The sequence below is a fragment of the Crocosphaera sp. genome (assembly GCF_030064895.1).
In the GTDB taxonomy this organism is placed as follows: domain Bacteria; phylum Cyanobacteriota; class Cyanobacteriia; order Cyanobacteriales; family Microcystaceae; genus Crocosphaera.
Map to the genome: position 1 here is coordinate 1 of NZ_JASJEB010000122.1, position 48,073 is coordinate 48,073.

General features: G+C 36.7%; 50 protein-coding genes, 1 tRNA gene and 1 pseudogene. 33 read left to right on the plus strand and 19 right to left on the minus strand.

The window, feature by feature from the left end:
• The 8 genes and pseudogenes from QNJ66_RS22930 to QNJ66_RS22965 all read left to right on the plus strand — a co-directional run.
• Positions 1-106 (plus strand): annotated as a pseudogene (locus QNJ66_RS22930) (RNA-guided endonuclease TnpB family protein); the annotation flags it as partial.
• A gap of 40 nt (positions 107-146) precedes the next feature.
• Positions 147-1,100 carry a glycosyltransferase family 10 gene (locus QNJ66_RS22935; protein ID WP_300510960.1) on the plus strand — a complete coding sequence of 318 codons (954 nt, stop codon included), beginning with the start codon at positions 147-149 and terminating at the stop codon, positions 1,098-1,100.
• A gap of 21 nt (positions 1,101-1,121) precedes the next feature.
• Positions 1,122-2,114 (plus strand): Npun_R2821/Npun_R2822 family protein, encoded by a 993-nt coding sequence (locus tag QNJ66_RS22940; RefSeq protein ID WP_300510961.1) that lies wholly within the window; start codon positions 1,122-1,124, stop codon positions 2,112-2,114.
• Between the two features lie 14 nt (positions 2,115-2,128).
• Positions 2,129-3,049, plus strand: coding sequence for an Npun_R2821/Npun_R2822 family protein (locus tag QNJ66_RS22945; protein ID WP_300510962.1), 921 nt, complete (start codon positions 2,129-2,131; stop codon positions 3,047-3,049).
• 53 nt (positions 3,050-3,102) lie between these two features.
• Complete coding sequence (locus tag QNJ66_RS22950) at positions 3,103-3,411, plus strand: CU044_2847 family protein (protein WP_300510963.1); 309 nt, start codon at positions 3,103-3,105, stop codon at positions 3,409-3,411.
• A 123-nt stretch (positions 3,412-3,534) separates the two neighbouring features.
• Entirely contained in the window at positions 3,535-5,097 is a 1,563-nt protein-coding gene (locus tag QNJ66_RS22955) for a serine protease (protein WP_300510964.1), read from the plus strand.
• A gap of 97 nt (positions 5,098-5,194) precedes the next feature.
• Positions 5,195-5,485, plus strand: coding sequence for a nucleotidyltransferase family protein (locus QNJ66_RS22960; protein WP_300510965.1), 291 nt, complete (start codon positions 5,195-5,197; stop codon positions 5,483-5,485).
• A 125-nt stretch (positions 5,486-5,610) separates the two neighbouring features.
• Positions 5,611-5,928, plus strand: a complete 318-nt coding sequence (locus QNJ66_RS22965) for a hypothetical protein (RefSeq protein WP_300510966.1) — start codon at positions 5,611-5,613, stop codon at positions 5,926-5,928.
• 42 nt (positions 5,929-5,970) lie between these two features.
• Here QNJ66_RS22965 and QNJ66_RS22970 read toward each other — a convergent pair whose 3' ends face one another.
• Positions 5,971-6,456, minus strand: a complete 486-nt coding sequence (locus QNJ66_RS22970) for a hypothetical protein (RefSeq protein ID WP_300510967.1) — start codon at positions 6,454-6,456, stop codon at positions 5,971-5,973.
• A complete protein-coding gene (locus QNJ66_RS22975) occupies positions 6,453-6,839 on the minus strand; it encodes a nucleotidyltransferase domain-containing protein (RefSeq protein ID WP_300510968.1) in 387 nt (128 codons plus the stop codon). Before QNJ66_RS22975 ends, QNJ66_RS22970 begins: the two co-directional genes overlap by 4 nt.
• 239 nt (positions 6,840-7,078) lie before the next feature.
• Here QNJ66_RS22975 and QNJ66_RS22980 point away from each other — a divergent pair, with 239 nt between their 5' ends.
• On the plus strand, positions 7,079-9,616 hold the full coding sequence (locus QNJ66_RS22980; protein WP_300510969.1) for a hypothetical protein: 2,538 nt from the start codon (positions 7,079-7,081) through the stop codon (positions 9,614-9,616).
• 267 nt (positions 9,617-9,883) lie between these two features.
• Here the strand turns inward: QNJ66_RS22980 and QNJ66_RS22985 are convergent, their stop codons facing one another.
• The 4 genes from QNJ66_RS22985 to QNJ66_RS23000 form a co-directional block, all read right to left on the minus strand.
• Positions 9,884-10,057 (minus strand): hypothetical protein, encoded by a 174-nt coding sequence (locus QNJ66_RS22985; RefSeq protein ID WP_300510970.1) that lies wholly within the window; start codon positions 10,055-10,057, stop codon positions 9,884-9,886.
• A gap of 287 nt (positions 10,058-10,344) precedes the next feature.
• Complete coding sequence (rpmA, locus tag QNJ66_RS22990; RefSeq protein WP_300510972.1) at positions 10,345-10,614, minus strand: 50S ribosomal protein L27; 270 nt, start codon at positions 10,612-10,614, stop codon at positions 10,345-10,347.
• A 39-nt stretch (positions 10,615-10,653) separates the two neighbouring features.
• On the minus strand, positions 10,654-11,052 hold the full coding sequence (rplU, locus tag QNJ66_RS22995; RefSeq protein WP_300510973.1) for a 50S ribosomal protein L21: 399 nt from the start codon (positions 11,050-11,052) through the stop codon (positions 10,654-10,656).
• A gap of 328 nt (positions 11,053-11,380) precedes the next feature.
• On the minus strand, positions 11,381-12,433 hold the full coding sequence (locus QNJ66_RS23000; protein WP_300510975.1) for a hypothetical protein: 1,053 nt from the start codon (positions 12,431-12,433) through the stop codon (positions 11,381-11,383).
• Between the two features lie 320 nt (positions 12,434-12,753).
• Between QNJ66_RS23000 and QNJ66_RS23005 the strand changes: the two genes are divergently transcribed.
• The 8 genes from QNJ66_RS23005 (at position 12,754) to QNJ66_RS23040 (ending at position 21,113) form a co-directional block, all read left to right on the plus strand.
• Positions 12,754-13,101: a rhodanese-like domain-containing protein gene (locus QNJ66_RS23005; protein ID WP_300510976.1), complete on the plus strand. Its 348-nt coding sequence runs from the start codon at positions 12,754-12,756 to the stop codon at positions 13,099-13,101.
• A gap of 48 nt (positions 13,102-13,149) precedes the next feature.
• On the plus strand, positions 13,150-14,247 hold the full coding sequence (gene hrcA, locus QNJ66_RS23010; RefSeq protein ID WP_300510977.1) for a heat-inducible transcriptional repressor HrcA: 1,098 nt from the start codon (positions 13,150-13,152) through the stop codon (positions 14,245-14,247).
• A gap of 104 nt (positions 14,248-14,351) precedes the next feature.
• Positions 14,352-14,906, plus strand: coding sequence for a TRAP transporter small permease subunit (locus tag QNJ66_RS23015; protein WP_300511010.1), 555 nt, complete (start codon positions 14,352-14,354; stop codon positions 14,904-14,906).
• Positions 14,890-16,236: a TRAP transporter large permease subunit gene (locus QNJ66_RS23020; protein WP_300510978.1), complete on the plus strand. Its 1,347-nt coding sequence runs from the start codon at positions 14,890-14,892 to the stop codon at positions 16,234-16,236. The genes QNJ66_RS23015 and QNJ66_RS23020 overlap by 17 nt, the downstream gene beginning before the upstream one ends.
• Before the next feature lie 274 nt (positions 16,237-16,510).
• Positions 16,511-17,635 (plus strand): BRCT domain-containing protein, encoded by a 1,125-nt coding sequence (locus QNJ66_RS23025; RefSeq protein WP_300510979.1) that lies wholly within the window; start codon positions 16,511-16,513, stop codon positions 17,633-17,635.
• A gap of 81 nt (positions 17,636-17,716) precedes the next feature.
• Entirely contained in the window at positions 17,717-18,316 is a 600-nt protein-coding gene (locus QNJ66_RS23030) for a DUF1517 domain-containing protein (protein ID WP_300510980.1), read from the plus strand.
• On the plus strand, positions 18,316-19,167 hold the full coding sequence (locus QNJ66_RS23035; RefSeq protein WP_300510981.1) for a hypothetical protein: 852 nt from the start codon (positions 18,316-18,318) through the stop codon (positions 19,165-19,167). Before QNJ66_RS23030 ends, QNJ66_RS23035 begins: the two co-directional genes overlap by 1 nt.
• 152 nt (positions 19,168-19,319) lie before the next feature.
• Positions 19,320-21,113 carry a hypothetical protein gene (locus QNJ66_RS23040; protein WP_300510982.1) on the plus strand — a complete coding sequence of 598 codons (1,794 nt, stop codon included), beginning with the start codon at positions 19,320-19,322 and terminating at the stop codon, positions 21,111-21,113.
• A gap of 39 nt (positions 21,114-21,152) precedes the next feature.
• Here the strand turns inward: QNJ66_RS23040 and QNJ66_RS23045 are convergent, their stop codons facing one another.
• From QNJ66_RS23045 to QNJ66_RS23055, 3 genes are all read right to left on the minus strand, one after another.
• Positions 21,153-22,190 carry a Gfo/Idh/MocA family oxidoreductase gene (locus QNJ66_RS23045; protein WP_300510983.1) on the minus strand — a complete coding sequence of 346 codons (1,038 nt, stop codon included), beginning with the start codon at positions 22,188-22,190 and terminating at the stop codon, positions 21,153-21,155.
• Between the two features lie 40 nt (positions 22,191-22,230).
• Positions 22,231-22,587 (minus strand): hypothetical protein, encoded by a 357-nt coding sequence (locus QNJ66_RS23050; protein WP_300510984.1) that lies wholly within the window; start codon positions 22,585-22,587, stop codon positions 22,231-22,233.
• Between the two features lie 193 nt (positions 22,588-22,780).
• Entirely contained in the window at positions 22,781-23,101 is a 321-nt protein-coding gene (locus QNJ66_RS23055) for a 2Fe-2S iron-sulfur cluster-binding protein (protein WP_300510985.1), read from the minus strand.
• Between the two features lie 176 nt (positions 23,102-23,277).
• Between QNJ66_RS23055 and QNJ66_RS23060 the strand changes: the two genes are divergently transcribed.
• Positions 23,278-23,454, plus strand: coding sequence for a hypothetical protein (locus QNJ66_RS23060; protein ID WP_300510986.1), 177 nt, complete (start codon positions 23,278-23,280; stop codon positions 23,452-23,454).
• Positions 23,455-23,506: 52 nt separating this feature from the next.
• Here the strand turns inward: QNJ66_RS23060 and QNJ66_RS23065 are convergent, their stop codons facing one another.
• The 7 genes from QNJ66_RS23065 to QNJ66_RS23095 form a co-directional block, all read right to left on the minus strand.
• Complete coding sequence (locus QNJ66_RS23065) at positions 23,507-23,902, minus strand: RidA family protein (protein ID WP_300510987.1); 396 nt, start codon at positions 23,900-23,902, stop codon at positions 23,507-23,509.
• 757 nt (positions 23,903-24,659) lie between these two features.
• Positions 24,660-24,733, minus strand: a tRNA-Arg gene (locus tag QNJ66_RS23070).
• Positions 24,734-24,805: 72 nt separating this feature from the next.
• Positions 24,806-25,177, minus strand: a complete 372-nt coding sequence (locus QNJ66_RS23075; RefSeq protein ID WP_300510988.1) for an EamA family transporter — start codon at positions 25,175-25,177, stop codon at positions 24,806-24,808.
• A 457-nt stretch (positions 25,178-25,634) separates the two neighbouring features.
• A complete protein-coding gene (locus QNJ66_RS23080; RefSeq protein ID WP_007303855.1) occupies positions 25,635-25,772 on the minus strand; it encodes a photosystem II reaction center protein K in 138 nt (45 codons plus the stop codon).
• 144 nt (positions 25,773-25,916) lie between these two features.
• Positions 25,917-27,575, minus strand: a complete 1,659-nt coding sequence (locus QNJ66_RS23085; protein WP_300510989.1) for an MBL fold metallo-hydrolase — start codon at positions 27,573-27,575, stop codon at positions 25,917-25,919.
• Between the two features lie 100 nt (positions 27,576-27,675).
• The gene (gene hisD / locus QNJ66_RS23090) at positions 27,676-28,977 is read right to left on the minus strand and encodes a histidinol dehydrogenase (RefSeq protein ID WP_300510990.1); all 1,302 of its coding nucleotides are present in this window, start codon (positions 28,975-28,977) and stop codon (positions 27,676-27,678) included.
• A 199-nt stretch (positions 28,978-29,176) separates the two neighbouring features.
• A complete protein-coding gene (locus QNJ66_RS23095; protein ID WP_300510991.1) occupies positions 29,177-30,904 on the minus strand; it encodes a diflavin flavoprotein in 1,728 nt (575 codons plus the stop codon).
• A 215-nt stretch (positions 30,905-31,119) separates the two neighbouring features.
• On the opposite strand from QNJ66_RS23095, the gene QNJ66_RS23100 reads away from it, so the two are divergent.
• Positions 31,120-32,913 (plus strand): ABC transporter ATP-binding protein, encoded by a 1,794-nt coding sequence (locus QNJ66_RS23100; RefSeq protein WP_300510992.1) that lies wholly within the window; start codon positions 31,120-31,122, stop codon positions 32,911-32,913.
• A 33-nt stretch (positions 32,914-32,946) separates the two neighbouring features.
• Here the strand turns inward: QNJ66_RS23100 and QNJ66_RS23105 are convergent, their stop codons facing one another.
• Positions 32,947-33,258, minus strand: coding sequence for a shikimate dehydrogenase (locus QNJ66_RS23105; RefSeq protein WP_300510993.1), 312 nt, complete (start codon positions 33,256-33,258; stop codon positions 32,947-32,949).
• Between the two features lie 200 nt (positions 33,259-33,458).
• Here QNJ66_RS23105 and psb27 point away from each other — a divergent pair, with 200 nt between their 5' ends.
• The 8 genes from psb27 (at position 33,459) to QNJ66_RS23145 (ending at position 40,812) form a co-directional block, all read left to right on the plus strand.
• On the plus strand, positions 33,459-33,863 hold the full coding sequence (psb27, locus tag QNJ66_RS23110) for a photosystem II protein Psb27 (RefSeq protein ID WP_300510994.1): 405 nt from the start codon (positions 33,459-33,461) through the stop codon (positions 33,861-33,863).
• Between the two features lie 70 nt (positions 33,864-33,933).
• Positions 33,934-35,022: a tetratricopeptide repeat protein gene (locus QNJ66_RS23115; RefSeq protein WP_300510995.1), complete on the plus strand. Its 1,089-nt coding sequence runs from the start codon at positions 33,934-33,936 to the stop codon at positions 35,020-35,022.
• A 127-nt stretch (positions 35,023-35,149) separates the two neighbouring features.
• Complete coding sequence (locus tag QNJ66_RS23120) at positions 35,150-35,734, plus strand: thioredoxin family protein (RefSeq protein WP_300510996.1); 585 nt, start codon at positions 35,150-35,152, stop codon at positions 35,732-35,734.
• Between the two features lie 26 nt (positions 35,735-35,760).
• Positions 35,761-36,543 (plus strand): iron export ABC transporter permease subunit FetB, encoded by a 783-nt coding sequence (gene fetB, locus QNJ66_RS23125; protein WP_300510997.1) that lies wholly within the window; start codon positions 35,761-35,763, stop codon positions 36,541-36,543.
• A 266-nt stretch (positions 36,544-36,809) separates the two neighbouring features.
• Positions 36,810-38,003, plus strand: a complete 1,194-nt coding sequence (locus QNJ66_RS23130; protein ID WP_300510998.1) for a glycosyltransferase — start codon at positions 36,810-36,812, stop codon at positions 38,001-38,003.
• Positions 38,004-38,136: 133 nt separating this feature from the next.
• Entirely contained in the window at positions 38,137-39,222 is a 1,086-nt protein-coding gene (locus tag QNJ66_RS23135) for a tetratricopeptide repeat protein (RefSeq protein WP_300510999.1), read from the plus strand.
• A 34-nt stretch (positions 39,223-39,256) separates the two neighbouring features.
• Positions 39,257-39,451 carry a DUF4089 domain-containing protein gene (locus QNJ66_RS23140; RefSeq protein ID WP_300511000.1) on the plus strand — a complete coding sequence of 65 codons (195 nt, stop codon included), beginning with the start codon at positions 39,257-39,259 and terminating at the stop codon, positions 39,449-39,451.
• Positions 39,448-40,812 (plus strand): AtzE family amidohydrolase, encoded by a 1,365-nt coding sequence (locus QNJ66_RS23145; protein WP_300511001.1) that lies wholly within the window; start codon positions 39,448-39,450, stop codon positions 40,810-40,812. The genes QNJ66_RS23140 and QNJ66_RS23145 overlap by 4 nt, the downstream gene beginning before the upstream one ends.
• 313 nt (positions 40,813-41,125) lie before the next feature.
• Here the strand turns inward: QNJ66_RS23145 and QNJ66_RS23150 are convergent, their stop codons facing one another.
• Positions 41,126-41,476, minus strand: coding sequence for an aldo/keto reductase (locus QNJ66_RS23150; RefSeq protein WP_300511002.1), 351 nt, complete (start codon positions 41,474-41,476; stop codon positions 41,126-41,128).
• Between the two features lie 176 nt (positions 41,477-41,652).
• Here QNJ66_RS23150 and QNJ66_RS23155 point away from each other — a divergent pair, with 176 nt between their 5' ends.
• From QNJ66_RS23155 to QNJ66_RS23180, 6 genes are all read left to right on the plus strand, one after another.
• A complete protein-coding gene (locus QNJ66_RS23155; protein WP_300511003.1) occupies positions 41,653-41,955 on the plus strand; it encodes a hypothetical protein in 303 nt (100 codons plus the stop codon).
• 24 nt (positions 41,956-41,979) lie between these two features.
• Entirely contained in the window at positions 41,980-42,783 is an 804-nt protein-coding gene (locus tag QNJ66_RS23160; protein WP_300511004.1) for a hypothetical protein, read from the plus strand.
• A 57-nt stretch (positions 42,784-42,840) separates the two neighbouring features.
• Positions 42,841-43,455 (plus strand): DUF6391 domain-containing protein, encoded by a 615-nt coding sequence (locus QNJ66_RS23165; protein WP_300511005.1) that lies wholly within the window; start codon positions 42,841-42,843, stop codon positions 43,453-43,455.
• 109 nt (positions 43,456-43,564) lie between these two features.
• Positions 43,565-43,774, plus strand: coding sequence for a photosystem I reaction center subunit IV (locus tag QNJ66_RS23170; protein ID WP_300511006.1), 210 nt, complete (start codon positions 43,565-43,567; stop codon positions 43,772-43,774).
• Positions 43,775-43,798: 24 nt separating this feature from the next.
• Positions 43,799-44,635 (plus strand): DNA-formamidopyrimidine glycosylase, encoded by an 837-nt coding sequence (locus tag QNJ66_RS23175; RefSeq protein WP_300511007.1) that lies wholly within the window; start codon positions 43,799-43,801, stop codon positions 44,633-44,635.
• Positions 44,636-45,149: 514 nt separating this feature from the next.
• On the plus strand, positions 45,150-46,931 hold the full coding sequence (locus tag QNJ66_RS23180) for an asparagine synthetase B family protein (protein WP_300511008.1): 1,782 nt from the start codon (positions 45,150-45,152) through the stop codon (positions 46,929-46,931).
• A gap of 36 nt (positions 46,932-46,967) precedes the next feature.
• Here the strand turns inward: QNJ66_RS23180 and QNJ66_RS23185 are convergent, their stop codons facing one another.
• Entirely contained in the window at positions 46,968-47,753 is a 786-nt protein-coding gene (locus tag QNJ66_RS23185; RefSeq protein WP_300511009.1) for a lasso peptide biosynthesis B2 protein, read from the minus strand.
• Between the last annotated feature and the right edge of the window lie 320 nt (positions 47,754-48,073).

A 48,073-nucleotide genomic window follows, 5' to 3' on the forward strand; every position in this document is an offset into this window, starting at 1 on the left:
GGTGTCGGGGGTGATGAACCTAGATAACTGGCGTAGGGGTTTACCTCTGTGGGCAGAAATATCTCATCGTGAGGTGGGAAGCCCCAACTATACTGCTTGCAGTTAGTTGGGGAGGATGTCACAACACTAACCAGAGGAAGCATTGTGTGAGCCAAAAAATCGTGGGAATGCTAACCAGTTATACAGGTCTACAAAATAGACGGGATTGGTTATGGAAACAAACCCCTCAACCGTTTGGGGTTTGGGACCATATTCAAATGTTAGGAAATGATCCTAGCCCTGATTTTCTATTATTATATCAATTTGATTTTCCCTTACCTCCACCCCCTAAACCTTGGTGGAAAAGTTGGCGAAAATCCCAAGTTTCACCGATTAATATTCCTTCCTTACTCAGAGATGTTCCTCAAGAACGTATCATTTATTTATTAAGAGAACCTCCCCTGGATGAAGTTGTTAATAGAAACTGCGCTAATTATAATGATGCGAGTCGTTATTGTGGCTATGTTTCAGGGCCAGATAACTTTGCCCCTCACCCGGATTATATGCCGGCAATTTGGTATGTTAATAATGAGTTTGATCTGTTAGACAAGGGGAATATTCCTGAAAAAGTTAAACGGTGTAGTTGGATTACATCGGGTATTAACCGAACAGAAAATCATCGCCGTCGTCTCGCCTTTTTACAGCTATTAAGGGATAATAATTTTGAATTCGATCTTTATGGAAGAAACTTACCTGAGTCCAGCAAAAGTCAAGGTACTTTAGAAAATAAATGGCATGGCATGGCTCCTTATTATTATAACTTATCTATCGAGAATTATGCCGATAATGAATGGTATGTGAGTGAGAAATTATGGGATGCTTTATTATGTTGGTGTTTACCCATTTATTATGGGGGAAGTGCAGCAGATAAATTATTGCCCCCAGGTAGTTTTTTACGGTTGCCTAGTCTGGATGAAAAAGGTCTAGAATATATTAGAGAAGTAACTGCTAGTTTGGATGCTTGGCACGAAGCTAAAAATGCGATCGCAGAGGCAAGACAGATTATTCTCCATGAACTAAACTTAATGAACTGGTTAGCAGATTTTGTGAGAAAATTTTGAATAGTTTAACTATTACGTAATATGGATGGAATTTGTACGTTAGGGAATGATTACGTTTTCGATCAAGTAGTGGCTTTACTTAACAGTATTGAGGTCATTTATGGGCAAAAAATGCCGGTTTGTATTTATCCTTATGATGATAATACAGATAAATTAGCAGCAGAAATTGCTTCCCGTCCCCAGGTAACATTATATAATGATTCTGTTTCAATGGAACGATGGGATAGCTTTGCTAAAGCAGTTTGGGATACTCATCCCACAGCGCGTCAAACTTGGGAAAAAGCAGGAAGTAAAGGTTATCATCGTTTTGGAACCCATCGCCGTTATTGTGCATTTGATGGACCATTTGATCGCTTTATTTATATGGATGCTGATACTATTTTAATGAGTAATTTGGACTCTATTTTTGCTCAACTAGATGATAATGACTGCATTATTTATGATTTTCAGCATAAGGATTTAACCCATGTTTATGATGTAAATTCAAACAAATTAAGAGATGTTTTTCCAGAAGAAAGATTAAATAAGGAAATTTTTTGTTCCGGATTTTATGGTTCTAAGAAAGACTTATTTTCAGAAGAAAAAAGAAACGAGTTAATTAATTATTTAGATAAAGGAGAAGCCGAAATATTATATTGTATGGCACCAGATCAAACCATTATTAACTATATGATGATGCGATCTGATTTTTCTATTTATAATTTAGCTTTAAACTTACCTCAAGAGGAAAAAACAGGATGCTGTGTCACATCTTCTCATTTTGAAAACAAAGATAATATTTTATATGATAAAGGAAATCGATTAACCTATATTCATTATATTGGTATTTCTTCGCAGATTTTTAAAAAAGTTTGTCAAGGAGAAAACATTGATTTTCCCTATCGGGATATTTTCCTCTATTATCGTTACCATAATCAACCAGAAAACTTACCAAAATTTACCCAAAAAGCTGTATATTATCAACAAAAGCCTACGGTAACCCAAAAAATACTTAAAAAATTAGGACTAAATTAATAGAGGAAAAAATTATGACCCGTGGTATTTATATTACAGCTAACGATAAAGTTATTGAACAAGCGATCGCCCTCTTAAAAAGTATTCGATTTTATGATAAAAATACGCCGGTTGTTCTCATTCCTTACGATGATAACTATAAAGTTATTGCCAAGAAATTAAATGAAGATTTTGGCGTAACAGTTTATCCAGACTTAGACTTTATTGAAAGATTATCAATTAAATTACAAAGTATTTTTGGAGAAGATTTTTTTGCCCGTCCTAATCAATTTCGTAAACAAGCTTGTTGGTTTGGTGAATTTGATGAATTTCTCTATATTGACACCGATATTGTTGTCTTTAAAAAAATAGTTGATGATTTGGACTATTTTACTGACTATGATTTTATTTGTTATGATTATCAACATAAAGCAGGAATTAAAAATGTTTTTTCTGAAAAAATAATCGAAGATAAAGTCTTTACTGAAAGTGAACTTAGGGGTATGTTTAATGGCGGATTTTGGGCATCAAAAAAAGGGTTAATTTCTGAAGAAAAAATTTATCAAATCTTTGAAGAATGTGCAGCCAATATTGATTACTTTGACTTTACCTATAAAACCTCCGATCAACCGATTATTAACTATATGATTTTAAAGAACATTGAACGGAGATTTAACTTAGCCCATGAACCAGATAAAAACCCTGGAAACTGGGCAGGAACAGGTCATTTTCGACAAGAAGGGTATGAATTAATTGATCCAAATAATAATCAAACTCTTCATTATTTACATTGGGCAGGAATTAAAATTAAACCAGGTTGTCCCTATTGGGATATTTGGAAACACTATCGTTATCTCGGAGAAACCGCACCAGATGATGGAGAATTAATTAAAACAGAAACAGGAATAAAAACACAAATATTGCAACAAGTGAAGAAAATTTTGAAGAGAAAATAAACCATAATTATTGTTGTCTAATTCATGAATTATCAAAGAATAGAGTTAAGTAAATGGCATCCCAAAAAATTATACCTTTAAGATTATCAGATGGAGAAACCATCAAAGTTGAAGTAACTCAAATTGGTGAACAACCAGTATCCTCAGAAACAAGGATTTTTAAGAAAGCAACAGGTATTATTAAATCCATTGCTAATGATGTTGCAGAGACATTAAAAGAAGTAAACGAAACAGTTAAACCAGACAAATTTAGTGTTACTTTTGGTTTAGAAATTGCCGTGGAAAGTGGAGAATTAACTGCTTTAATTGTTAAAGGTACTGGTAAAGCTAATCTAGAAATTACTATGGAATGGGGAGAGTAATGAAGTCAGAAGTCAGAAGTCAGAAGTCAGAAGTTTAATAGATATTTTAGGACTTCTGGTGAGATTTTGTTAATAATATTAAGTCTCTACAACTTAAGGACATAAAAAACATAAAATTAGCCTATGATGACTAGAGAATATTTACAACAATGTACTGTCCGTTTAAACCATGGTGAGAGTCAAGGGACAGGATTTTTTGTTGCTTCTGGGTTCATTTTAACCTGCGCTCATGTTGTAAAAATTGTAGATGATAAACCTATAAATGTTTTTTGTAAAGCTAATAATCAAACTTATACCGCTAAGACTGAAATATTACTAAAATATCCTCTTGATTTGGCCTTGCTAAAATTAGAGGGTGATATTCCTAAACATAGTTGTGTTAATCTCGATGAAAAAGAACCAAAAATTAATCAAGATTTATACATTTTTGGTTATCCTAAAGGTGAAGGAGTAAACTATTCAGAAGGAGACTCAGCAACCTTTAAATATGAGGGGGAAAGTTTTAAGAAAAATGTTCTGCTTTATAAGTTAAAAAAAGGACAACTTATTGATGGGTTTAGTGGTTCCCCGTTACTTAATTTAGAGACAGGAAAAGTCTGCGGAATAGTCAATATTTCCCGTGATACTAGCAGTGATTTAGGGGGACGTGCTGTTTCAACTAAAGTCATTTTAGAACAATTTCCAGATATTGCAGAACTCAATCAACAATTTCATCAACAACAAAAACCCAGAGATAGCAACCCCTTTCAATTTGGTTCTCCTGTGCCACCTGAAAGCTTCTATGGACGACGAAAAGCAATTTTAGACTTCAAAAATAGAATTGGAGCAATTGAGCCTCAGTGCATCAATATTGTGGGATTAAGGCGCAATGGAAAAACCTCTCTCTTGCACTATATTAAAGAACGTCCAGCACAATTTTTTCAACCTGAACAAAAACCCCTAATCATTTCCCTTGACCTCAGTAACGGTAAGTTTCACAGTCCAGAGGGTATTCTCGAAGGAGTGAGACGGGGTATCAAAAAGCAGATAGGGAAAGAACCTTGGTCACGGGAAGATAATACAGACCCCTTTGAGATAGAAGATAGCTTACAGGAATTAGTTGATCAAGGTGATCGTTTAATTATTATGTTAGATGAGTTTGAAGCTATTAGTCGACGACTTGAACAATTCCAAGATTGGGGAGAAGATTGGCGTTCCAAAGCTTGCGCCGGTCTTTTGACCATGGTTATCTTTAGTAAACGTCCTGTTAGTGAACTTTATCAAACCTTAAGTCTAACCTCTCCTTTTGCCAATATTTTCAGTACCACCATTCTCGGTGCATTAGAAAAGAAAGCTTGGCATAAATTAGTAGAAGATGGCTTTAATAAGGATTTTGCACCCTTATCATGGATTGATGAGTTAGCCGGTGGGTTGCCTTATTATGTGCAGATGGCAGCCTCATTATGGTGGCAATATCGGGATGATGAACAAGCAAAAAAAGAGTTTATTTTCCAAGCAACGCCAAGATTTCAGGAACTTTGGAAAGATTTAACCGAAGTTGAACGTCATGCTTTACGCTATGCTGCCGGCGTTTCAGGGTTAGCAGTCCCCAATATAGCTATCATTGATATGCTAAAGCGTCATGGTTTATTGCGTCAAGAAGGTGGTTTGTTTAGTAGTGTTTTTGCAGACTTTATCAAAAAATAGAGATGATAGATGTAGGTTGGGTTGAGGAACGAAACCCAACAAAACCCTAATATACTGTTAATTTGAATAGTTAGTAATTTTTGTAGCAGTTAAAAATATGAACAAAGAAGATTTAATTAACTTTTTAAAGCAAAATTTAACAGTCATTAAAAGTTATGGAGTAACATCATTAGCTTTATTTGGGTCTTTTGCCAGAGATGAGGCAAAAAGTAGTAGTGATCTTGATTTATTGGTAGAGTTTGAAGGAGTAGTTACTTTTGATAACTATATGGATTTAAAGTTTTTTTTGGAAGATAGTTTAGGTTTATCCGTTGATTTAGTCAGTCGGAAAATGTTAAAACCTGAACTACTTAAATCAGTAGAAAAGGATGCTATTTATGTCTCGTAGTTTAAGACTATATTTTTATGATATCTTAGTCAGTTGTGATAATTTAAGTTAGAATAATATTAGTTGTAGATATATTATTGTTCCCTCAGAATGACAATTAAAAATATTATTTAAGGAAAATGATTATGACTGAAACAAAATTAACTCCGAAGGTTCCCACAAAAAGAATATTTCCTGAAAATCAATGGTCACAAGAAAAACTTGATCAGTGGAAAAAGGAAATAGTAGAACATCGTCAGCGTTGCCAAGCAATTTTTAATCGTCTTCAGCCTGAATTAATTAAGACTCACTATAATTGGTACATAGTAATAGAACCCGACAGTGGTAACTATATCATTGAGCAAGATGAAATGAATCTTCTTAAGAACATACGTCAAACTTATCCTAATACTAAAACCTTTCTTTTCCAAATTAATGAAACAGGGGTTTCTGGTACGATATAATGCAAAGAACATTTGGTAATGGGTAAGCAGAGACTACGATTATTATTTAACTTCTCTTTCATCTAAATAATCACAAAATGATTGAATTTCTTGAATAAGTTGATGATGACAACTTAAAAAATTATTAACTACAATTAACACTTTGTCTTTATCTAACTCAAAAGAATAAGCACTTCTGATTACATGACGGAACCGCCGTAATTCATCTAATATAGCCCTTGTTTCTTCTGTAATAACTTCTGTTCTAACATTAGTAATATTAACTGCCATTTGGTCTAATAAATCTCTGTGCCATTTGTTGCCAGTAGGTAAACTCAAATCGATTTCAGTAGCAATAACTTCAAAGATACGCTCTATACCTGTGTAAATTCCATGAAGATTAAGGGCAAGAGAATTCACTAAAGCTTCCTGATATATTGGATTTGAAATATTATTTAATTGTTCCATAAATATTTTTAACTGTTGAATAGCTTGGTAAATTTTATTTAGTTCTTGACTAATTCTTTCTTGGATTAATAACTTACTCATAATTCAATTCCTTGATTAATTGCCTTTAAAATATAAGGGCGTGCTTTTTGAATCTCAACTAAATCTATTTCAAAGGTATGTCCAGAGTCTAAGTCAGCCATAGCTCTAAAATAATCCTTTTCAGAAAGATTAGTTACTGCTAAATCAATGTCAGAATGAGAAGTCATTTTCTCATGATCTAATAAGGAACCAAATAAGATAACTTTGGCAACTCCATACTTTTTTTTTAAGAGATAAGCACATTTTTTGGCAATATTTAATCCTTCTTCTTGCCGTTGCTTCATCTGTAATAAAAATTGTTCACGATTAGCTCTAGCGGTTAAAACTCTCTCAATAATTTCTTGTTTTTTATCTGGAGTTAAAGGTCTTGAAGGTCTGCTCATGGTATTATTCTTAGGGATTCAAGCCAAAAGGTTATTTCAGTCAAGTGATCTTATTGTATAAGAATCTGCCTTAATCCACGGTTTTTGTTGAAACATTTTAGTAGGGTATATTAGCATAGTATAATACACCAGAGATCATGACTTTGGTGTGTTACTGCATCATAGGAATTATAGTTTTTCTGTAATAAATTTAATTTACCTAACGCATCTTACTTAAATCTTTTATTAACAAACATTCTATGAATCGTTTTCTACGCGAAACTTGGGAATTATTTTATTGGTCAATGTTTTGTCCTTCCAAGCTTCAGCAGCGTATGAATGAATGGTGTCCTGCTGAAGAGAAAGACCGAAAAAGACCAGATACTACTTCTTTGGATATTCTTCTAGTGCATTGTAACTTTCGTTTTGTTGCTCAATATTTTCTATTATTACTTTGTCTCAATTTCCCTCTGATTATAAATATTTCTATCCAAGGTCAAGGAATAGATTGGTTACAGATACCTTTCGTCTTATTGGTAACTTATAGTGCTAGTGTTTGGTGTTTCCCCATTGGATTACCTATTCCCTTGATGTGGTTAATCTTTAATCTTCAACAGGATGAATCTTGGTTAAACAGATCAAACGGAGGACTGGATAGTTTGAGTTTTGGTCTAATAATGGTCGTTGTGTTTGCAACAACGATAGGAATAATGGGAACAGTGGCGAGTGTTTTGACTAAATTCATTATTACAAGAGTGCCGATAGTTTTAACTTGCCTCGTTGTCCTCGTTGTTATGGTGGGAGTGACAGTCGCAGTCACACCTGGGATGCTGGTTGGGTATGATACCTTGATAATGTGGGTTATGAGTTCACCTTTGCCCTTATTTATTTTAGTCTGTATCTTAGTTGCTTTCAGCCTTGCAGCAGCAAAGTTCCAATGGCCAGTCATCATTACAGCAGGAATTCTTAGCTTTGAGAAACTTGGTTTCAACTCCTTATTAACCATTCCCATCACATTAATCTTTTATTATCGACTCTTCCCAGACTATTTACTTTCAATACCCATTAGTCTCTTACCATCACTCCCTTTCCTTAAACGTTTTAGCCTCAAACCCCTACAAAATTTAAAACTGCTTCCCCCCTATACAACAGAGTTACTCTGGCTACCTTTACCCAATCACGATCGCATTTTAGCATCCGCTTTCCGTCAAGATATTTCAGCAGCAATGGAAACCTTTAAAAAAATGCAAGCCTTACCCTTACCAGGTTTCCAAAACACCATTAAACAAGCCTTACCCCAAATTATTCCCCATCAATTAACCACCGTCAAAAACTTGGCTGAACTGGTATCTATTACCAAACCAGAACATCCTTTATTACCCTTACTCGTTCCAACCTTCTATCAATCAGATAACGAACTAGAAAACGCCCCTTCACCAGAACTTTCACCCTATATTAAAGCAGAAATTTCTATCATCTTACCGCGCTTACAAGGGGTTGCCAGGGATGTTGAGGCAGCCCTTGAGGCAAGTAACGCAGCCTTACGAGAACGGGGTTTAGAGCGTGTTTTAGATAGATTAGCAAGGTTATCCGCACAACTGCCAGCACTGGGACTTAAACCCCCTGAGATTAAGCGTTGGCAACCTGTGATTACAAGATGGCAGCGAGTCATTGAACTAGAACTAGAAGAACAGCAAAAACAGTCCCAAGGAGAACAAATCAACCCCTTTCAGTTTGGCAACCCTGTGCGTTTAAATCGTGATTACTTATTTAAAGGTCGCCGCAAGTTCGCTGATAATATTGTACGCCGTATTCTTAATCGCGATCGCCCTACCCTCATTCTTTACGGTCCCCGTCGTTGTGGCAAAACTTCTTTTTTATATAACCTTCCCCGTATGTTTCCCAGTGACGTATTGCCTGTATTTCTGGATATGCAAAGCGCAGCTATTACCAGCAGTGAAGCGGATTTTTGTCAGGGTTTAGTCCGGGTTATGTATAAAGATAGCAAAAGTCAAGGAGTTTTGTTACCGACACCTCCAAAACGTAACCAGTTTAAAGAAAGTCCTTACACTGTGTTAGAAGACTGGTTAGACGAAGCATTGGAGAAACTAGAAGATAGACAACTATTACTCAATTTAGATGAATTTGAAAAGATTGGCACAGCTATTAATGAAGGACAAATAAGCTTAAAATTGTTTGATGAATTGCGGCATCTGATTCAACATTACGAACAATTAGGGTTTCTTTTTTCTGGTGTCAAAACCCTCGATGAAATAGGCCCCCACTGGAGTAGTTATTTTATCAGTGTGGTTCCCATTGAAATGCTTTATCTTGAACCAGAGGAAGCAAGAGAATTATTGTTAGATCCTGATCCAGAATTTACTTTGCGTTACGATAAAGGTATTGTGGAAGAAGTCTTGAAACTGACCCGTTGTCAACCCTATTTATTGCAACTTTTGGGGGCAGCAATGGTCACTCAAGCCAATCTTAATCACACCGATACTATTACCCCAGAACTATTAAAAGCTGCTATTGAAGAGGGTTTTATCAACGGTGAACCCTATTTTACGAATATTTGGACAGAGTTTACCGGTGAGTCAGAACCTGAAATATTAGCAGGACAAAATTTACTATTGAATTTAGCTAAAGGAGAACAACCGAATAACAATAGAGATGAGATCAGCGAAAAAGCTTTACAGTATATGTTAAGACATCACATTATTGAACAAATAGATAATCAATATGATTTTGAAATTCTCTTAGTTAAAATGTGGGTAAAACAAAGAGAAAACGCCTAGTTTAAATATTATTGAAGGTCGACCAATTATACTAAATCCCCTTGCCATACCCCCTTTTAACTTGCATAGCTTACAACTTGAAAACTCTCCTGCCTTCCACTCATGTTCCCCTCCTGGGAGAGGTTAGGGGTGGGTTACCCCCTGCCTCTTCTAGAAGATAAGATAGGTTTGAGAACCTGATTTAGTATTACAGGTTTATTGAAAGTTACTAAAAAGCCTAAAATTATTGTACATCCTACAAATTGAACTTATAGACTTTTTGATTGTTTAGCAAGCTTTTAATACGTGACGAGAGGGTATATTCTTTGCGTTAGGTTGTGGCGTTGCTTCAATCACTTGAGCTTCTACAATATAGCAGGAAATATTGATTTCTTTTATCATGTTCTCGGCTTGTTCTCTTGATAAACAAACATATAAAGGGTAATTTCCTAATTCATTCATAATTACATATCCTTTCATGAGTAATAATCCTTTTAGTTTTCAAGTTTGGAGTTAAATGTCAGGGAAGGAAATGAACAACAGGGCAGTGTTTTGATATGGTTAAAATTACTGAAAAAAATATATTTTAAAACACTATATATTGATTAAGTCACAAATTTTGAAAAACGACAACCTAAGTTTAAGGAGTTAAGTAATAATTTAATTAATAATGCGAGGTGAGCAAGTTAGGAGTTGATTAAAAGCTATCAAAAACCCTAAATTACCCACCCTACAAATTAAGCTAGAAATTAAGCTTCTTCGGCAGCTACAGGATAAACGCTGACTTTTCTGCGACTTTTGGTTTTATACTCAAAAGTAACAATCCCATCAATTAAAGAGAAGAGGGTATCATCTTTCCCCTTTCCCACGTTATTTCCTGGATGAACTTTGGTTCCTCGTTGACGAATGAGGATGTTACCAGCTTTGACTACTTGTCCACCGTAACGTTTAACCCCGAGTCGCTGGGCCCGAGAGTCCCGTCCGTTTCTCGTACTTCCTGTTCCTTTCTTGTGAGCCATAATCAGTTATCTCTCTTGTAATATAGGTCTATTGTAGAGTTATTCTCCCTCTGTGGTCTCTGGAGTCGTTTCCGGGGCAGTTTCTGGAGTTGTGTCTGAGGTAGTTTCTGCAATAACAGAACCGTTAACACTAATAGAATTAATCATTAAACGACTTAATTCTTGACGATGACCCCGTTTTTTACGGGTTTTCTTCTTGGGACGCATTTTATAAACGATAACCTTCCGTCCCCGTCTTTCTTCCATCACTGTTCCTTCTACCGTTGCGCCTTCAATAAAAGGCTGTCCAATGGTAATTTCATGGTCATTGTTGATCAATAATACTTTATCAATCACATAGGAACCGTCTTCGTTGGCAGTAAGACGATTGAGATCATAAAAACGGCCAGGTTCAACACGGAGTTGAGTGCCTCCAGCCTCAATAATAGCGTAGCTCATAATTTTATCCTTGTTGTAGTTGCCGTACAGGTAGCCCAAAGTTTCAACCTTTTATGATTGCTACTTTGTGCTTTTTAGCAATGTCATCACCTGATCCGAGCAGGGAATAAGACACACAATCTCTTATTGTAAAATATTTTAGTTAATTATGTCAATTTTGATGTTGATGGCCAAAATTAACGAAAATTGGAGATTGTAGAAAAGCCGATTGGAGATTGATTAAATCAACGATAAATCTAAAATCTAAAATCTACTTTTCCCTTGCCTCCTGTCTTTTAAGCAGGAGTCAATCTACAATCTGCAATCCTTTGACAAACAATCTAATTTATTAACTTTCATCCCCAAAATCAACAAAGACCATACCTGTGTTCTTATCGGTTAACCACTTGCGATACTTTGCGTAAATCTTAACCCCTGGAATAACTTCTTTGAACTCTTTGGGTTGCCTATATTCACTGGGAGGATGTTCTTCACGAATACCAATCACAGCTAGATAATGTCTATACCATTTTCTCATCACATTCATTAACTCCTCAAACTTGATATGAGAAATACCATGTCGATTGGATAAAGCAATATACTGAATCATTAAAGCGTAGGTTTCAGGGGTACTTTGTCGTTCGGAGAGGCCAATAATATCCCGTAATTTTTCAAAAACACTATAATTAACCCTAACTAATGAAAGTAATCCCTTAAAGTCTAATAAATCCCGTTTATCTAAACTTTGGATAATCTCAGAAATAACTCGCAAAATAGAATAATCGGCCAGTTGGTAGGCTTTGAAAAGGGACAATAATTTTAAGCCTAATTCATTATCCGATAATTCATCAAGATGTTTAGCGTAGCTTTGTAGGGCAATTGTCCCTTCTTCTGTTTTAATTTGAGGTAGAGAATCAGCCAATTTCATCTGAACTTGTTCTCGAAATGCTACTTTATCCTCGTGGTCTGATAATAGACTTTCCACAAACTTATAGAATTCTTGCTGTTTTATGCCACGAAATTGTAACTCTATTTGGTCAATGGAAATAAAACAATCTTTGGCATCAATGGCAACTTTCAGTAATTGTACACTATTATTCAGTCCTTGATACTCATTAATTCCTTTACTCAATAAATACTTCATTTTGACAAAGAATAAAAATTCTTGTTTGCCAAACTTCTCACTATCAATAACTTCTGCTGTTTTCGCAAAAACTCCAAGATCCATCATTTCCCGATTATGCAAAAATATTGCGCTTTCTGAGACTTCTGGTTTACCAAACTTTGCTAGTAATTCCTCCATAAGACTATCTTCCCCTATGACGGAACGATTCCACCAGGGAACCTTTTTATGGGATTCTACAGAAAGGGATGTCATGGGAGTATCAGGATTTTTATTCATCGGAGTTTTTCCTCTGGATTCGCGGATCAATTATAGGCTAGGATTAAGTATATAGTGAGTAGACTGGGGTGGCCATTAAGACACTGGATCAATTCCCAGGAGATGATTTGTTAAGTTACCTTAAATATGGCCATAGTGGAAACTACAGTGTTATCATTCCCATAAATTCCCAAAAAGTAACATCTTTTGCCAAACGAATCACAGTATTAGTTCGTTTTAGCTTATTTTTTTCCGCTTTTTTCTCATGAACAATTGTCTTCAGAAATTTGTTTAACAATCTGTTAATCTGTACTTAAATCCACTTACTCTTACAATAGGCAATGAATCAATTTGAATCCCTTCCCGTCATTAGTGTTGAGGAACTAGCAGAACGGTTAAAAGACCCTGATGGGTTACAATTGATAGATGTTAGAGAACCAGAAGAGGTGGCGATCGCTTTTATCGAAGGTTTTGAAGTATTATCTTTAAGTCAATCTCAACAATGGTCTTCAGACATTTCTCAGCGTTTTGATCCCCATAAAGAAACCTTTGTTCTCTGTCATCATGGAATGCGATCTGCGCAAATGTGTCTTTGGTTAATCAACAACGGTTTTACCAATGTTAAAAACATAACGGGAGGTATTGCTGCATACTCTACTAGGGTTGATAGTAAAATTCCTCAATATTAATGACTCAATACTGCTTTAATATTAACATCCATTTTATCAAGTCTTAGAATGAAAGTGAACACTTTATTAAGTCAACGTCATCAAGACATTTTACGGGCTACAGTACAACATTATATCGCTACTGCTGAACCCGTTGGCTCAAAAACTTTAGTAACAGAATACGATTTTAGTGTTAGTTCTGCCACCATTCGTAACACTTTAGGAAAATTGGAAAAAGCGGGGTTTTTGTATCAACCTCATACCTCAGCAGGTCGTATTCCTTCTGATTTTGGTTATCGAATTTATGTCGATAATTTAATAACGCTTAATCAAACAAGTGCTAAACAAATCAAACAAAATCTTAGTAAAAAATTAAAACAAAAAACCTATAATTTTGAAACCGCTTTACAACGAGCAACTCAAATTTTAGCCAACTTGAGTGGTTATATTGCTTTAATTACTTTACCCCAAACTTCTCCTCATCAACTACGTCATCTTCAATTAATACCCATTTCAGCCAAACAAGCGATGTTATTAGTTGTTACTGATAGCTATCAAACTCAATCTATTGTTGTTGATATTCCGGCTACTTTAGTGATAGATAATGAAGAAAATAAAGATTGGTTAGAAGAAGAATTACATATTTTATCCAATTTTTTAAATAGTGAATTAAAAGGCAAATCTTTATTAGAATTAAATAATTTAGACTGGGAAAAAATAGACCAAAATTTTATCAATTATGCAGACTTTTTGAAAGGTTTACTCAAGCAGTTACAAACCTATTTAAAATCGTCTATTTCTACTCAAATGATGATTCATGGTGTGTCAGAAGTATTACGACAACCTGAATTTTCCCAATTACAACAGGTTCAAATGTTGTTACATCTATTAGAAGAAGAACAAGATAAACTCCTACCTTTAATTTTAGATATTCCTGAATCTGAATTATCAAATGGACGAGTTACCCTAAAAATTGGCACAGAAAACCCTTTAGAATCTATGCGTCCCTGTAGCTTAATTTCCGCTACTTATGGTCAAGGAGATGTCCCCATAGGGAGTGTTGGATTAATTGGACCAACTAGAATGTTATACGAAAATACCATCCCTTTAGTAGAGTCAACTGCTGATTATTTATCAGAAGCTTTAGCTGCCATTAATCAAGACTAAACTAACATAAAATTCATAAAATTCATTAAAATTATGTAAACTTGTCACGGTTTCACTTATGCTGTTATATTAGAATACTCATGAGTTTAAATCGAGGTAAAACCTTGCAAAAACTACTAAGTATTGCCAAAATTATCGATACAATCAACGAATGGATCGGAAAATTAACTTATTGGTTAGTTCTTGTTATGATTTTGGTTGGGGTTTGGAACGTTATCGGACGATATTTGGGAAGATTTATTGGACAGAATTTAACCTCTAATGCTTTCATTGAAGTGCAATGGTATTTGTTTGATATTGTCTTTCTATTGGGTGCTGCTTATACTCTTAAGCACGATGAACACGTTAGAGTTGATTTACTTTATAAAGATTGGTCACCAAAACGAAAAGCTTTAGCTAATTTTATCGGTGTTTTTATCTTTTTAATCCCTTTTTGTTTAATGATAATTTATTATTCTTGGGGCAATATTATTAATTCTTGGAAAATTTTAGAAATGTCTCCTGACCCCGGAGGACTTCCTCGTTATCCTATTAAGTCGATGATTATTGTTAGTTATATCTTACTTATTTTTCAAGGTATTGCTGAAGCTATTAAAAATTGGGCTATTTTTACAGGTAAATTAAATCCCCAGGAGGAACATCATGATCCTAGCGTATGATTGGTTAGGCCCTTTAATGTTTGTTGGGGCATTAATTCTACTTTCTTTTGGTTATCCTGTTGCCTTTTCTTTGGGTGGTGTTTCTATTATTTTTGCCGTTATTGGAGTAATTTTAGGAGCGTTTGATCCCATTTTTTTAAGTGCCTTACCTAGTCGAATTTTTGGGATCATGGGAAATTATACCCTCCTGGCGATTCCCTATTTTATATTTTTGGGTTCGATGCTAGAAAAGACAGGTATTGCCGAAAAATTACTGTTAACAATGGGAATTTTATTCGGTAGGTTGCGTGGTGGACTTGCTTTAGCAGTGGTTATTGTGGGGGCTTTATTAGCAGCAACTACGGGAGTTGTCGCAGCAACTGTGGTGGCTATGGGATTGATTTCTTTGCCAATTATGTTACGTTATGGTTATAACAAAGAATTGGCAGCAGGGGCGATCGTTGCGTCAGGAACTTTGGGACAATTAATCCCTCCAAGTATTGTTTTAGTGGTGTTAGCAGATCAACTAGGGATTCCTGTGGGTAGCTTATTTATTGGCTCAATTATTCCAGGGTTAATGATGGCTAGTGCCTTTTCTCTTCATGTTATTATTGTTTCTTTAATTCGCCCAGATGTTGCCCCTGCTTTGCCTCCAGAAGAACGAAATATTAGTAAGAAAGCATTAATAAAACAGGTCATTCAAGCGATGCTTCCCCCTTTATTATTGATTTTATTGGTGTTAGGAAGTATCTTTTTTGGTGTTGCTACTCCCACCGAAGCAGGTGCAGTGGGGGCTTTAGGAACCATGATTTTAGCTGCTTTTAATAAGGAATTAAATTGGCTAACTTTAAAACAGGTTTGTGATGCAACTTTACGCATCAGTACAATGGTTATTTTTATTCTCTTTGGCTCAACTGCTTTTAGTTTAGTTTTCCGAGGAGTTAATGGGGATCACTTTATGTTAGAAATTTTAACAAATTTACCAGGGGGACAATATGGATTTCTAGCGGTTAGTATGCTGACTGTGTTTATTTTGGGCTTTTTTATTGACTTCTTTGAAATCGCCTTTATTGTCATTCCTATTTTTAAACCTGTTGCCGAAACATTAGGGGTAGATTTGATGTGGTATGGTGTTATATTAGCTGCTAACTTACAAACTTCTTTCTTGACTCCTCCCTTTGGGTTTGCATTATTCTACCTGAGAGGAGTTGCACCACCAGAGTTAAAAACAGAAGATATTTATAGGGGTGCTATTCCTTTTATATTATTACAACTTTTAGTGTTGATGTTAATTATTATTTTTCCTTCTATTGTTAGTTTCTTACCTTCCTTAAGTTCAGCAAGAGGTTAAAATTATTTGATTCTAATGTTAGAAACAGAATAATTTATTAATTCCTGAAAAATATTCTCTCAATGTTGATCATTTTAAGTTGACAAATGAAGAAAAATATGCTTTAGATTAAAATTACATTAAGATTTGTAAGCATTAAGCAAATTTATTTAAGAAAGCGATCGCATTTTGATATAAGTAGAAACATGGGACAGTCTTGATTGCAGCTAGGACGCTACAAAGGCTGGAAACTGGAACCGGCTAGTTGCTGTTTATTTAGTAGGAGAAATATTAAATGATTAACCCATTAGTTTACGAAATTGGTCCGTTAGTGATTGTATCAGGTATTTTTGGTGTCACCTATGTACAGATGCGTAATAGTCGTTTAAAAAAAGAAGAAACTTTATTGGATAAACAAAAACAGTTAACCCAAGAAAAAGAAAATCTCACAGAAAAATTAGATCATCTTGATAGCATTAATCAAGAGTTAACAGATAAAAATGATCATTTACAGGAAAATTATGGTTACATCAAGGAAAAAGTAACAGTATTAGAAAGCAATATCAATGAATTAGGTAAAGAAAAAAATAATTTATCAAAAATACTTACACAGGAACAAAATAAAGTTATCGTATCTGAACAGAAAAATCAATCTTTATACCAAGAAAAAGAAGATTTGCAACTAACTTATAAAAAAGAGTTGACCCAGGTTTACCAAGAATTAGAAACTATCAAACAAGAAAACAATAAAACCCATAGTCAGTTACAGGAAGCAACTCAGAATAATAGTTCTTTAAACCAAGAATTAAAAATAGTTATAGCTAAACGAGAAGAATTAGAAAATAGTTTAACTCAACAACAAGAAACTGTAGCATCCTTAGAGAAGCAACTAGAAAGCGCATCTCAGAAAAAAAATAGTTTAGAAAAAGAACTACAACAGCAAATAAAAACTATTAGTGAAGAGAAACAATCTTTAGAAAATAGTTTAAACCAACAACAAGAAACTCTAGCATCCTTAGAAAAACAACTAGAAACTGCATCTCAGGAAAAAAATAATTTAGAAAAAGAACAATTAACTAAAAAGCAAGATAGTGAAACTATTTCAGAAGCTAAAATAGAAACTGAAGAAGAACAAGAAAGTGAAGAACAAGTAAAAAATGAACTTATTTTCAAGTCTAAAAAACTGGTAATTGTAGGAAGTTTAGATAGTATGAACCGAGAAAAAGCTAAATCTTTAGTGCAGCAAGTAGGAGGAACATTAACAAGTTCTCCAAGTTCTAAAACTAACTATGTTGTTGTTGGAAAAAACCCTGGAGATAAGCTTAAAAAAGCCAAAAAATTTGGTATTCCTCAACTATCAGAAACCCAGTTTCTAGAAGCATTAGCAGCAGCAGGAATCACAGAAATTGATCAAAAATAAACACATCACTTGTTGTCAAAACAGTAAAAATGATAGGCTAAAAAACAAAGCCTATCATTGAAAATATCTTAACAATAAGCTATGAGTGCTTGGCGCGATCGCCTGAACAAATTTACTGGAAAAACCCGTTATGTGGTTTGTCGCATCTTTGTGCATCTTGCAGGAGATGATATTGCCCCCTTATTAGGAGTCCTCAACCGCGCAGGAAGAAACGCCATCGACGCAGAAGGCGACTTAGAGGTGATTGGAGAAGGTTTAGTTGAAATTTGTCAAAATCTTCTACAAACGAGTCTCTACTGGCAATCTGCTGGGAATGAGGGGGACTTTTTTTGGCAAGAGGGAGAAGCCGGGGACTATGTTAACGAACTTTTCACCGACTCGGCCCAACGTTATCTAAGTGAAGTTCCCGACTCAGAAGAAGATGAAAACACCCCTTTATCCTTGCCAGTGACTCGTAACCTGGTGGTGATGATAACCGTAGCATTTACGGGGGAAGAACCAGACCTAGAAACTAATTTAGCCGATAGAGAAGCGTTAGAATATGGATTAAAAGCCTTAATTAACCTTCACTATAACCAACGACTAGAAGCCATACAAGTCCACTATTCTCCGGCACAGTTTGGCGACCAACTCACCAACGATCAACTATTAATCAACTTTTCTGAACTCATACCCCTATAATGCGTAAATTACTAGCTATTTTACTATCCATAACCCTGTGTTGCACTACAGTTGCTTGTAGTTCTTCACCCTCTGTTCAATCTTCTGCCCCTCGAAACAATAACACTACTATAATTCCTCCCAACCAAGTGAGTGAGGGGCGTTATCCAGTCCAACAAGCAGAATATGACGATGCTGATGGAACCTACAGTTTAATGCTGTTGAACACTCCAGCAGGAAAACCCCCCATTTATAAAACACAAAACTTACAAATGGCCAGGTTAACCCCCGAAGACATTGAAAAAGGGGAAACTACCTATCTAGAGGTGACAGAGGGTCAACCAGTAATGCACCTCACCGAAGATTTTAAAATAGAATACGTTCACAACGTCACTGAAACCCAAACTAACCCCCAAACAGGACAACCGCAAACCGTTGTTGTGCGTCGTGAGTCAAATTTTTGGACACCCTTTGCCGGTGCATTAGCCGGTCAAGCGTTGGGTAGTTTATTATTTAGCCCTCGATACTATGTTCCTCCCATGTACCAACCCGGAGGAGTGATGACCGGTTATGGTGGTTATGGCAATACTTTCACCCAAGCCAATCAAAGCTATCAAAGTAAGTATAATGCACCACCTCCAGCCGTAAAAAATCGTCAAACCTTACGCACCACAGGAAACCTAAACCGTTCTTCTTCTGGTTCCACTAGCACCCGTAAAAGACAGTCTCCTAATGCGAGTAAGTCTAGCGGTTCCGGGTTTGGTTCCAATCGTTTAAATAGTAACGGTAAGTCCCGACCTAACGTTCAAAGACGCTCAGGGTTTGGTAGTAGTGGTCGTTCTCGTTCTCGTGGTGTCAGACGCAGACGTTAAAAAAACTTATTCAATTTTAGAAGCGATCGCTTGATGAAAGGCGATCGTTTTTTTAGGTTATTCTATATTATCTGAGAAAGAATCCTTGTTTCCAACTTATATATTAGGTGATAATAGTGGCAAGTAAGAATTTCCTATGGAGATACAAAATATTGAATATTGAAAAATTTTATTCATTGTCAATCTCGAAAAAACTAGCTAGGATTTTTCCATTTATTTTCCTAGCTATCATCACTTGGATCGCGCATTTTTGGCATTTTGCCAGTTTTGGATTATATGAAGACGACCATCTTAGAGTGAGTACGGCTATGGGTATGGCAGGACGTCAAGTTTTAAATTTTGTCTTAAATAAATTTCTTAATCCTTCTAATGGAGGGCGTTTTCTACACGATGGTCTAATTTTTATTTTTTCATATTTGGGGGCTAAATTAGGGGGATTATACGTTACCTATTGGATTGGTTATCTCATAATTCTGATCAACGTATTTTTATTTTATACCTTACTAAGACGCTTATATAGTCAAACACTTTTTGCTCTTATGGGAGCTTTGGCTTTTTCTTTATTTCCTGCTGATTTAACCCAACCTTTTCTAACACATTTATTGGGAATCCAGCCATCTTTGACATTTCTTTTAATCGCTTTTCACTGTTATATTTCTTCTCACAAAAGTATATCCTATATATTAATTTTTGCTTCTTTACTTTGTTATGAAATATTCTATCCAGTTTTTTGGGCAGCACCACTTTTCAAAAACAAATGGGATTTAAAACTAAAAAAAGAGCTATTGAGGCACACTTTAGTCCTCATTTTTATCCTTGCTTTTATGGTCATTGTCCGTAAGTTAAGCGGTGAGTCCCGAGTTAGTAACTTAAATACTTTATGGGCAATCCGAACCATTATAGAACACATGGTTATGGGACCTATTATGACCATGTCTATGTTCCTGTATCGTCCTATTCAAACTTTGTTAGCATTAAATAAAGAACTCCTAGTGCTACTACCTATATGTTGGATAGGTATATCATGGTTTTTGTCTCGGCAAACCCTTTCTTTATTACAAGTCAAAACTGGTTTAGGTAATTCTTCTCAATATATATATTTAGAAATTCCTAAGTTTTTTAAAGATATAGGCAAGCTAACATTGCTTGGATTAATTTTACTACTTTTAGCCTATCCGTTGACACTTAATCCCAGTTATTCAGCGTTTTCAATTACTGGAAAACCTGCCCGTGTTCATACAGCAGCTATACTTGGAGCATCTATTTTATGTGCTTGTATAGGCTATATTCTTATGGAACTTGCAAATTCCTATAGAAAAAAACGTCTAGCTACTATAGGTTTAGCAGGATTTTTTACTTTACTCATCGGTTTTGGACTGATTGTACAGCAAGATTATAAGTTAAGTTGGAATTATCAAAGAGCGTTTTGGACTGATGTGATTAGGCTATGTCCAGATATGGATCAAGGAACTGTAATTCTTGTCGAGGGAGTTAATACGAATCGAAATTGGTTAGCTATCAGACCGTACTTTCCTGCTATGACAGCAGCACTTACAAAAATCTACAGATTTCCCTACAGAGAAAACTCACCCGAAATGTTTCTGTTAAAACCTAACTGGCAAACTAGCGTTGCATTGGACAAAGGAGTATTCCAGTTAGACAATTCCAACGTCAAACTAAGAGGTTTTAAAGCAAATCGAAAAGATTATTCCCTTGTAATTGATAGTTCTGATGTGATTTTACTAGAGAACGAAAATGGAAAGTTAGTTCGTCGAGTTGACCCTCTGGTGATCAGTAATCAAGAGTTTAGTTTGAAAAACCCTAAAATGTCAAAATTACCACAATTATCAAAAGGAACTGTTTACAGATATCTCATTAATTCTACCAAAGAAAACTCCATTAACTATCTCAATTTACCTGCTAGAGATTTAAGAACACAACCCTAAATTGACGCTCTCCTCTCAGTGAGAAATTAGATAAAATTCTCACTCAGAAATCGTAATAACTGTCCCATTTTCTTGCAGCGAATCACTTAAACAAGTTAAAATTTGAACTAATTTTGTGGCAACTATTCCCGAAGAAAATTCACAAGCAGTGTTAGTTCTAACACTATCTAAAAAGCGATCGCAAACTTCTTTTAAGGGTTCCGCTTTTTCCACAGGAATCACCTGTTTTTGTTGTCCTTGAGGGATAAATTTTTCTCCCTCCTGTTGCACATAACCCTGTTGCAAAACCAGGGGTTCATCTGACAACATTTCATCAAAAATTAACGTCCCTTCACTGCCTACTACACACAAACGACGCTGTTTATCAGGATTACACCAACAAAGATGAATAGTTGCTTGAAATCCGCTAGGATAATATAAAGTTACCCAAACCATGTCCCCTAAACCATCAGGAGACAAGGCAGTAGGGCGATCGCCTTGTAACCAAACTTGTCCTTGTGCTTGTACTCGCTCAGGATATTCACCCAACCAGTGATTAAAAATGCTAATATCGTGAATAGCAAGATCCCAAAGTGCGTCTACATCTTGGCGAATCGGTCCTAAATGGGTACGACTGGCATAACCATAGAGTAATTTTCCTAACTTTCTCTCTTCTACGGTAACTTTACCCTGATTAACAACCGAATTAAATAAATAGGTATGATCTATCATTAACTGTCGCTGTTGCTGTTGCGCTAAACGAGTTAATTCTAAACATTCCCCAGGATCAAGGGTCAACGGTTTTTCCGCTAAGACATGATACCCTAATTGTAAAGCGTCCTTAATTAAATCATAATGAGTTGAGGCCGGGGTAACAATCACCACAGCATCTAAGTCAACTTCTTGCTTGACAACTTTCCAATTTGATGTTAGCAAAATCGATTGGGGATCAAGAGAAAACTTGTTTTGAATAGCCTCTAAATTATCAGAAAAAGGATCAGCGATTGCCACCACTTCTGCTTGAGGATGGGCTAAAAAATTGCGCACTAAGTGGGTTCCCCAACGTCCAACCCCTAAAATAGCTAGTCGAGTTTTCAAAGATAGTTATTCCTGTTTCACAACTGATTTGTAGTTTACATCATTCTTTGGGATTATCTAGATAGACACGATTCGCAGGGGAAGAATTAGCCTGATTTGAAGAGTAATAGGCAATGACCAAAATTGGTACTATAAGCGTTACTATCGCGATCGCTATTCCCATAATGTGAGTCCACCTATGGGCAGGAGGTTCGGTGACCTTCCCTGACGAGCTACTAGATTCCATAAAATGATGATTCTGATAATAATATTTCTCTCTTTCATTGTACTGATTTTTTTTAGAGATTGACAGGGGAATATTACAGATTAGCAACAAAAAACCGCCACTGAAGCGTAGGCGGTTGCAGTGACATACTTCTGCTGTTAGGCGAGAAGTTTCCTGGGCTGAACTTGCCATCACTGGTCTTAATTATTCATGTCTCCCAAGGCGTGAATTTCGGGATGCCCTCCCGTATAGTCCCATTCTACCACATCACGTCTATTAGGACGGGGTTTTATAGCCGTAACTAATTTAAAGGATTAAAATTTCTGCCGAAAAATAAAAAGAAGGGGTTTAATTTAATTAAACCCCTTCCTTGTTAACATCAGAATTAGTCCGGTTGCCCAAACTGTCTGCTATAAACCTCTTCTTCTTTTTCAGTTTCAATGACGAGGTTAGAACGAGGAGAGGAAACGCATAATAAAGCATAACCTTCCCCTTGTAACTCAGGACTTAAACCCATACCATCACTTTGTTCGACTTCTCCTTCTAAGAGCTTTCCTGCACAGGTTGTACAGACCCCTGCTTCACAGGATATGGGTAAATCTAGACCGGCTTTTCGAGCAACATCTAACACCTTTTGATCTTCGGTAACTTCAATGGTGTGAGTGTTTCCTTGATGACGAATTTCAACCGTATACGTATTGGACATATTTTCCGTAAAACTTGATCGGCTTTCCTTTATCTAATGTATCTTTATTCGGGTACTCTTGGCTATTGTTAAGAAATATGGCTAAATTTAAAGCTTGATTGCAATTTACTACACTTCTTGACATTTAGCTCCCATAGAGTGTTACGTTTGAGCAACGTCAAAATTATGAAAAGTATATGTATAAGAAAAATACAGACAAAGACTTTGTGAGTGCTGCTCTTACTGCTGGTTTAGGTGCGGGTATTGTCACCTCTTTTGCGGTCAACCAAGGACAAAATCCTTTACTAGCCTTAGGAATCACAGTTTTTGCCGCAGTCTGTGGGGTTATTTGTCATCAATTCGATTTGATTTAAAAAAAATTGCTTATTTTTGCTGGCCCTAACCGAATTTTATTCAAGTTGGGGTCTAAGAAATGACAGCAATACACTCAATTTCCACTAACACATCTTTAGGCAGACGAGAAACTTCTACACAAGCTCGTGCTGGTGCAGTTTCTGGGTTAAAATATTGTGCATAAACTCCATTCATGGGGGTAAAATTGGCTAAGTTACTCAAAAATACAGTGGTTTTAACCACATTTTGCCAGTTTGCCCCTGCTGCTTCCAAAATAGCTTCGATATTTTTCATAACTTGTTGGGTTTGTTCACTAATATCATTTTCCCCAACCACTTCCCCTGTTTCGGGGTGCAAAGGAATTTGTCCAGCCAAAAATAATAACTTTCCGCTTGCTGCTATGGCCTGATTATAAGGTCCCACAGGGGAAGGAGCATTGTTGGTACGAATAATCTGAGAATTACTCATCAAAAAAAATTGTTTTTAAACTCCGCCCCTTGGGCAAGGGAAAGGACGGCTTGACAAAGTGCTGATTTTACAATGGATATAATCCCAAGAACCAGCCAACTTGTATTAGTCCCTGACCACAGCACAGCTAAGATGCCCTTTGTACAAGTGCTTAACCAATTAGGCTAGGGAAGTACCTGGAAGTCAGATGCCCAGCTGTGTCTCCAGTGTGGTATTCACCCAAAACGTGCCTAGATCAGTCTATTGACTCTCTCTGCCGTAAACGGACAGAGATTCTTGGTTCAGCGACATACCTTTAAACTACCTATCCTTACGGAAATGCCTAAACCAAATACCCGTAGAACACTACTAAATATCGAGCTTAACTTAGATAGTCCCAGAGGGCTTGTCTCCTCAAGCGTACTAGAATATGAGTCTAGAGTTCTCCTGCGCCCCAGGATACTTTACTGAGATTAGTTTACTTTTCTGGTTTCGCTACTCGTTAAAGCGCATAGGTTTTTAGAGAGGTTGTTCGCTCCTCTGTTATCAGTGTCGCTTTACGTCGTAATCAAGGGTAGTACCGACGAATCCTACCTGCACTGAGCTAACTTGGCTTATTATAGCATAATGCGGGACTGTGCGCCCTAAAGCGATGCAGCGCGGTCTTGGCGGTTCCCATCAAGGAGCGACTGCATCAAGACGGGCGGGGCTTGAACCCCTACTTTTTTGGTTAGCCCTCGCACTTTTACGGCGAGGTGGCTAAACTTTTACATTTTTACGGGCTTGGAGGGACTTGAACCCCCGACCTCGTGGTTCGTAGCCACGCGCTCTAATCCACTAAGCTACAAGCCCTTGTCTTTCTCAACGATTAATTATCATAGCACAACCTCCAAACATTTAGCAACACCTAACCCAAAAATAATTTTAATTTCCTTTGGAGGCCACAAGAACAACACCACAGACAATAAGTCCTAGACCAACAGCCTGATGGATGAAGATGTTTTCTTTGAATACAAAATAACCAAATAAGACAGAAAAGACATAGATAATAGAAGCAGAAGGGCCGGCTACACTAAGGTTGACACGAGTTAATAAAAGAATATAAGCGATCGCCCCTAACCCATAGCAAGCCAAACCTAATATTAGTTTTGGGGTCAAAAGAATATTAAGAATATGACTGACAGCATTACTTGCGTTCACCTTTCCTAATGAATTGGCTCCCATTTTCAGGAATAACTGTCCCATGGCGCTGGTTAGCACCGAAGCTAACAATAAACAAAACTCTTGAAAACCCATAATACTTCCTATAGAAATATATAGTTTATCATAATGTCTGGGATGAACTCATATATTAGACAGTTAGGGAGTTTTTCTTAATTATTCTATCTTGATTTTCTTACAGGTTTTTGTTTTCTAGAAGGAACTCCATTGGCAAAAACATATTATTGTAGTATATTTTGACTCTGGAACTATCATTTTCTCTAACTTTATTATCAGTATTTTTGCTTAATTTCTTTTCAATCTCCGTTAGTTCTCTAAACTGATTAGAGAACTAATGATCTTATTTTGGGCAAAATGAGAATTGCTGGATGTAGAGAAAACGGCTTGGGTGATATTGCCCAGTTTGAGTGAGTTACTCAGTTGGCTTCGTGAGCAATAAAATGTGTGAGTTGATTTTATTTTCTGTAGAAAAAGCTCCCTCGTTAAGCGCCTAAGTCGCTATAACGGGGGAGTGTCAAGGGCGAGTAAGAGTTTACTTAAAGCCCACTGCAGCTTGCCAAACGAAGGCTAAAGCCAAGAAAAATACAGGAATAACTGGTAATACGTCTACCAGGGGATCGAAAATTTGATAAGCTTCGGGTAATTTTGCTAAAAGGAATACAGCTTCCATCTGGTTATCTACCTTCCAAATTCTTTTATATTATGGATTACACAACATCCTATCATAAACAGAGTAATTTCAAATAACTACAGAGAAGTATCTTCCCACACCCCCCACACTCCCCCATCTTCCCACACTCCCCCCTGTCTAAAATTACTCATCCTCTTGTTTGGGTAGGGGTTCAAAGACAGGACAATAACCCTCTTGTGTCACCTTAAACCCATAAAGAGGGGATTGAGAATTCCAACAACGTTGACCCCGATAATGACAACAAGTTGAACAACAATCTAAATCATTAAATACCAGATCGCTTTTACTTTGGTTGAGCAACTCCCGTTGAGAAATACCTCGCAAAACCAACTCATCCCCTTGCCAACGAGCTTCAACAAGTCCCGTATCAGCAAAATAACGCCAGTGAGGATCATTAACAATGTTGTGGGGAAAAGTCAGAGTAATATTAGTTTCTAAATCATTTAATTCTCCCTCATAAACACCAGAAGCAGGAACTTCTGGTTGAATAAACTTATCCCCAATAGGCAGTTCTACTAAGCTTCCAGTGGATGGGAGATGAAGTTGATAACGATTTTGTAGCTCTTCCAAATTGGTTAAATCTCTTAAATTAACCGTTGAACCGTGAACAAAAATAATATGTTGCGGTCGTAAATTATGAATTAATTGAGTGGTATTGCGTCCATCGCTGTGTTCAGCCAAAACATAAGACTCGCTATGAATAGAAACCCGTTCCATCAAAGCCATAATTTCTGGTGATTCGAGAGTTTGTCCCTCATTAGGAGAAGCCGGGAATAAGACCACCCATAACCCAGATAATAAATAACCTTCGTCGTAAAGGGTGGTTAAATCATCCGTTAAGACAATGCAGGAACTTTGTCCAATTTTTCCCCGTTGTTGGGGGGTCAAACGACGTAAACGTGGACAGATACGCTCATCCCAAAAAAGAGGTTGATGCTTGGCGAAATTTTGTACCGATAAAGGAAATTCTGCAAGTAAATCTAAATAGCGATCGCAAGCGTTGGCCACATCTCCATCCACCCAAATATCCAAGTCTCGACCTGTAAATTGATGATGAGAACGCAATAATTTTAAAATTTCTTGTCCTAATCCCAAGCTAGGCACTGGCAAAACTACACTATAACCATGGGTCAAACACTCATGAATACGCTGCATGAGTTGTTTTTCTTGTTGACGACGGTGGGGATGGCGAATAGTCCCGTAAGAGCCTTCAATAATCAAAATATCAGGAGATAAACCCCGTAAAGCTTCGATAGAAAGTCCTTCGACCAATTGGAGATTAGATAAATAAAAGTCTCCTGTGTACAGTAATTTATAGGTTCGCTGGACAGTGCTATAATTCAAGAGAATGGACGCGGCCCCTGGTAAATGACCCGAGGGAAATAATTGTACCGTTAAATCATCAAATAACTGCAAAGGTTTTTCCCAGGATAACCCCTGACAAAAATTAGCGGTCTTGGGGGGATTTTTTTCAGGCCAATTGAGGGGCAGTAGGTGTTTGGTGACTTGACTAGCATAGATAGGCAAACTGGGGAAAGCTTCGTGAAGTGCTTTTAACCCTCTAGCATGATCACCGTGAGCATGACTACAAAAGACCGCATCCACTGGGGGTTGAGGTTGATTAACTAAAGGGGTGAGATCCCCTAGACCACAATCCAGTAAGATACGATAGGGGCCTAGTTGTACTTCTAGACAAACCCCTTGATCATCATGACCCACTCCGTAGGGTAAACAGGCCAGACGGGTTCGTGGATGCTCAGCTTTAGGAGAAATTTGACTCATAGACACTTAGTTTCAGCCCTTAAGAGGACTTAATTAGCATCAAAGATAACAAAGTCTTTTAATTGTATCGAATTTTCTTCCAATTATCGAAAAATTGCGTTTAACGCTGATCATTATCTTCTTCTCTCAATCGTAAATTAATCGCATCGGCACTGGCAGGAAACCCTTCTGCTAGGGCTAAAATTTCTAAGACATTGGCTAAATTTTTTAGGGCAGTGGGAGAATATTCGATGAGATGGGAGGGTTTGAGAAACGTTTCCACTCGTACCGAAGAGGCGTAACGAATTAAGCCAGAAGGTGGCAAAATTACGCCTCCATGACCTAAATAATCACCGATGGCTTTTGGGGTCATCTGGCCAATGAAAAGGCTACCCACAGACCGAATTTTCTCCACTACATCCCAAGGTTCACCTAGGGTTAAGACTAAATAATGAGGTCCAAATTGGTTGGTAAGATTAATTGCTTGTTCTAGGGAGTCTACTAGGGCAATTAAGCCATAATGGGCGATCGCTTTTTCGGATAAAATACCGTGGACGTTATCTTGTAATTTTTCTTGGACTTTGCTTTGAATTTTTTTGGCCAAACTTAAATCCGTTGTTAGCACAACTACTGCGCTACTGGGATCTTGTTCCACTTGGGCTAATAAGTCGGCTGCGATCTGGTTTGGGTTGGCAGTTCGATCTGCAATAATAAATAATTCTGAGGCATCTACGGGGGTATCGCTGTTGACAGTACCATAGACCATGCGTTTAGCTAAAATTACATCTAGTCCTCCGGTTCCTGTTATGACATCTACTTTGGGAATAGTTTGGGTTCCGTAGGCTAAAGCGGCAATAGCTTGGGCCCCTCCTAAGCGGTAAACTTGGTTAACTCCACTTACTTGTGCTGCGACTAAGATATCGGGGGGAACTTTGCCGGTTTCATCGGGGGGACTAACAAGGATAATTTCTGGGACTTTGGCAATTTTTGCGGGTAGGGTTTGCATCAACACTCGACTGATGGGGGAACCCTGATCCCAGTCCACATAAATACCGGCGCGTTGGACAGGAGTGTAACGTTTGCCAATTACTACGTCGTCGTCTTCAAATTTTACCCAAGGTTTGGGCAGTTGTTGTCCATAGAAGCTTTCTAGTTTTTGACTGATGGTTTGGATAGCATCGAGTAATTCTTTGGAAATTTTTTGATAAGCTGCGTCTAAGTCGGAACCGCTAACCTTGAGATTGGTAGGAGTTGTGAGTGTTTCAAATGGTGCAAATAGTCCTTGATCTCCTTGGTGTTTAATCCTCTCAAGAATTTCTGCCACAGCAACTTCTTTTGCTTGAATCTCGTCTCGATAGGGGCGATCGCTGATTCTTTGCAATTCTGTATTTATCTCAGCTGACTGGGTGATGATTCGCAGCATGGAGTTTTATCACTTTGCTAGAGTCGCACTTGCGAGAATAAACAATCTTTTTCTACTCACACTCGATCTAGAAATTTGCTTCTAACCTTGGAGAGACTATTGTTAATCCGTTCCTTATCTAGCTTACCTTGTATTTTTGAAATTGTAGTCAATTGCTATATCAGATAAGACAAGGTGGGACATGGCCCACCTCATGAGTTTAATAATAGTTACCAACTTTTCGGCGATGAATAGCGGTTAAACCATCGGGGTTAGAGACTCGTCCATTGGTTACTTTGCTATAAACGATCCAATGATCACTACATTCCATACGACTGACAACTTCGCATTCCAAATAGGCTAAAGCATCGACTAAAATAGGTGATCCGTTGTTAGCTGTTTGAACATTTACTCCTTCAAAGCGATCGGCCCCGGGGGGAAATCTTTTGAGGAAATGCTTCATCAGAGGTTGATATTTGCCTTCTTCGAGGATGTTTAAAACAAAGCTATCTCCCACCTGCATTAAGGACTCGATCGCCCGATCTTTGGCTACAGCAACGGTAAACCCTGGGGGTTCAAAACTCGCTTGTGTTACCCAAGAGGCTAACATGGCCCCGTTGAGTTCTCCTTTGTTAGCGGTTAGGATATATAAACCGCTACTGATACGACCGATGGCTTTATCTAAGTCGCTATCTAAGGACTTCCGTTGCTTGACTTTACGATCTTGGGTTAAGCTTTGTCCTAAGTCTACTCCGGCTTCCTCACAGAGTTGATAAATGGCTTCTGTGGGGGTATCTTTAACCCGAATGGGGTTAAACCCTTTGCTTAAACCTGCTTCTCGAAATTTGATTAATAAGGGGTCAATGGGTTCGTCGTTGCCACCATAAGACTCGAACATACCAATATATTGCTTATTTTTGGCGGCGGCAAGAATGGTTCCGATGTTACTGGTGGTTTCGCTGCTGTGACTGCCTTCTAGGGGCGGCATCCCGATCACTAAACCGGTGGAACGACTGACTATCTCGTGGACATCTTGAGCATCAGCAGATTTTAGATCCACCATTTCCACAGCTACTCCGGCCTTAGTAATACCTTTAGCAATGGCTTGGGAGATGCGATCGCTGTACCCATAATCAGAAATATAAAAGACAGCAACGCTTTTATCGGCTTTGCTTTGTTCCTCGCTCCAGGTACGATACCGTTCTACCAATTCATGGACATTGTAGCGCAACAGTGGACCGTGACCATTGGCAACGGTGGCAATATTGCCTAATTTATCCATGCGTTTCATGGCAGAAAGAACGGATCTCGCGTTTGGACCCATTAAACATTCATAATAGAAATGATAGTCTGGGGCGATCTCGTCTAAATGTTCGTCATAAAGTAGATCGGAACAATAGTGCATCCCAAAGACATCACAGGTGAACAAGGTTTCTGTGCCTTTGTCGTAGGTTAAAATGGTGTCGGGCCAATGTAAATTGGGCGCGCTGACAAATTCTAAAACATGACCTTTTCCTAAGTCTAAGGATTGACCACTTTTGACTAAAATGCGTTCAAAAGGTTGATGGATGAAGTCTTCTAGAAACTGAATAGCTACTTTGGCTCCGACTATGGTTGCTTGGGGAGCTAGTTCTAAGATATCTTTAACCAAACCACTATGATCTGGTTCGGTGTGACTAATTACTAAATAATCGATGGTTTTGGGGTCAATTAGTCCTGTTAGGGTATCGATATATAGTTGACGGAATTTAGCGTGGGAAGTGTCTATTAAGGCGACTTTTTCACCCCGAATGATATAGGAGTTATAGGTGGTTCCATTTTGCAGTCCAAACTCGATATCAAAGCGATCGCGGTCCCAGTCTAAGGATCTGATAGTGGTGGTATTTTCAGCAATATCACCTGTTTGTATGCTTAAACGCTTTTCTGTTTTGATGGGAGTTGCAACCATATACCTCTCCGTATAATATTTTCATTATTTGTTTATATTGTGACACGCTTCTTTGATAATGTGACTTGAAATTACTTATGGAAAGGGTAAAATTTTTAAAATTTAATTTCTTTCCAAACTCCCTCAAACGGAAATATTTAAAACTCTGCCAACATCTTTGTCAAATGGGAAAAAATCGGTTAAAATCTGTTTAATTTTATATTTATATGAGAATTATGAGTGATATTGTTCTTGATGTATCTAATCTCCGTATTGAATTTCCTTTACAAGGAAAACCTAATAAAGTAGCAGTAAATAATGTTAATTTTCAACTCAAAAGAGGTGACATTTTAGGCATTGTTGGGGAGTCAGGATCGGGAAAATCTGTGACTTCTTTAGCTATTATGGGTTTAATTCAAAATCCTGGCAAAATTGCTCAAGAAAGTAGTATTAAATATTATCAGTCTCCAGAAGATACGCTGGAATTAACGAGATTAGAATCATCACAATGGACAAAATATCGTGGTAAGGAAATTGCTATGATCTTTCAAGAACCTATGAGTGCTTTTAACCCTGTTTATACTATAGGTTATCAATTAACTGAAGCGATTAAACTGCATCAAAATGTAACTCAAGAAAATGCGAATCAAGAAGCAATTAATCTCTTAAAAAGTGTCAGAGTTTTAAAGCAAACCTGTCCCGATAAACAAGCAACAGCTTATTTAAAAAGATATCCTCATGAACTATCTGGGGGACAATTACAACGGGTTATGATTGCCATGGCCATCTCTTGTAATCCTACTATTTTAATTGCTGATGAACCGACAACAGCTTTAGATGTAACGGTTCAAAAGGGAATTTTAGAGTTATTAAAAGGTCTTTGTCAAGATAAAAATATTGCCATGATTTTTATTTCCCATGATTTGGGAGTTATTAATGAAGTGGCTGATAATATCTTAGTTATGTATCAAGGGGAAGTGGTTGAAAAAGGAACAAAAGAACAACTACTTTATTCCCCTCAAGATCCCTACACAAAAGGATTATTAGCTTGTCGTCCTCCCCTCCATATCAAAGTGGATAAATTACCCACTATTGCTGATTTTTTGCAAGATAATAACGTCCCAGAATCATCTCAAGAAAGCGATTTAATTTATCAAATTATTCCTCATAATGAAATCGAAGCGAGAACAAAGGACGCACAAGAAAAGAAAGTTTTATTATCAGTAGAAAAGTTAAATGTTGAGTTCGGTAAATCAGGATTTTTGGGACTAAAATCCAATAAATTTACAGCAGTTAATAATATTAGTTTTGAAGTTTTTGCCGGAGAAACATTAGGATTAGTGGGAGAATCAGGCTGTGGAAAATCAACTTTAGCCAAGACAATTCTCAGACTAATTACAGCAGTAAATGGCAAAATATCCTTTGAAAAATACGAAATTTCCAAAAAATCTATGAGCAATAAATGGTTGCGAAACTTGAGAAAAAATATGCAAATTGTCTTCCAAAATCCCTATAATTCTCTCAACCCCAGATTAACAGTAGGACAAGCCATTGCTGAACCTATGATTATTCATCAAACCCAAACTAATAGTAAGCAAAGAAACGAGATTGTAGAAGCTTTATTAAACTTAGTAGGCTTAGATATAGACAGTTTCAATCGCTATCCTCACGAATTTTCTGGAGGACAAAGACAAAGAATTTGTATCGCCCGCGCTTTAGCATTAAATCCCCGTTTTTTAATTTGCGATGAATCAGTTTCTGCCTTAGATGTATCCGTACAAGCACAAGTCTTGAACCTGTTAAAAGACTTACAAAAAAAACTAAAACTTACCTGTATTTTTATCTCTCATGACTTAAGTGTTGTCCGGTTTATGAGCGATCGAATTATGGTAATGAATCAAGGTGAAATTGTGGAAATAGGAGACGCAGAACACATTATTAATAATCCCCAAGAAGACTATACTAAAAATCTCCTTAATTCCATTCCCCAATTCCCAGAATCCCTGGATTGGACTTCTGTTAAAAGATAAAAGAGTGGTGTGGTGGCCACCCTTATACATAAGCTAAGGTTTCAATAATAAGGCCGGTAATCTGACAACTGCGGTAACTATTCCCCCGATAACGGCACTAATACCACCGACAATTAAGGGGAGGATAAGAGAACGAAACCCTTTTAAGTCTGATACTTCTTTAACTAGGGTATCCTGGGTTTTTTCTACTCTTTCTAACCGTTTTTCCATTCCCTTGAGTTCCGTTTCAACTGCTGTCAGCTTAACTTTAATGTCTCCTATCTCTTCTGATTGCTTGTCTAGCTTGTCCTCAATCCTTGTTAGGATGTCTGCTAGATCATACCTAACTGTAACTGGTTCATTCATAGGTTAAACTTCTAAGTAGATATATTTTTGAGATGTCCCTTTGGTAGCTGCCAGGGGACTCCTTTTATTTTACCGAAATAATACCAGAGCATTAAAGCCATCCTCCCTTAGATAGTGCTTTGTTTGCCTGACTTCACTCCGTTACCCCTTCTAGGATAGGATGGAAAGAATCTAAAATTGTCTAATTGTATTAACAACTTATGTTTTTCAAATCTGCCTTATCTCGTATTCTAGCCTTAGTTTTAGTCGCGGTGGTTACTTTGACAGGGTGTGGTAATGATTCAGGTGTACTGTCTGGTAATTACAGCGAAGATACCTTAACCGTAATCGAAACCTTAACCACAGCGATCAATCTCTCCGATGACGCTGAAAATAAGCAAGAGATTCAATCTTTAGCCAAAGAACAGATTAATGACTATATTTCTCGCTATCGACGTAATGGTGAGTCCGGGGGACTTCGTTCTTTCACCACCATGCAAACGGCATTAAATTCTCTTGCAGGTTACTATACTTCTTATGGGAGTCGTCCCCTACCTGAAAAGTTGAAAAAACGCTTAAAACAAGAATTTAAGCAAGCAGAAGTGGCCATCAAACGAGGCATTTAAAATTTTTTTGCTTATAATGTTCAAAGGTTTGATTATTCAAACCTTTTTTTATTACTCTTTTATACAAGCTATGATTTCTAAACTTACTCTCTCTTTACTCACAAGTCTTATTTTAAGCAGTAGTATTGCCCCTGTTTTGGCTTCTGCTGATTCTCCTTTACTTGTATCACAAACCTCTAGTCAGAAACAATTAGATGAATTATTACGTCGAGGTAGAGATTATGTAGAAAAAAAAGACTATCAACGGGCGATCGCTATCTATCAACAAGCAGCCAGTTTAGACAATGATAACGCTAAAATCTTTTCAGGAATCGCTTATTTACACAGTCAACAGGGCAACTATTCAGCGGCAGTAAAATATTATCAAAAAGCCCTTTCTATTGATTCGAGTAACCCTAATTTTTATTATGCTTTAGGGGATAGTTTAGCTAATGTTGGAGATAATAATAATGCTGCTTCGGCCTATTATTATGCTATTCAACTAAACCCTAAATTCACTAAAAGTTATATTGGTTTAGGGGTAGTTTTACTACGTCAAGAAAATTATGAAGGGGCAGCAGAAGCTTACAAAAGAGTGATCGCCCTGGAACCTAATAACCCTGAAGCTTTTGCTATTATGGGATCGTCTCTATTACAACAAAAACAACTAGATGAAGCTTTACAATATTTAGGAAATGCGGTTCAACGCTTTCCCCGTGATGTGGATTTAAGATTATTATTAGCTACAACTTATTTACAACAAGGTCAATTAGAATTAGGAAAAGAACACTTAAAAAGAGCAGAAAGAGTCGATCCCAGAAATATTAAAGTTCAGTTAAAAATTGCCCGTATTTATGAAGTTCAAGATAATCTAGACGAAGCCCTTAGTATTTATCGTCGCATCTCATTTTTTAATAGAAAATTACCAGAAGCTTACGCAGGAGTTGGTAGAATTCAATTAGCACAAAAAGATTATTTAGGAGCAATTATTACTTATAAAGATTTAATCGAAGTTATACCCGATAATCCTGAACCTTATTACTATTTAGGAATGGCTTTTAAGGAAAGAGATAGAGCGGGGGAAGCTAAAAAAGCTCTGGAATATGCGAAAAAACTTTATCAAGAATACGATAATACAGAAGGAGTCAAAAAGGTTGATGAATTGTTAAAACAACTATAACAGGTATAATGATAGGTATAGCATTTTCATTGCCGAGATAAACCGTAACGCAGTCTTCCTGACTGTTGCTTACGATTTGTCTATGTAACTGTCTTAAATTGTTCATAATTTACTAGGAGTTATTATCATGGTAAAAACCCTTTCTACTATGCTACCTTTGGGTACAAAAGCCCCAGATTTTTCTTTAGAAGATGTGGTATCAGGAAATAAAATTTCTCTCCATACTTTTGCCGATAAAAAAGCTTTATTGGTGATGTTTATCTGTGTTCATTGTCCTTTCGTGAAACATCTTCAAGATGCCCTAGCAGCAATAGGAAAAGAATATGTAGATAAAGGTTTAGGTATTGTCGCTATTAGTTCTAATGATATCATTAAGCATCCTGATGATGCCCCCGAAAAAATGAAAGAAATGGCAGCAACATTAGGGTTTAATTTTCCTTTTTGTTACGATGAAAGTCAAGAAATTGCTAAGGCTTATACTGCTGCTTGTACCCCCGATTTTTTCTTATTTGATCACGACAATACCTTAGTTTATCGTGGACAATTTGATGATAGTCGTCCTGGAAATGATTTGCCTGTCACCGGAAAGGACTTAAAAGCAGCTATAGAAGAGGTTTTACTGGATAGAAAGGTTGATACTCAGCAAAAACCTAGTATTGGCTGTAACATCAAATGGATAGCCGGTAATGAACCCCCTTACTTTGGCGCGTAATCTTAACAACTGGGGAGAATTATCCATTGGGTGGCGCAATTGAATTGGATTTGTTAGATTTAGGGTGGTCATTGGGTATTATGGCTATTGCTGTGGCCTTGTCCAACTGGCAACGGTTAGACTTAGAAGGTCAACTTGTCTTAGCCACCGGGCGATCGCTGTTTCAACTTTTAGCAGTGGGTTATGTCATAGCTGCTATCTTTGAATTAAACCATCCTATCCCCGTTTTAGTCATTTTGGGGTTGATGTTGACCATTGCTACCCAAGTCACTCGTAACCGCATTTCTCAGAAGATTAAGGGACTGTTTCCTTTGGTTTGGGTGTCCTTATTGGTAAGTAGTGGTTTAACTCTCAGTTACGTCCTCGTTTTAATTATTCAACCGAATACTTGGTATTCTCCCCAGTATATAATACCATTAACGGGCATGATTCTAGGAAATTCTATGAATAGTGCTTCGTTATCGGGAGAACGTCTTCTTAATACTATTTCTCATAACCAACGTGAAGTAGAAACCTATTTATGTTTGGGGGCGACTCCTAAAGAAGCGATCGCTAGTTATCGAAAAGAAGCTATTCGAGTTAGTTTAATTCCTACGTTAAATCAAATGATGGTGGTAGGTATGGTTAGTTTACCGGGAATGTTTACGGGACAAGTATTAGCCGGAAATAACCCTTTAAACGCAGCTTCCTATCAAGTTTTAATTTTATTTATGATTATGTTGACCAATATTTTAACTGCTATTTTTGTGACAGAAGGGGTTTATCGTAGTTGTTTTAATGAACAAGCACAGTTGGTAATTAATAATTAATAGTTAATAGTTAATAGTTGATTTTGGAAACTTATTTTTTAGTATGAAACTTAAATCATTCTTATTAGTGATCTGAGTTAGATAGAAGGAAATTTATAGATAACTCATCAAAATCAGAAGTTTCAAACACTGATTATCTCATGGAAAAAACTCCAACTCCGAACTCCGAACTCCTAACTCCTAACTCCTAACACCGAACTCAGGTTACTTAGCATTTTCTATCTATATGAGTTATACTATATTTAGAATTGTGAGAGAGTGAAATTATGGTAAATATCTTAATAGTAATTGTTAGTTTATCTTTAATTATTTGGATTTATTTATTACTATTTAGAGGTGGTTTTTGGTTAAGTAATCAACGTATTAATAATAATCTTCAACCCTTAGATGAATATCCTTCTATTTGTGCCATCATTCCTGCTCGTAACGAAGCAGATGTTTTGCCTATTAGTTTAAAATCTTTGTTAAATCAAGAGTATTCTGGAGATTTTTCTATTATTTTAGTCGATGATCAAAGTGATGATAATACGGGAAATGTAGCCCAAGAAATTGCAAATATTTGTAAAAAGGATGGACAATTAAAAGTTATTTCTGGACAACCATTAGCAACCGGTTGGTCAGGAAAATTATGGGCAATGAAACAAGGAATTGAAGAAGCAAATAAGCTAGATAATAAGCCTGATTATTTACTATTAACCGATGCTGATATTGAACATCATAATAGCAATTTACAAGAATTAGTTAAGCAAGCAGAAACAGAAAAATTAGCCATGACTTCTCTAATGGTGAAGCTAAGATGTGACAGTTTTTGGGAACAGTTTTTAATCCCGGCTTTTGTCTTTTTCTTTGAAAAACTTTATCCCTTTTCTTGGGTTAATAACCCTCGTAATAAAATGGCAGCAGCAGCAGGAGGATGTATCTTAATTCGTCGCCAAATTTTAGAAGAAATTGGGGGAATAGAAGTAGTTAAACAAGCTTTAATTGATGATTGTTCTTTAGCAGCAGCAGTTAAGGCCAAATTACAAGAAGATAGAGAAAATATAGAGCAAGGAATTTGGTTAGGTTTAAGCGAAAAAACCTTGAGTTTGCGACCTTATGATAACTTAGATTCTATTTGGAATATGGTAGCAAGAACTGCTTATACACAGTTGAATTATTCTCCCCTATTACTAATAGGAACATTGTTAGGATTAACTATAGTTTATTTAGTCGCCCCTATTAGTTTAATAATCGGATTAATTATTAATAGTTCAGCTATAATTATTCTGGGTGGTATAACTTGGTTATTAATGACCATTTCTTATCTTCCCACTCTGAAATTATATCAATGTTCTGTTTTCTGGGGCTTAACCTTACCTCTGATTGGTCTTTTATATGGTCTAATGACCCTAGACTCTGCTTGGAGACATTGGCGCGGAAAAGGAGGGGGTTGGAAAGGACGAGTTTACGTCAATTCGTAAATTATTTTAACTTTTTCTAGCTTTTTCCGCTTTTTTCTTGTAGGTTAATCATTAGTATTCGTAGGGGCATAATAGTATTATGTCCTGATATATTCTTGCTTCTAATATATTATTACTAACTGTAAATATTGCGATGGTTGAACCAATCATTAATGCTATTAACAACGAAAATTATGAAGAAGCTTCTAAACTGCTTCAACAGCTACAGGAACAAGAATCAGATAACATTTGGATTCCATTTTATCAAGCCCGTTTAGCTGAAGCTAAAGGAGATTTCACCTTTGCTAATCAACGTTATCGAGAACTTTTACCTAATATCGTTAACCCTAAACTAATGATACAGATTCGTCAAGGGATTGAACGAATTAACCAACAGGAAATTGAACAACGTCAAACCGCTTTAGACCAAGCAATGGAAAAAAGCGGGGCCGAAGAAATGGGAATGTTAGTGCTTGAGGCCATTGCTAATGAGTCCAAGAAGGCAGCAGCCCAGAAATTTGGGGAAATTATGGGAATTGACGCTTACACGGCTAGATTACAACTCCCTAGTCGTTCCTGGAGATTATATCGTACTGGAGCAATCGGTAAGCTAAAATTTCAAGCAGAACAACTGCAACAAGCAGAAATTCCTTGTTTTACTGCCTTGGTTGGTCATGTCAATGCTTTAAAGGTGTACAACGTTCTTTATATCGAGTCCATTGAGTCCAAGGTTACTATGGTTTACGAACCGAAAAAAGGACAACGGGAGATTTTTACGTTTGACTTGTCGGAAGTGGGACAACAGGTACATGGTTTACTACCTATTTTTGAAGAATGTGTGGATGTTGGTTTAAAGGGTAAGTTAAAACGGAAAATAGAAGTTTTAGATTATGCAAAAATCTGTGATCTTCATCTACCTCAAAAGCAAACTATCATTCGTTTATGTGATCAACAATATCGTTTTTTAGAAGGAATGGCTTTTTCTGACCAACAAAAATCCCAAGATGGCCAAGCAACCATGAGAAAAAGTTGGCAACATATTATGGCTTTTCTCTCTGAAAAAATTACATCTCTTCCTACTTACTCCGAGTTTACACCTTTTGGAGAATCAGCTATTGATTTTCAGGAGTTACTCAGACTTATTAAACCCCATATTGGTCTATTACGTCGAGAAGAAACTCCTTGGGATGCTGCTTTTCATGTATACAGTAGTCTGGCTTTTACTAAAACATTTTCTTAAAAAATCAAAACCCTTTCAGACAAGATAAAAAGCTATGAATAATAATGAAAATAACCTCCAATTGAAACAATATATTGAACAAACTTCTATCATGATTGATTTACCTATTGACCCTGAATTTCTGCCAGGAGTTGTGGATAACTTGACAAAAATTTCTGAAATTGCTACTTTATTCACTGAATTTGAACTACCTGAAAATATTGAAGCTGCCCCTATTTTTAAACCGTGACTATTCTTTCTTTCGATGCTATTTCCCTCGCCCAAAAAGTCAAAAATCAAGAGATTACAGCTACGGAAGTTATCAAGCAATTTCTTGATAATATTGAACAGCGAAACCTCAGATTAAACTGTTTTACAACTATTCTTAAAGATCGGGCTTTTGAACAAGCAAAAAATATCGACGATAAAATAGCAAAAGGAGAAAATTCTGGACTTTTAACAGGGGTTCCTTTTGCAGTAAAAAATCTTTTTGATATTGAAGGTGTTATAACATTAGCTGGCTCAAAAATAAACAAAGAAAATTCACCAGCAACAGCAGATGCAACAGCAATTAAAAAATTAAAAGCAGCAGGGGCGATATTAGTTGGTGCTTTAAATATGGATGAATATGCCTATGGTTTTGTGACGGAAAATAGTCACTATGGGGCAACTCCTAACCCCCATGATTTAAGCAGAATTTCTGGTGGTTCTTCTGGGGGTTCTGCTGCTGCTGTTGCTGCTAGTTTAGTTCCCTTTTCTTTGGGATCAGATACAAATGGTTCGGTTAGAGTTCCTGCTGCTTTATGTGGTGTTTTGGGTTTAAAACCGACTTATGGGAGGTTATCGAGGGCCGGTACTGTTTTATTTTCTAATAGTTTAGATCATATCGGTGGCTTTACTCGAACTGTGAGAGATATGGCAGCTATTTTTGATGTTTTACAGGGTCAAGATCAATATGATCCTGTTTGTACTTCTTTGTCTCCTCAATTGTGTTTTGATAAGCTAGATGATGGTATTGAAGATTTGAAAATTGCTGTTGCAGGAAACTATTTTTTAGAAGGGGCAGAAGCAGAAGTATTAGAAGTGGTTGAAACCGTAAGCAAACTGTTAAATACTAAGGAAATAATTAGCATTCCCGAAGCACATCGGGCCAGGGCCGCAGCTTATATTATTACCGCTTCTGAAGGGTCTAACTTTCATTTAAAAAATTTGCGATCGCGTCCTCAAGATTTTGATCCAGCGACGAGAGATCGCTTTTTAGCAGGGGCGTTTATTCCGAATGCTTGGTATATACAAGCCCAAAGGTTTCGTCGTTGGTATCGAGATCAAGTTAAAGAAATTTTCCAAAAAGTTGATGTTATTATTGCCCCAACAACTCCTTGTGCTGCTACGACCTTAGGACAAGAAAAAATGACTATTAATGGAGAAGAAATATTAATTCGTCCCAACTTAGGCCGCTTTACTCAACCCTTATCTTTTATTGGCCTACCTGTGTTATCTTTTCCCATTTTAAGACCTAATAAGTTACCCTTGGGAATACAATTAATTGCTGCACCCTATCAAGAGTTAAAAATATTGCAAGTAGCAGCTTTTTTAGAAGAAAAAATATAGACAATTCATATTTTGTACAATTTGTCAATATAAAAACAAATGTATTTAAGTTCATTGTTAGTATATCTGCTCAAAACAGAAGAAAAAAGAGAGAACAAGAGACTATCGGTTAGAAGAGTTTAACGAGGTTATAATGGTTACAAACCCCTTTTTTAGAGCAAGACATACTATGCCTTGATTATCAGTCTTTACGATCATACCATAAAGCCGAAACTTCGTTGACTATTGAAAATTATTTTCATATTTTTCTTAAGGAAGATTTAATACTACTTTTAAACTATTAATAAATTTAAAAGTTATTAATAGGTTTAACTTATGTCCAACGACGGAAAGCAGATAAAACCTTGCCTAAATAGTCTTCACTCGGTCCATAATTAGCTGCTGTATCAAAGTAACGAATACCCAATTTTAAGGCTGCTTCAATCTGTGCGATCGCTTCTTTTTCTTGTCCATATTTAGATAAAGGAGTTTGTCCTGCACCCCCTAAACCTAAGATGGGAACAGACACTCCAGTATTGCCAAAGATACGTTCGGGTAAAGGTTCAAGAGGAGAAAACATAACTTCTTCAACAGTTTCGGATTGGTTGATGTTTTGACAAGCAACAGTCCCCAAGAGACTCATTCCTGCTAATAGAAAATTACGACGGGTTTTAAAAGAAATCATGGTCATTTATTAATAGATTTTAAGATGGAATCGGAGCCACTTAAATCTAATATAAGATGGAGATATAAGAGAGTTGCTCTTCAGAAGAGAAATATTAATATTTTTCTCTGTAAATGTTTGAGCGTTAGTCCCTTTAGTCGTGTTCAATGGTGGTAAAGATGAGCATGGGGAAGTTTATGAAGGCAGTTTTAGCAGGTTTAGGAACAGGTTTGTGTTTAATGAGCCTCATAGCAGCAGTAGATGATAAAGATCAGTGGTCATGGGAAGCTTTTGGTGTAGGAGTAGGTTTAGGTTTAGTTACATTCTCTATCGTGCAGGAAATAGAGGATAGAAGAACATACTGGCTTTTGTACCAAAGCGATAACAAGAGAATGAAAATGCTCAGTGACCATAAAAATCTTGAGTCGAGCTTGTTGCCAATTATCAAGGAAAATTTAGATAAAGAAAGAGAGGTTCTTAATGGTGATTCTGACTTTTGAATAACTTAAACGGAGGTGATAATAATGTTTCTCAAAAACAGGGAACAATCTAAGAATTTAAAAGTATGGATAGCAGGTATTGCAACAGGTATTTGTTTGATGAGCTTTGTAACAGTAAACAATATTGCTGAAACATATAAGACCTATATTGGTGAAAGAGATAGAACCAAGATTACTGAAACAGATAAGACCAAGATTACTGAAACAGATAACACCACGATTACTGAACCAGATACTACTGATACTAAGATTACTGAAACAGATAAGACCAAGATTACTGAAACAGATAACACCACCATTGCTGAACCAGATACTACTGATACTATTACTTATTGGTTGGTTCTGTCGCTTCAGATAGTCGAAATTGTTTCCGCAGGAGTTGGTGTCGGTTTTGGGGCAGCCTATCTAGCGCAAGACATAGAGGAAAGAAGAAAGTATAAACTTTTGTCCCAAAGCAATAGTAGGATTATCAGACTGCTGTGTCGTAAGAATGAACCAAAGCCTGACCTGAAGTTAAAGGAAACTCTTGAGAGTCAGTTAAAACATAATTTTGAAGAAGAAAATAAGCTTCTTAATGATGATTCTATTACTCATAGTTCAATTGAAGAATCGATGAATAAAAACTTTGAGTCAATGAAAGAGTTAATTTCCGACAATCAAAAATCTATAAATCACAACTCTCAGTTAATTTCCAACAGTCAAAAATCGATAAATGACAAGCTTGACAACATAAAGAACCTTCTTAAACATTCTCCTAAAGATGGTTCTAGACAACGTGGTAACTCATCATCATCTCAAGAAAAATCAATGGCCAACGGAAAAGCTTAATACTGATCAAGAAAGATTATTTATAATCAAAGGGATATCCTTAGACTACTTATACGTATGACCAACTCGGTTAACCCTGCCACTGGAAACCTTTGGGACTTAGACTGGTATCGTCCCCAACATCAACAAGATAGCGATACTTTAGAACAACTGGGATTTATTCCAGGATTAAAAGAAATACTCATGCTGCGTCAAGTGCATGGCTTAGAACATGGTACCGTTTGGGTACTCAGCGAAACGAGACAAGGATTACAAGATAACGAAAATTTGGGGGGTTTATCTACTCCCAATGGCTTCTATCTCTACGGAGAAGTTCAGCATTTAGACTTACAAAAAGCTGTCAGGAAAGCCTTACAACGGTTTCGGGCCGGAGTTTGGAATTTAGCTGTACATCCCCGTTGTGGTACCAATATGTCCGTCAATATGTTGTTAACCACCAGCTTTGCACTGGGAACTCATTTTTTATTGCCCAAGGGACCCATAGAACAAGCTTTAGGCTTACTATTGGCTACCTCCACCGCATCACAACTTTCCCCCGACTTGGGTATCTTGGCCCAAAAATATGTGACCACCGCTATTCCCTTCAATTTAGAACTGGTTCAAATTGCCCGAACCCGTGATTTTTCAGGACATCCAGCCTATTTTGTTGAACTGGCCTGGCGAGACTCGTAATAAAACTTAAACTTTTATAGTAGCAAGGTGTTGCGATCCAATAGTAGGCTTTTATAGATAAGGACTTTTTTCCTTCTCTTTGAATATTCATTTATAAAGGACAATACCTATGGTCAAGCGTGGAGACAAAGTTAGAATCAAACGTAAAGAGTCTTACTGGTACAACGACATCGGTACTGTGGCCACTGTCGATAAAGCTGGTATTCTCTATCCTGTTGTAGTTCGTTTTACTAAAGTCAATTACAACGGCTTTAGCGGTAGTGCAACTGGAGTTAATACCAACAACTTTGCAGAAGGCGAACTGGAAGTCGTTTCCTAAGTATTTTTAGGGTTAACTGGATCAATGCCAGAACTTCCTGAAGTCGAAACGGTTTGCCGAGGGTTAAATCAATTGACCTTTGGGCAAACCATTCTTGGTGGGGAAGTGTTGTTAGATCGCACACTTGCTTATCCTCCTTCTAGCCAAGAATTTTTAGACCAGATCCAAAATGCTACTTTTGACAAGTGGCAAAGAAGAGGCAAATATTTATTAGTTCCCCTACAAGAGAAGAAAGGATGGTTAGGGGTTCATCTCCGCATGACCGGTCAATTATTATGGGTCAAAGAAAACGAACCTTTGTCCCGTCATACCCGTTTACGTTTGTTTTGTAACCAGTCCCAAGAATTAAGATTTGTGGATATTCGCACCTTTGGTAAAGTGTGGTGGGTTCCCCCCAACCAACCCCCGGAAAACATCATCACAGGACTGCAAAAATTAGGTCCAGAACCCTTTTCAAAAGAATTTTCCATAGATTACTTCATTGACAGCTTAAAACGTCGTCAGCGCAATATTAAAACCATTCTCCTGGATCAAGCGATCGTTGCAGGGATGGGTAATATCTATGCCGATGAAGCTTTGTTTAAAAGCGGTATACTACCCACAACTCTAGGAAAAGACTTAACCCCTCAACAGGTGAAACGGTTACGAGGAGCAATGATAGAAGTTTTAAAAACAGCTATTGATCAGGGTGGGACAACCTTTAGTGATTTTAAAGGGGTTACGGGGATAAATGGTAACTATGGGGGTGTTGCTTGGGTTTATGGTCGTCATAAGCAACCCTGTCGGGTGTGTGGGACACCCATCGAAAAAATTAAATTAGGGGGACGATCGTCCCATTTTTGCCCTCAATGCCAACAGTAAGTGACATCCTCCCACGCACGCCACTACGTTTTGTGCGGGGAACCTCCCTAGCTCACGATAGGGCATTCCTGGTTATTCTCGTTGATACGAGGTTTCGCCACTTATCTAGAACACATTAGTACGAATGATGAGTACATCTCCCACTGTTGATTCCCTGACAGAACGACTAATCAGGCGTTTTCGTTTCCCAGAGTCCCTGGGTACTTTATCCGATTTATGCAATTTTTCTCGTATTTCCCAAGCTCTGGAGGTTCCGTCAATGACTACCTTTCACTCTCATCTTGGATGGATACATTCCAAGTTCGGCTACAATTCAGGTGCATACCTTACGGCCGCCTCTAGTCTATCACAAAAATTCTGTCCTGGCTCTCATCTGGAGATTTTCGTTCCTCAAGCAAGACCTGCTCTTGCGGAGGAAACCTCCGCAAGAGCAGGTCTTGCTCAATGGGGGATTTCTCGCCAGGGGGTTAACAATTAACAATTAACAATTAATAATTAATGATTTTGGAAGATTATGCGTCCAGGTTTTATTATTACGTTAAACTCTGATAAAAAGATCGATTTTCAATTATTTGGTATTGATCAATCTTTAATTAAAGTTGTGAATATTCCCAACCAATATACAGTTATCCTAATGGGAAAAATATATTATCAAGATAAAAAAGAGAACATATCAGATGCAGATATTATTTTAAACTTATTTAAAACAGGAAATATAGAAGAACTAAAGAACATAGAAGGAGAATTAATTTACACTATTATTGATTATCAACAAAAGAGGATTTTAGCTTATCGTGATCCCTTGGGAACTTATCCTATTTATTGGAGTTATTATCAACAAGAAATTATTTTAACGACTCATCTTAAAAAATTAGCTAATCTACAAAATTGTGTCATTAACAAAGACTTTTTAGCATCCTTTTTAACCTTTCCTTTTGCTTCTGTTGAACTAGCAAAAAAAGAAACCGTATTTAATAATATTTATCGTATTTTGCCAGGAGAATTATTAGAATGTACCTTGGAAAAATCTGTAAAAAAAATTTGGTCTTGGGATTGGAATAAAACCATAAATACTATACCTAATATTTCCCCCGAAGCAGCAGGTTTGCAGTTTAAAAATATTCTAGAGAAAGCAATTCAGGAACGAATAACAAATACTAATTTTGCAGCCCATTTATCAGGTGGTATGGATAGTTCTTCAATTGTATGTTTAGCTAGTAAATTAATTAAAAATCAGCCCTTAATAACTTTATCTCTTGTTTATAAACTGCCCAGTTTAATCAAGGAAACAGACTATATTCATCTTATTTTTGAAAAAAATCAAAACATTATTCCTAGTTTTGTCGATGGTGATCAAGTATTAGATTTTAATTGGTTTCAATATACAATCCCCGATCACGATGAACCCTATAGTGGTTTATTTCATTTTGCCTTAGAAAAAGCCATGATAAATGTTATTTCTGACCTCAAGATCGAGACAATTTTAACAGGAAATGGTGCAGAAATGTTAGTAGAAGGAAATCATTATTATTTAGCTGATTTAATGAGTCAGAGAAACTGGGTTAAACTATGGGAAAATGGCCGTCAATGGGCGATCGCTAAACGTCAAAGTGTGGGATCTGTTTTATGGGAATATGCGATCGCCCCCTTAACTCCTCCTTGGTTACGACAAGGAATACCCTTACTATTGCGACAGGGTTATGCTATCTGGCCTCATCTGCAAGAATATAGTATCCCTCCTTGGATCAATAAAGACTTTGCCCAAGAATATCAATTATGGCCTAAACTGTTAGAGTATATAGGTCAATTGAGTCAATATCCTGTCGAAGAAGCTTTTAATCGTTTAGGAAGACAAGCTGCAGTAGGAAATTGGGCCAATTGGTATCTGGCCAGTCCCCAAGGAATACAACTAAGTCATCCCTTTCTTGATAACCGTCTCATTAGCTATAGTTTCAGTCTTCCCAGAGAGATGAGAGAAGTCCCTGGAGTTGCTAAACCCTTGTTACAACAAGCGATGAAAGGTCTATTACCGGATGCGATTCGTACCAGACGCATTAAAGCTAATTTTAATGAGGTTTATGGGAAAGGGTTAAGGCAGAATTTAAACTCATTAATTGAAATGGTTAAACAGTCAAAAATTGATGATTTGGCTATCTTTGATAAATCTATATTAATTGATTGTTTGCAACAACAAGCAATGGGAGTAGGTAGTGTTTATAGTGGAAGACAAATTTCTACCTCTTTATCCCTTATTGTTTGGTATGATCAGCTTGATAATACAACAATAGATAATTAATAGTTATTATAAAGATATTTAAGTGTAGTTATAAATTTACTGATATTTCATAACAGGTTTAAACTGTTGACAATGAACAGGATCATCAGTAAGAACTATTCCTTCATATTCTACCCAAGCATGAACTTCAAAAGGATCATTAGTAACCCCAATTATTAAAGTAGCAGAAACCTGATAAAAACTGCGTAATAAATGATAACCAACTAAAGCTCTTTCCTTGCACATTATTGATAATAATGGGTTACTAGCTGATGCTATTTTTAATTTATCATCCAAGGTTTTTATTGTTTCTGAATCAATAGTATTTTCAACATAATTTTCATACCAAGTTTTCCATATTTTAATAGTTTCACTCCATCCCAAACAACGAAAACTTAACCAAATTAAAATCAATAATAAATGAATAGTGATAAAATTAGGTTCAGGTTGAGGATTAATTAAAGGACGAGTTAAACTAATAATTTTGTGTAAAATTTTTAATATCAAATTCTTAAAAGACTGCAATATTAATTGACTTTTTGATTTGTTTATGGTGGTGTTTGTGAGCAATTTTTTTTGAATAAGATTGTCCAATAATTCTGTTAAATCTTTGCCTATTTCTTCTTCTGTTGTATCGTAAACTTGACTAAGATTAGTAATGGTTGCTTCTAACCCCCTATCTAACACAGAGGATAACATAACTGTTGCCATGCGATCGAGGGCATAAAATTGACCCTGATTAAAGTCTAAAAGTTGCACAAAACCCTCCTGATTGTATAATATTACATCTTGGTTGAGTTGATAAGTATCATTTGTATTTTTATTTTTAATTTTCTTAAACATTTTTGATTTATTTTTGTTTATTATTGTTAAGTAAGATAACTATTTGTTAAAAAATGAATCAATTTGATTATATCATTTATTCACCTTTTTATTATGGAAGTATCAAGTATATTTTGCTTATTTAAAGTTCTCCGTAATCTCAAGAAAAAGCTTCATCGGCCGAATGTTATAGGTGAATATATATAAACAGTTAGTCTGATAGTTTTGTCTTGTTTCATAAAATGAACTACCCCAACTTTTGAGAAGTTGGGGTTTCTAAAGACCCCAAACTTTTCTTATGTTGTTGAGATTTTTGTCGCTTCATCTCCCCAAGTTGCTTC

What these genes read in the sequence shown, in the direction of transcription:
- QNJ66_RS22975 (WP_300510968.1), bottom strand. Translation starts at nt 6,839, where the DNA reads ATGAGCAGACCTTCAAGACCTTTAACTCCAGATAAAAAACAAGAAATT.
- QNJ66_RS22940 (WP_300510961.1), top strand. Translation starts at nt 1,122, where the DNA reads ATGGATGGAATTTGTACGTTAGGGAATGATTACGTTTTCGATCAAGTA.
- QNJ66_RS22970 (WP_300510967.1), bottom strand. Translation starts at nt 6,456, where the DNA reads ATGAGTAAGTTATTAATCCAAGAAAGAATTAGTCAAGAACTAAATAAA.
- QNJ66_RS23150 (WP_300511002.1), bottom strand. Translation starts at nt 41,476, where the DNA reads ATGATTTCTTTTAAAACCCGTCGTAATTTTCTATTAGCAGGAATGAGT.
- QNJ66_RS23085 (WP_300510989.1), bottom strand. Translation starts at nt 27,575, where the DNA reads ATGAGTCAAATTTCTCCTAAAGCTGAGCATCCACGAACCCGTCTGGCC.
- QNJ66_RS23075 (WP_300510988.1), bottom strand. Translation starts at nt 25,177, where the DNA reads ATGGGTTTTCAAGAGTTTTGTTTATTGTTAGCTTCGGTGCTAACCAGC.
- QNJ66_RS22945 (WP_300510962.1), top strand. Translation starts at nt 2,129, where the DNA reads ATGACCCGTGGTATTTATATTACAGCTAACGATAAAGTTATTGAACAA.
- QNJ66_RS23005 (WP_300510976.1), top strand. Translation starts at nt 12,754, where the DNA reads ATGAATCAATTTGAATCCCTTCCCGTCATTAGTGTTGAGGAACTAGCA.
- QNJ66_RS23185 (WP_300511009.1), bottom strand. Translation starts at nt 47,753, where the DNA reads ATGTTTAAGAAAATTAAAAATAAAAATACAAATGATACTTATCAACTC.
- psb27 (WP_300510994.1), top strand. Translation starts at nt 33,459, where the DNA reads ATGTTTTTCAAATCTGCCTTATCTCGTATTCTAGCCTTAGTTTTAGTC.
- QNJ66_RS23100 (WP_300510992.1), top strand. Translation starts at nt 31,120, where the DNA reads ATGAGTGATATTGTTCTTGATGTATCTAATCTCCGTATTGAATTTCCT.
- QNJ66_RS23050 (WP_300510984.1), bottom strand. Translation starts at nt 22,587, where the DNA reads ATGGCAAGTTCAGCCCAGGAAACTTCTCGCCTAACAGCAGAAGTATGT.
- QNJ66_RS23065 (WP_300510987.1), bottom strand. Translation starts at nt 23,902, where the DNA reads ATGAGTAATTCTCAGATTATTCGTACCAACAATGCTCCTTCCCCTGTG.
- QNJ66_RS23060 (WP_300510986.1), top strand. Translation starts at nt 23,278, where the DNA reads ATGTATAAGAAAAATACAGACAAAGACTTTGTGAGTGCTGCTCTTACT.
- QNJ66_RS23030 (WP_300510980.1), top strand. Translation starts at nt 17,717, where the DNA reads ATGAGTGCTTGGCGCGATCGCCTGAACAAATTTACTGGAAAAACCCGT.
- QNJ66_RS23035 (WP_300510981.1), top strand. Translation starts at nt 18,316, where the DNA reads ATGCGTAAATTACTAGCTATTTTACTATCCATAACCCTGTGTTGCACT.
- QNJ66_RS23080 (WP_007303855.1), bottom strand. Translation starts at nt 25,772, where the DNA reads ATGGAAGCTGTATTCCTTTTAGCAAAATTACCCGAAGCTTATCAAATT.
- QNJ66_RS23000 (WP_300510975.1), bottom strand. Translation starts at nt 12,433, where the DNA reads ATGAATAAAAATCCTGATACTCCCATGACATCCCTTTCTGTAGAATCC.
- QNJ66_RS23055 (WP_300510985.1), bottom strand. Translation starts at nt 23,101, where the DNA reads ATGTCCAATACGTATACGGTTGAAATTCGTCATCAAGGAAACACTCAC.
- hrcA (WP_300510977.1), top strand. Translation starts at nt 13,150, where the DNA reads ATGAAAGTGAACACTTTATTAAGTCAACGTCATCAAGACATTTTACGG.
- hisD (WP_300510990.1), bottom strand. Translation starts at nt 28,977, where the DNA reads ATGCTGCGAATCATCACCCAGTCAGCTGAGATAAATACAGAATTGCAA.
- QNJ66_RS23140 (WP_300511000.1), top strand. Translation starts at nt 39,257, where the DNA reads ATGAATAATAATGAAAATAACCTCCAATTGAAACAATATATTGAACAA.
- QNJ66_RS23020 (WP_300510978.1), top strand. Translation starts at nt 14,890, where the DNA reads ATGATCCTAGCGTATGATTGGTTAGGCCCTTTAATGTTTGTTGGGGCA.
- QNJ66_RS23095 (WP_300510991.1), bottom strand. Translation starts at nt 30,904, where the DNA reads ATGGTTGCAACTCCCATCAAAACAGAAAAGCGTTTAAGCATACAAACA.
- QNJ66_RS22965 (WP_300510966.1), top strand. Translation starts at nt 5,611, where the DNA reads ATGACTGAAACAAAATTAACTCCGAAGGTTCCCACAAAAAGAATATTT.
- QNJ66_RS23135 (WP_300510999.1), top strand. Translation starts at nt 38,137, where the DNA reads ATGGTTGAACCAATCATTAATGCTATTAACAACGAAAATTATGAAGAA.
- QNJ66_RS23130 (WP_300510998.1), top strand. Translation starts at nt 36,810, where the DNA reads ATGGTAAATATCTTAATAGTAATTGTTAGTTTATCTTTAATTATTTGG.
- rpmA (WP_300510972.1), bottom strand. Translation starts at nt 10,614, where the DNA reads ATGGCTCACAAGAAAGGAACAGGAAGTACGAGAAACGGACGGGACTCT.
- QNJ66_RS23165 (WP_300511005.1), top strand. Translation starts at nt 42,841, where the DNA reads ATGACCAACTCGGTTAACCCTGCCACTGGAAACCTTTGGGACTTAGAC.
- QNJ66_RS23120 (WP_300510996.1), top strand. Translation starts at nt 35,150, where the DNA reads ATGGTAAAAACCCTTTCTACTATGCTACCTTTGGGTACAAAAGCCCCA.
- QNJ66_RS23180 (WP_300511008.1), top strand. Translation starts at nt 45,150, where the DNA reads ATGCGTCCAGGTTTTATTATTACGTTAAACTCTGATAAAAAGATCGAT.
- QNJ66_RS23160 (WP_300511004.1), top strand. Translation starts at nt 41,980, where the DNA reads ATGTTTCTCAAAAACAGGGAACAATCTAAGAATTTAAAAGTATGGATA.
- QNJ66_RS22950 (WP_300510963.1), top strand. Translation starts at nt 3,103, where the DNA reads ATGGCATCCCAAAAAATTATACCTTTAAGATTATCAGATGGAGAAACC.
- QNJ66_RS22955 (WP_300510964.1), top strand. Translation starts at nt 3,535, where the DNA reads ATGATGACTAGAGAATATTTACAACAATGTACTGTCCGTTTAAACCAT.
- QNJ66_RS23105 (WP_300510993.1), bottom strand. Translation starts at nt 33,258, where the DNA reads ATGAATGAACCAGTTACAGTTAGGTATGATCTAGCAGACATCCTAACA.
- rplU (WP_300510973.1), bottom strand. Translation starts at nt 11,052, where the DNA reads ATGAGCTACGCTATTATTGAGGCTGGAGGCACTCAACTCCGTGTTGAA.
- QNJ66_RS23170 (WP_300511006.1), top strand. Translation starts at nt 43,565, where the DNA reads ATGGTCAAGCGTGGAGACAAAGTTAGAATCAAACGTAAAGAGTCTTAC.
- QNJ66_RS22980 (WP_300510969.1), top strand. Translation starts at nt 7,079, where the DNA reads ATGAATCGTTTTCTACGCGAAACTTGGGAATTATTTTATTGGTCAATG.
- QNJ66_RS22985 (WP_300510970.1), bottom strand. Translation starts at nt 10,057, where the DNA reads ATGAATGAATTAGGAAATTACCCTTTATATGTTTGTTTATCAAGAGAA.
- QNJ66_RS23025 (WP_300510979.1), top strand. Translation starts at nt 16,511, where the DNA reads ATGATTAACCCATTAGTTTACGAAATTGGTCCGTTAGTGATTGTATCA.
- QNJ66_RS23155 (WP_300511003.1), top strand. Translation starts at nt 41,653, where the DNA reads ATGAAGGCAGTTTTAGCAGGTTTAGGAACAGGTTTGTGTTTAATGAGC.
- QNJ66_RS23175 (WP_300511007.1), top strand. Translation starts at nt 43,799, where the DNA reads ATGCCAGAACTTCCTGAAGTCGAAACGGTTTGCCGAGGGTTAAATCAA.
- QNJ66_RS22960 (WP_300510965.1), top strand. Translation starts at nt 5,195, where the DNA reads ATGAACAAAGAAGATTTAATTAACTTTTTAAAGCAAAATTTAACAGTC.
- QNJ66_RS23115 (WP_300510995.1), top strand. Translation starts at nt 33,934, where the DNA reads ATGATTTCTAAACTTACTCTCTCTTTACTCACAAGTCTTATTTTAAGC.